Source organism: Streptococcus sp. CSL10205-OR2, assembly GCF_025660655.1.
Lineage (GTDB): Bacteria > Bacillota > Bacilli > Lactobacillales > Streptococcaceae > Streptococcus.
The window spans coordinates 1-40,410 of sequence record NZ_JAOTIN010000014.1 but is presented as its reverse complement, the minus strand read 5'-3'; the positions used below and the strand labels follow the sequence as shown (position 1 = coordinate 40,410).

At 33.6% G+C, this 40,410-nt stretch carries 42 protein-coding genes and 1 tRNA gene; 34 read left to right on the top strand and 9 right to left on the bottom strand.

Annotation, left to right across the window (positions count from 1 at the left end; all coding sequences use genetic code 11):
• Positions 1-237 precede the first annotated feature (237 nt).
• Positions 238-2,487: an ATP-dependent Clp protease ATP-binding subunit gene (locus N7659_RS07115; protein ID WP_263276464.1), complete on the bottom strand. Its 2,250-nt coding sequence runs from the start codon at positions 2,485-2,487 to the stop codon at positions 238-240.
• Positions 2,488-2,740: 253 nt separating this feature from the next.
• On the opposite strand from N7659_RS07115, the gene N7659_RS07110 reads away from it, so the two are divergent.
• The 8 genes from N7659_RS07110 to recN all read left to right on the top strand — a co-directional run bounded on the left by N7659_RS07110 (position 2,741) and on the right by recN (position 9,372).
• Complete coding sequence (locus tag N7659_RS07110; RefSeq protein WP_199567595.1) at positions 2,741-2,971, top strand: DUF1797 family protein; 231 nt, start codon at positions 2,741-2,743, stop codon at positions 2,969-2,971.
• 87 nt (positions 2,972-3,058) lie between these two features.
• Positions 3,059-3,910, top strand: a complete 852-nt coding sequence (locus N7659_RS07105) for a bifunctional methylenetetrahydrofolate dehydrogenase/methenyltetrahydrofolate cyclohydrolase (protein ID WP_263276463.1) — start codon at positions 3,059-3,061, stop codon at positions 3,908-3,910.
• Between the two features lie 100 nt (positions 3,911-4,010).
• Entirely contained in the window at positions 4,011-5,345 is a 1,335-nt protein-coding gene (gene xseA, locus N7659_RS07100; RefSeq protein WP_263276462.1) for an exodeoxyribonuclease VII large subunit, read from the top strand.
• Positions 5,329-5,544, top strand: coding sequence for an exodeoxyribonuclease VII small subunit (locus N7659_RS07095; protein ID WP_263276461.1), 216 nt, complete (start codon positions 5,329-5,331; stop codon positions 5,542-5,544). Before xseA ends, N7659_RS07095 begins: the two co-directional genes overlap by 17 nt.
• 12 nt (positions 5,545-5,556) lie before the next feature.
• Positions 5,557-6,417: a polyprenyl synthetase family protein gene (locus tag N7659_RS07090; protein WP_263276460.1), complete on the top strand. Its 861-nt coding sequence runs from the start codon at positions 5,557-5,559 to the stop codon at positions 6,415-6,417.
• A complete protein-coding gene (locus N7659_RS07085; protein ID WP_263276459.1) occupies positions 6,410-7,237 on the top strand; it encodes a TlyA family RNA methyltransferase in 828 nt (275 codons plus the stop codon). Before N7659_RS07090 ends, N7659_RS07085 begins: the two co-directional genes overlap by 8 nt.
• Positions 7,224-7,682 (top strand): arginine repressor, encoded by a 459-nt coding sequence (locus tag N7659_RS07080; protein ID WP_263276458.1) that lies wholly within the window; start codon positions 7,224-7,226, stop codon positions 7,680-7,682. The genes N7659_RS07085 and N7659_RS07080 overlap by 14 nt, the downstream gene beginning before the upstream one ends.
• Before the next feature lie 22 nt (positions 7,683-7,704).
• On the top strand, positions 7,705-9,372 hold the full coding sequence (gene recN, locus N7659_RS07075; protein WP_263276457.1) for a DNA repair protein RecN: 1,668 nt from the start codon (positions 7,705-7,707) through the stop codon (positions 9,370-9,372).
• Between the two features lie 33 nt (positions 9,373-9,405).
• Here the strand turns inward: recN and trhA are convergent, their stop codons facing one another.
• Entirely contained in the window at positions 9,406-10,044 is a 639-nt protein-coding gene (gene trhA / locus N7659_RS07070) for a PAQR family membrane homeostasis protein TrhA (protein ID WP_263276456.1), read from the bottom strand.
• Between the two features lie 75 nt (positions 10,045-10,119).
• Between trhA and N7659_RS07065 the strand changes: the two genes are divergently transcribed.
• From N7659_RS07065 to N7659_RS07045, 5 genes are all read left to right on the top strand, one after another.
• Complete coding sequence (locus N7659_RS07065) at positions 10,120-10,956, top strand: DegV family protein (protein ID WP_263276455.1); 837 nt, start codon at positions 10,120-10,122, stop codon at positions 10,954-10,956.
• Positions 10,949-11,785: an SGNH/GDSL hydrolase family protein gene (locus tag N7659_RS07060; RefSeq protein ID WP_263276454.1), complete on the top strand. Its 837-nt coding sequence runs from the start codon at positions 10,949-10,951 to the stop codon at positions 11,783-11,785. The genes N7659_RS07065 and N7659_RS07060 overlap by 8 nt, the downstream gene beginning before the upstream one ends.
• Positions 11,763-12,368 carry a YpmS family protein gene (locus tag N7659_RS07055; protein ID WP_263276453.1) on the top strand — a complete coding sequence of 202 codons (606 nt, stop codon included), beginning with the start codon at positions 11,763-11,765 and terminating at the stop codon, positions 12,366-12,368. The genes N7659_RS07060 and N7659_RS07055 overlap by 23 nt, the downstream gene beginning before the upstream one ends.
• Positions 12,369-12,456: 88 nt before the next feature.
• Entirely contained in the window at positions 12,457-12,732 is a 276-nt protein-coding gene (locus N7659_RS07050) for an HU family DNA-binding protein (protein ID WP_263276452.1), read from the top strand.
• A gap of 176 nt (positions 12,733-12,908) precedes the next feature.
• Positions 12,909-13,100 (top strand): hypothetical protein, encoded by a 192-nt coding sequence (locus tag N7659_RS07045; protein ID WP_263276451.1) that lies wholly within the window; start codon positions 12,909-12,911, stop codon positions 13,098-13,100.
• An 80-nt stretch (positions 13,101-13,180) separates the two neighbouring features.
• Here N7659_RS07045 and N7659_RS07040 read toward each other — a convergent pair whose 3' ends face one another.
• From N7659_RS07040 to N7659_RS07030, 3 genes are all read right to left on the bottom strand, one after another.
• Positions 13,181-13,441 carry a type B 50S ribosomal protein L31 gene (locus N7659_RS07040; RefSeq protein ID WP_018370011.1) on the bottom strand — a complete coding sequence of 87 codons (261 nt, stop codon included), beginning with the start codon at positions 13,439-13,441 and terminating at the stop codon, positions 13,181-13,183.
• A 110-nt stretch (positions 13,442-13,551) separates the two neighbouring features.
• Positions 13,552-14,502, bottom strand: coding sequence for a DHH family phosphoesterase (locus N7659_RS07035; RefSeq protein ID WP_263276450.1), 951 nt, complete (start codon positions 14,500-14,502; stop codon positions 13,552-13,554).
• Positions 14,503-14,505: 3 nt separating this feature from the next.
• Positions 14,506-14,946 (bottom strand): GNAT family N-acetyltransferase, encoded by a 441-nt coding sequence (locus tag N7659_RS07030; RefSeq protein WP_263276449.1) that lies wholly within the window; start codon positions 14,944-14,946, stop codon positions 14,506-14,508.
• 106 nt (positions 14,947-15,052) lie between these two features.
• On the opposite strand from N7659_RS07030, the gene add reads away from it, so the two are divergent.
• From add to N7659_RS06975, 11 genes are all read left to right on the top strand, one after another.
• Positions 15,053-16,075, top strand: a complete 1,023-nt coding sequence (add, locus tag N7659_RS07025; protein WP_263276448.1) for an adenosine deaminase — start codon at positions 15,053-15,055, stop codon at positions 16,073-16,075.
• A 61-nt stretch (positions 16,076-16,136) separates the two neighbouring features.
• Positions 16,137-16,583, top strand: a complete 447-nt coding sequence (locus tag N7659_RS07020) for a flavodoxin (RefSeq protein ID WP_263276447.1) — start codon at positions 16,137-16,139, stop codon at positions 16,581-16,583.
• A gap of 254 nt (positions 16,584-16,837) precedes the next feature.
• Positions 16,838-17,113 carry a chorismate mutase gene (locus N7659_RS07015; RefSeq protein WP_263276446.1) on the top strand — a complete coding sequence of 92 codons (276 nt, stop codon included), beginning with the start codon at positions 16,838-16,840 and terminating at the stop codon, positions 17,111-17,113.
• Entirely contained in the window at positions 17,103-18,308 is a 1,206-nt protein-coding gene (locus N7659_RS07010) for a chloride channel protein (RefSeq protein WP_263276445.1), read from the top strand. The genes N7659_RS07015 and N7659_RS07010 overlap by 11 nt, the downstream gene beginning before the upstream one ends.
• 135 nt (positions 18,309-18,443) lie before the next feature.
• Positions 18,444-18,791 carry a 50S ribosomal protein L19 gene (gene rplS, locus N7659_RS07005; protein ID WP_199567577.1) on the top strand — a complete coding sequence of 116 codons (348 nt, stop codon included), beginning with the start codon at positions 18,444-18,446 and terminating at the stop codon, positions 18,789-18,791.
• Between the two features lie 43 nt (positions 18,792-18,834).
• Positions 18,835-18,906 (top strand) — tRNA-Arg (locus N7659_RS07000).
• Positions 18,907-19,049: 143 nt separating this feature from the next.
• Positions 19,050-20,264 (top strand): FtsW/RodA/SpoVE family cell cycle protein, encoded by a 1,215-nt coding sequence (locus tag N7659_RS06995; protein ID WP_263276444.1) that lies wholly within the window; start codon positions 19,050-19,052, stop codon positions 20,262-20,264.
• Positions 20,265-20,482: 218 nt separating this feature from the next.
• Entirely contained in the window at positions 20,483-22,435 is a 1,953-nt protein-coding gene (gyrB, locus tag N7659_RS06990; RefSeq protein WP_263276443.1) for a DNA topoisomerase (ATP-hydrolyzing) subunit B, read from the top strand.
• An 84-nt stretch (positions 22,436-22,519) separates the two neighbouring features.
• Positions 22,520-24,244: a septation ring formation regulator EzrA gene (ezrA, locus tag N7659_RS06985; RefSeq protein ID WP_263276442.1), complete on the top strand. Its 1,725-nt coding sequence runs from the start codon at positions 22,520-22,522 to the stop codon at positions 24,242-24,244.
• 78 nt (positions 24,245-24,322) lie between these two features.
• Positions 24,323-24,991: a phosphoserine phosphatase SerB gene (gene serB, locus N7659_RS06980; protein ID WP_317629571.1), complete on the top strand. Its 669-nt coding sequence runs from the start codon at positions 24,323-24,325 to the stop codon at positions 24,989-24,991.
• Between the two features lie 236 nt (positions 24,992-25,227).
• A complete protein-coding gene (locus N7659_RS06975) occupies positions 25,228-26,010 on the top strand; it encodes a sulfite exporter TauE/SafE family protein (protein ID WP_263276440.1) in 783 nt (260 codons plus the stop codon).
• 42 nt (positions 26,011-26,052) lie between these two features.
• On the opposite strand, the gene N7659_RS06970 is transcribed toward N7659_RS06975, so the two are convergent.
• Positions 26,053-26,511 carry a YueI family protein gene (locus N7659_RS06970; RefSeq protein WP_263276439.1) on the bottom strand — a complete coding sequence of 153 codons (459 nt, stop codon included), beginning with the start codon at positions 26,509-26,511 and terminating at the stop codon, positions 26,053-26,055.
• 219 nt (positions 26,512-26,730) lie between these two features.
• Between N7659_RS06970 and eno the strand changes: the two genes are divergently transcribed.
• Entirely contained in the window at positions 26,731-28,038 is a 1,308-nt protein-coding gene (gene eno, locus N7659_RS06965) for a surface-displayed alpha-enolase (protein ID WP_199567570.1), read from the top strand.
• An 89-nt stretch (positions 28,039-28,127) separates the two neighbouring features.
• Here eno and N7659_RS06960 read toward each other — a convergent pair whose 3' ends face one another.
• Entirely contained in the window at positions 28,128-28,655 is a 528-nt protein-coding gene (locus tag N7659_RS06960) for a hypothetical protein (protein ID WP_263276438.1), read from the bottom strand.
• A 204-nt stretch (positions 28,656-28,859) separates the two neighbouring features.
• Between N7659_RS06960 and ndk the strand changes: the two genes are divergently transcribed.
• The 5 genes from ndk to N7659_RS06935 all read left to right on the top strand — a co-directional run bounded on the left by ndk (position 28,860) and on the right by N7659_RS06935 (position 32,775).
• Positions 28,860-29,285, top strand: coding sequence for a nucleoside-diphosphate kinase (ndk, locus tag N7659_RS06955; protein WP_263276437.1), 426 nt, complete (start codon positions 28,860-28,862; stop codon positions 29,283-29,285).
• A 132-nt stretch (positions 29,286-29,417) separates the two neighbouring features.
• On the top strand, positions 29,418-29,888 hold the full coding sequence (locus N7659_RS06950) for an NUDIX hydrolase (RefSeq protein ID WP_263276436.1): 471 nt from the start codon (positions 29,418-29,420) through the stop codon (positions 29,886-29,888).
• On the top strand, positions 29,881-30,345 hold the full coding sequence (locus tag N7659_RS06945) for an NUDIX hydrolase (protein WP_263276435.1): 465 nt from the start codon (positions 29,881-29,883) through the stop codon (positions 30,343-30,345). Before N7659_RS06950 ends, N7659_RS06945 begins: the two co-directional genes overlap by 8 nt.
• A gap of 38 nt (positions 30,346-30,383) precedes the next feature.
• Positions 30,384-31,550, top strand: coding sequence for an AI-2E family transporter (locus tag N7659_RS06940; protein WP_263276434.1), 1,167 nt, complete (start codon positions 30,384-30,386; stop codon positions 31,548-31,550).
• On the top strand, positions 31,543-32,775 hold the full coding sequence (locus N7659_RS06935; protein ID WP_263276433.1) for a tetratricopeptide repeat protein: 1,233 nt from the start codon (positions 31,543-31,545) through the stop codon (positions 32,773-32,775). The genes N7659_RS06940 and N7659_RS06935 overlap by 8 nt, the downstream gene beginning before the upstream one ends.
• A gap of 27 nt (positions 32,776-32,802) precedes the next feature.
• On the opposite strand, the gene N7659_RS06930 is transcribed toward N7659_RS06935, so the two are convergent.
• Complete coding sequence (locus tag N7659_RS06930) at positions 32,803-34,455, bottom strand: NFACT family protein (protein ID WP_263276432.1); 1,653 nt, start codon at positions 34,453-34,455, stop codon at positions 32,803-32,805.
• Positions 34,456-34,671: 216 nt separating this feature from the next.
• Here N7659_RS06930 and N7659_RS06925 point away from each other — a divergent pair, with 216 nt between their 5' ends.
• The gene (locus tag N7659_RS06925) at positions 34,672-36,336 is read left to right on the top strand and encodes a ribonuclease J (RefSeq protein WP_263276431.1); all 1,665 of its coding nucleotides are present in this window, start codon (positions 34,672-34,674) and stop codon (positions 36,334-36,336) included.
• A gap of 122 nt (positions 36,337-36,458) precedes the next feature.
• Here the strand turns inward: N7659_RS06925 and mscL are convergent, their stop codons facing one another.
• Positions 36,459-36,827 carry a large conductance mechanosensitive channel protein MscL gene (gene mscL, locus N7659_RS06920; protein ID WP_263276430.1) on the bottom strand — a complete coding sequence of 123 codons (369 nt, stop codon included), beginning with the start codon at positions 36,825-36,827 and terminating at the stop codon, positions 36,459-36,461.
• 127 nt (positions 36,828-36,954) lie between these two features.
• Here mscL and dnaG point away from each other — a divergent pair, with 127 nt between their 5' ends.
• The 3 genes from dnaG to N7659_RS06905 are packed head-to-tail and all read left to right on the top strand — an operon-like array spanning position 36,955 to position 40,226.
• The gene (gene dnaG, locus N7659_RS06915; RefSeq protein WP_317629570.1) at positions 36,955-38,760 is read left to right on the top strand and encodes a DNA primase; all 1,806 of its coding nucleotides are present in this window, start codon (positions 36,955-36,957) and stop codon (positions 38,758-38,760) included.
• A gap of 9 nt (positions 38,761-38,769) precedes the next feature.
• The gene (rpoD, locus tag N7659_RS06910; protein WP_263276428.1) at positions 38,770-39,879 is read left to right on the top strand and encodes an RNA polymerase sigma factor RpoD; all 1,110 of its coding nucleotides are present in this window, start codon (positions 38,770-38,772) and stop codon (positions 39,877-39,879) included.
• An 11-nt stretch (positions 39,880-39,890) separates the two neighbouring features.
• Complete coding sequence (locus N7659_RS06905; protein WP_263276427.1) at positions 39,891-40,226, top strand: metal-sulfur cluster assembly factor; 336 nt, start codon at positions 39,891-39,893, stop codon at positions 40,224-40,226.
• The last annotated feature ends 184 nt before the right edge of the window (positions 40,227-40,410 follow it).

The window sequence follows — 40,410 nt, the reverse complement described above, 5'->3', positions numbered from 1 at the left end:
GGCAATAAGGGTGTTTTGTGGTAGAATAGTTAATGGACATGTTCATCTTTCCTTTATACTGTGTTTTGCGACTTTAGTATAACAGATGAATATGTCTTTTTTGTTGCACTTCATTTTACAACTGGGCAAAAGATAATTTTGCAAAAATTATCGACTTAGAAAACTGCAATAAAATAATCAAACTTTTTAGAATAAATAAAAAGACTAGATATAAACATATATCTAGTCTTTTTTATCTTAAGCTTCATCACTATCGTTATCATTTTCAGTTTTTTTGGCTGACTTAATAACAATATTACCATTACTTGTCATAATAGCTTTAAGATCTTTTTCAGAAGGATTGTCAAGGTAAAAATCGGTAATCGCATCTTCAATGTATTCCTGAATAGTTCGACGAAGTGGACGTGCTCCCATTTTTGGATCATAGCCAAGATCAACTAGTTTTTCTTTAACCTTATCAGTGACACTTAGCTTGATGTCGTTATTCAGAAGGCGTTCACTAACATCGTTTAACATTAAATCAACAATTAATAACAGATTTTCCTTGCTTAGTGGTTGGAATTCAATAATACCATCAAATCGATTCATAAATTCAGGACTAAAGAAATTTGAAAGTTGACCGAGAATAGAATTCTTACGTCCTTCTCTAGTTGCACCAAAACCAACACTTGCTTCAGTTTTTCCGCTACCGGCGTTTGATGTCATAATGATAATGGCATCTTTAAAGCTAACTGTTCGACCTTGTCCATCAGTCAATCGACCATCATCAAGGACTTGAAGGAACATGTGTAGGACATCAGGGTGTGCTTTTTCAATTTCATCTAAAAGAATGACAGAGTATGGATTGCGACGAACTTTTTCAGTTAATTGACCAGCTTCATCATAGCCGACATAACCTGGAGGGGCTCCAACTAATTTAGAAACCGCATGTTTTTCCATATATTCACTCATATCAAAGCGAATCATGCTGTCAGCTGAACCAAAAAGTTCAATGGCAAGTTGTTTTGATAACTCTGTTTTACCAACCCCAGTTGGTCCAACAAAGAGAAAGCTTCCGATAGGACGATTTGGTGAGCCTAGGCCAACACGATTACGACGAATGGCTTTGGCAATCTTATCAACAGCTTCATCTTGTCCGATAACATGCGCTTTTAAGTCTTCAGCTAAGTTTACTAATTGAGTTTGTTCTTTTTCTTTTAAATCCCCAACAGGAATATTGGTTTTTTGCTCAATAATGCTTTCAATATTTTTTTCAGTGATGATAGGGGTGTTTTGTTCATCCACTCGATTTTGTTGCATTTCTTTATATTTTGCAATCTGATCTCTGAAATAAGCAGCACGCTCATAATCTTCGTCACGAGTGGCTTGATTTTTAAGATTTTCTGCCTCAGTTAAACGCTTATCGATTTCTTGTGGATTGACAAAATTTAGAGTTAGATTCATTTTTGAACCTGTTTCATCAAGTAAATCAATGGCTTTATCAGGTAAGAAACGATCTTGAATGTAGCGATTTGATAAAACGGCAGCAGCACGAATGGCTTCATCAGTGTATTTGACATGATGGTAATCTTCGTACTTACTTTGAATACCTTTTAAAATAGTGATGGTTTCTTCAACACTTGGTTCATCAACTTTAACAGGTTGCATACGACGCTCAAGAGCAGCGTCTTTTTCAATCACACGGTACTCTTTTAGTGTAGTCGCACCAACCAGTTGTAGTTCCCCACGAGCTAGTGCTGGTTTTAAGATATTACCAGCATCCATATTGCCTTCTCCAGCAGATCCAGCTCCAACAATTTCATGGATTTCATCGATAAAGAGAATAATCTCATTACGATTACGAATTTCTTCCATTAATTTTTGCATACGTTCTTCAAACTGGCCACGAATACCTGTACCTTGAACAAGACTAACAACGTCTAAGCGAATGACTTGTTTACCTTGTAATTTTTGTGGCACATCGCCATCAACAATTTTTTGAGCTAAGCCTTCAACGACAGCTGTTTTACCAACGCCTGCCTCACCAATAAGAACAGGATTATTTTTTGTTCTTCGGTTAAGAATTTCAATCACTCGTGTGATTTCCTCATCACGACCTATCACAGGATCGATATTACCATTTCGAGCAATTTCTGTTAGATTAATTCCAAATTCCTCTAAAACGCCTTGTGGTTTAGGTGGTGTTGGTGGGGTATTTCGGTAACGATTGTTACCATTATTGTTAATCCCATTTCCACCAGCCTGTGTTTTAGGTGTGTTAGGCAGGTCGTTATTAAAGGCACGAAAATTATTCAAATCACCAAAGAAATCATCAAAAAGTGGATTGATTGAAGATGTTTGAGATAAATTACGTAACATTTGATTATTTGGATCTGTCTTCATAATTTGGTAACAATTTTGACATAAATCAATTTGTTTTTTCTTTCCGTTAACATTGGTAAAAAGGTGGATAGTGGCTTCATTTAAGTGACAATTTTGACAAAGCATAGTTCTTACCTCTTTCATTTTGACATTTAAAATAGTATAAAAAGATTTGGTCAGTTTTGGTCAAACTTTTTATAAGTTTATTATATCACCATAAGTAAAGAAATCAAGTAAAAAGATTTGAATATTATTATTGGTGGGATAACTGTTTTGGCAGTTCAATTTTGGTAGCAAAGCAACAAAATAATATTTTTATTGTTTGTTTGCCTTTATTTATGATAAAATAGTAGAGATTAAAAGTGAATAGGAGAGAACTATGGAATCACATTTAGTGAGAATTATTAATCGTCTGGAATTAATGGCAAATGATGGTGGTAATTTTAAACGTAATTTTGAGCGTGATGGTGTTGTTGTAGCAGAAGTAGCATATAACAATGATCCTGAACAAGGGGTTACTTTTACCCTTCGTGATGTTGCTGCCCGTGAAACATATACGTTTGATAGTATTGATTTAATTGCAATTGAGATTTTTGATTTACTTTATTAATAATGGACAAAAAGGCAAGGGTGCAAGAGTGCTTTTGTCTTTTAAAATAGGATGAGTATCAAACCAAACAGAAAATAGGAGTAGATAATGGCAATAATAATAGATGGTAAGGGACTTGCACAAAAAATGCAAAAAAATCTAGCACAAAAAGTTGAAGCATTAAAACAAGCACATGGTATTGTACCAGGTCTAGTTGTTATTCTTGTTGGAGAAGATCCAGCAAGTCAAGTTTATGTTAGAAATAAAGAGCGTTCAGCTCTTGTTGCTGGTTTTAAAAGTGAAGTGGTTCGTGTCCCTGAAACGATTAGTCAAGAAGAGTTATTAGCGCTGGTTAAAACTTATAATGATGATCAAACATTTCATGGTATTCTAGTGCAATTACCATTGCCTCGTCATATTGATGAAGAAGCTATTTTGATGGCTATTTCTCCTGAAAAAGATGTTGATGGCTTTCATCCTGTTAATATGGGATTATTATGGAGCGGTCACGGTATCATGAAACCATGTACACCAGCAGGTGTTATGGAAATGTTTAAGGAATACAACATTTCTTTATCTGGTAAGAATGCTCTAGTTATTGGTCGTAGTAATATTGTTGGTAAACCAATGGCACAGCTTTTGATGGATGAAAATGCGACGGTAACAATAGCGCATTCTCGCACGAAAAACTTACCAGAATTAGCAAAAACAGCTGATATATTGGTGGTTGCTATCGGTAGAGGTCATCTAGTGACTAAAGAATTTGTTAAACCAGGAGCTGTTGTTATTGACGTTGGTATGAATCGTGATGAAAACGGCAAGTTGATTGGTGACGTCAAATTTGATGAAGTGGCTGATATTGCTAGTTATATCACACCTGTTCCAGGAGGCGTTGGCCCAATGACTATTACCATGCTTCTTGAACAAACTTACGAATCAGCACTTAGAAAAGTTAATTAACGGATAAGTGCCTTTATATGGTATTACGAATCAGATAAAAAGTGTCTAATAGACACTTTTTTGATATAATGAGAATAATAAAAACAATTAAGGAGAGAGCATGTCAGAGTATTTATCAGTATCTCATTTGACAAAATATTTAAAATTAAAATTTGACCGCGATCCTTATTTGGAAAGAGTCTATTTGACAGGTGAAGTTTCAAATTTCAGAAAGCGTCCATCGCATCAATATTTTTCATTAAAAGATGATAAAGCCGTTATTCAAGCAACAATGTGGGCTGGCGTCTTTAAATCTCTTAAATTTGAGATTGAAGAAGGAATGAAATTAAATGTTATTGGTCGAATTCAATTATATGAACCTAATGGTTCTTATTCCATTTTGATTGAAAAAGCAGAACCTGATGGTGTTGGTGCACTTGCCGTCCAATTTGAACAACTTAAGAAAAAATTAACCACAGCAGGTTATTTTGACCAAAAACACAAACAACAATTCCCTCAGTTTGTTAAGAAAATTGGTGTTGTGACCAGCCAAAGTGGTGCCGTTATTAGAGATATCATCACAACTGTTCAAAGACGTTTCCCAGGCGTTGAAATTTTGTTGTTTCCAACTAAAGTCCAAGGACCTGGCAGTGCTGAGGAAATTGTAGCCAATATCAAAAGAGCTAATTTAAGAGATGATTTAGATATTTTGATTATTGGCCGTGGTGGAGGATCAATTGAGGATTTGTGGAGTTTTAACGAAGAAATTGTTGTAGAAGCAATTTTTGAGTCCCGATTGCCGATTATTTCAAGTGTCGGTCATGAAACAGATACAACCTTAGCTGACTTCGCAGCTGATAGGCGTGCAGCTACCCCAACAGCAGCAGCTGAACTTGCAACACCAGTTACAAAGGCAGATGTTTATCAATACTTAAATGAAAGACAGACACGTCTATATAACATCATGATGCAACAGTTGAAAATAAAAAAAGATCGTCTCAATCAATTAACAGGTTCAGTTATTTTCAGACAACCTGAAAGACTTTATGATAGTTATCTGCAAAAACTCGATAAATTGACCAATCAAATGGCTAATCTTTTTAAGGAATCTTACCGTCAAAAAGAGCATCATACGCATTTGTTGGTTAATCGCTTAGTAGCAATTGATTTATTAAAAAGAATTAAAACTTATGAGGATTATATTGTTCAGACCAATCGTTTGTTATCACACCAGATAACAACTCATTATCAGCAAAAATTAACAAGATTTGAAAAATCTCAAGAAGCATTGTTGTCTCTTGATACGTCAAGAATTGTTGCAAGAGGATATGCTATTGTTCATAAGGAAAACCAAGTGATAGGTTCTGTTGAAAAAATAGTTAAAGGAGATAGTTTGGACATCAGTATGCGTGATGGTCAAATTGAAGTGGAGGTTAAAAATGTCAAAAAACAATAAAACATTTGAAGAAAATTTACAAGAGTTAGAAGTTATTGTCTCAAAATTAGAAAATGGTGATGTGCCATTAGAAGAAGCCATTTCAGAATTTCAAAAAGGGATGATTTTATCAAAAGAATTGCAAAAAACACTCAATGAAGCCGAAAAAACATTAGTTAAAGTCATGCAAACTGATGATACCGAAAAAGAAATGGATTAAAGGAGACATAGGGTGATTGAACTTACTAATGAAGCTATTAGAACTTACTATAAGGAACTAATCGTTTCATCTGATTTAACTAAAGCTATTCTTTATTCTGTTGATGCAGGCGGTAAACGCCTTCGTCCACTTTTATTTTTGATGCTTTTAGAAGGTTTCGGCATTACGCTAAAAGATGATCACTATCGTATTGCAGCTAGTTTAGAGATGATTCATACAGGGAGTTTAATCCATGATGATTTACCAGCTATGGATAATGATGATTATCGTCGTGGCCAATTAACCAATCATAAAAAATTTGATGAAGCCACTGCTATTTTAGCAGGGGATGCTTTGTTTTTAGATGCTTTTGGCTTATTAGCTTCTTCAAAATTAGCTCCTGATAAAGTGGTACAGCTGATTAGTCTTTTATCAGATGCTTCAGGTAGTAGAGGTATGGTTGGAGGACAAATGCTTGATATAAAAGGAGAACATCAAGCCTTAAAAGAAGCAGACTTAGTTGCCATTCATACCAATAAAACAGGAAAATTGTTAACTTTTCCATTTATTGCTGCAGGAATTGTTTCTGATTTAGATGAAAAAGGGATGACTTTACTACAAAAAGCAGGTCAATTGGTTGGTTTAGCTTTTCAAGTCAGAGATGATATTTTAGATGTGACTGCTGATTTTTCTGAATTGGGAAAAACGCCTAAAAAAGATATTTTTGCTGAGAAAACCACTTATCCTAGTTTATTTGGCTTAGAAAAGTCGACCAGCATTTTAAATCAATCCTTGGATGATGCCTTAGCTATTTTTGAAAGTTTTGAGAAGGCCTATCAATTTGATCGTCAAGCTATTAAAACCATTATAGAGAGGTTACGACTTCATGCCTAAAGAAAGAGTAGATGTACTAGCTTATCGTCAAGGTCTTTTTGATACAAGAGAACAAGCTAAACGTGGTGTGATGGCTGGTTTAGTGGTTTCTGTTTTAAATGGTGAGCGATTTGATAAACCAGGTGAAAAAATTGATGATAACACCGAATTAAAATTAAAAGGTGAAAAATTAAAATATGTCAGTCGTGGTGGGTTAAAATTAGAAAAGGCTTTACAGGCTTTTAATCTTTCGGTAGCTGATAAGATAACGCTTGATATTGGTGCTTCTACTGGCGGCTTTACAGATGTCATGCTTCAAAATGGGGCTCGTATGGTTTATGCTGTTGATGTTGGCACAAATCAATTGGTTTGGAAATTAAGACAAGATGCGCGTGTTAAAAGTATGGAACAGTATAATTTCCGCTATGCAGATCCCAAAGATTTTATAGAAAATCAACCAGTATTTGCTTCTATTGATGTCAGCTTTATTTCACTACGTTTAATTTTACCTGCCTTATCTCAAATCCTTCCAGAAAATGCTAAGGTTGTTGCTTTAGTGAAGCCACAATTTGAAGCTGGTCGAGAGCAAATAGGAAAAAATGGTATTGTCAAAGATAAAACGATTCACGAAAAAGTGATTATTTCAGTTTGTCAGTTTGCCTTAGAAAATAGTTTCAGTGTGAAACAATTAGATTTTTCACCTATCCAAGGTGGTCATGGCAATATAGAATTTCTTCTTTTTTTAGAAAAAACGAATTCACCTCTTAATTTGGTGGAGGATAATATCAATACAGTTATTGAAGAAGCACACAAGGAGTTTAGCCATAATGAAAAAATGTGAGCGATTAGAGTTGTTGCAACGCATCATTTTAAACCATCATATTGAAACACAACACGAGTTATTAGTCCTCTTAGAAAAAGAAGGGCTTCATTTAACTCAAGCTACGATTTCAAGAGATATTAATGAGCTAGGTGTTGTTAAAACTCCTACAAAAGATGGTCATTATGTGTATAGCTTGTCACAGCCAAATTCCACTGTTGATTCTGATGACTTTTTAGTTGAAAAAACAATTTTAAGTATTTCTGAAAAGACAAGTGGTTTAGAACAAATGCTTCATCTTGATATCATTCCAGGGAATACACGATTAATTAAAAAAATACTGCTCGATGAATATGGTGAAAAAATTTTTAGTATTATTGTTGATGACGATAGTTTACTTTTGATGGCTAAAAGTCCTTTAGCTGCTGATCAGTTAAGACAAGAATTACTAGAATGGACAAGATGATTAAAGTAACGAGGAGATTAAGATGCTATTAGACATTTCTATTCGTCATTTTGCCATTATAGAAGATATTTCTCTACATTTTGACAATGGCATGACTGTTTTAACCGGTGAAACTGGAGCAGGAAAATCAATTATCATTGATGCTATGAATATGATGCTTGGTGCTAGAGCTAACTCTGATGCTGTTCGTCATGGTTCGCCAAAGGCTGAAATAGAAGGCTTATTTGATATTAGTCATAAAACTGGGCTTAAGCAGTTATTGGCTGATAATGGTATTGACAGCAGTGATGAGCTTATTATTCGTAGAGAAATCCATAGTAATGGCAGAAGCATTAGCCGTATCAATGGTCAAATGGTTAATCTAGCGATTTTAAAAACCATTGGACAACAATTGGTAGATATTCATGGGCAACATGATCAAGAAGAATTGATGAAACAATCACAGCACATTATCATGTTAGATCAGTTTGGCTCAAAAGAATTTCAAGATATCAAAGAAAACTATCAAAAACTCTTTGATGATTATAAAGAATTGAGAAAACGTGTTCTTCTTCAAAAAAAGAATGAAAGTGATCATAAAGCTAGAATTGAAATGTTAGCTTATCAGATTTCTGAAATAGAAAGTGTTGACTTAAAAAAAGACGAAGATAAGCTCTTACAAGAAGAACGAAATCGCTTAATGAATCATAAAAAGATTGCTGATGCTCTTTCTGAAACCTATCAACAATTGGATAATGACGAATTTTCGAGTTTGGCTAATATTAGATCTGCCATGAATGAAATGGAAAGCATTGAAAATTATGATAGTCGTTATCAAGAAATCTCAAAAGACATTCAGGAATCCTATTATGTTTTAGAGGACGTTTCAAAGCGTTTGTCTGATATTATTGATGATTTGGACTATGACGCCAATCATTTACTAAGGATTGATAGTCGCCTAGATATTATTAATACCATCACACGAAAATATGGTGGTAGTGTTAATGATGTACTGGATTATCTTTCTAATATCACTTTGGAATATCAACTCTTAACAGCTAATGATGAGACAATGGATGATAGTGAAGCAAAATTAAAAGCCTTGGAACAATCACTCGTTTTAACGGCTAAAACGTTGCGTCAAAAACGTCATGAACTTGCGAAAGAATTGGAAAAAAATATCAAACAAGAATTAAAAGATCTCTATATGGAAAAAGCTGATTTTAAGGTTGTTTTTTCTGAAAGCAAATTTAATCGTTTAGGCAATGAAAGTGTTGTATTTTATATTTCAACAAATCCTGGAGAAACTTTTAAACCTCTTATTAAAATTGCATCTGGTGGAGAATTGTCTCGTTTGATGTTAGCCATCAAAGCTGTTTTTTCTAAAACACTTGAAAGAACAAGTATTGTTTTTGATGAAGTAGATACAGGTGTTTCAGGCAGGGTAGCACAAGCTATTGCTGAAAAAATTCATCTCATTTCACAACATGGTCAAGTTCTTGCCATTTCTCATTTACCACAAGTGATTGCTAAGGCAGATCATCAATTTTTCATTGAAAAGATGAGTGATGCCACATCAACCGTGTCAACAGTGAGATTATTAGACACTGAAGAACGAATTGAAGAAATTGCCAAAATGTTAGCTGGTAGTGACGTGACCGCTACAGCACGAGCTCAGGCTAAAGAATTACTAGAAAAAAACAACCTCTAAGATTTCTTAGAGGTTGTTTTAATGGAAATGACATTAAACATAATAATAAATAGAAACCCACATTAAGTAAGCAGCTACTAGGATAAAACAATGCCAAACCACATGATTAAAGGGAAATTTTATAGCATAAACAAGGGCTCCTACTGTATAAGTAACACCTCCAAAAAAGAGAAGTAAGATACCATTAAAAGGCAGGCTATCCCAGAGAGGTTTTGCTGCAAAAACAATCAGCCATCCCATAATAATATATAATAAAGTAGACAGTTTTGAAATATTTTTTTGAGGTTTTAAGAAAATAATCTTCATCGTAACGCCACTAATAGCACAGATCCAAACGAGACTAAGTAGAGTCCAGCCAATCCATCCTTTTAGAGTTATTAAACAGTATGGTGTATAAGTACCAGCAATTAACAAAAAAATGGCAGAGTGGTCAAACACTTTAAAAAGTCTTTTGTATTTACTAAAAGATAAGACATGGTAAAGTGTTGAAGAAAGAAATAAAGCGATAAGTGATGCGCCATAAATACTATAGGAAATCATTTCTAATTGAGATTGGTGAGTTGATGCTTTATCTAGTAACAATTTTAAGCCAATAATTGCTAGAATAACACCAATGGAGTGAGTGATGGTATTTAAGACTTCATTAATAATGTTATAACGTTTAGATGTCATAAAATCCCCCAATTTAATATTTATTTGTTATAATGATAACATAAACAACAAAAAAAGCACAAAGAAGAGGTTAAAATGGCAAATATTAAAATAGTGACAGATTCTTCTATCACAATAGAGTCTGAACTTCTTGAAAAATACAACATTACTGTAGTTCCTTTGTCTGTAATGGTTGATGGAACACTTTATTCTGATAATGATCTTAAAGAAGGTCAATTTTTGAGCATGATGAAAAACAGTACTCATCTTCCTAAGACTAGTCAACCCCCAGTAGGCTTATTTGCAGAGACTTATGAGAATATTTTTAAAGAAGGCTACGATACTATCATTTCAATCCACATCACACATTCCTTATCTGGAACCGTTGAAGCAGCTCGTCAGGGGGCAGCTCTTGCTGGTGGAGATATTATTGTTTTGGATTCGTCTTTTACTGATCAGGCAATGAAATACCAAGTGGTTGAAGCAGCCAAATTCATTCAAGAAGGCAAAAGTCGTGAAGATATTTTGGCTAGAATAGAAGAAGTCAAAAATAAAACAGAATTGTTTATTGGTTTGTCAACACTTGAAAACCTTATCAAAGGTGGTCGTGTGAGCAGAGTTGCAGGCATAATTAGCTCCTTGTTTAATATTAAAATTGTTATGGCATTGCAAAACCATGAACTACACCCAGTGATTAAAGGAAGAGGGACTAAGACCTTCTTTAAATGGTTAACAGAGTTAAGCCAGAAATTGGAAAATAAAGCTGTTGCTGAAATTACAATCTCTTATGCTGGTACCAATGAATTTGCTAATCAATTAAAAGAGCAATTACAAAAACTAGTTGAAACTGATATTGTTGTTTTAGAAACTGGATCAATCATTCAAACCCATACAGGAGAAGGCGCTTTTGCCATTATGATTCGTTATGAGTAAAAAATCAATCTTAAAAGATAGTCTCTTTTTTATCAGTTTACTAGTCTTATTTTCAATTGTGTTTTACTTTCTTGTTCCTCAATCAAATGCTCAACTCACTAAAAATGATTTTTTAGAAAATGAGACAGCACAACTTCATTATGTGGCTTTAGGGGATTCTTTAACACAAGGAACAGGTGATACTACCAATCAAGGAGGCTTTGTTTCTTTGCTATCTGATCACTTGGAATCAGATAATAAGTATCAGGTCACTTCTAGTAATTTTGGTGTTGCTGGAAACACTAGTCAACAAATATTAAAAAGAATGACCAAAGACGAAACTATATTACCAACTATTAAAGAAGCAGATTTTATGACACTTACAGTTGGTGGAAATGATGTGATGGCTGTGATCAAAAAGAATTTAAGTCAGCTTGAAATTTCTTCTTTTGATCAGCCTCAAAAAGACTATCAAAAACGCTTACGTCAAATCATTGACCTAGCAAGAAAAGAAAATGACGATTTGCCCATTTATATTCTTGGTATTTATAATCCTTTTTATCTTAATTTCCCTGAAATTGTTGAGATGCAGGAAATTATTGACAAATGGAATGAAGCAACGGCGACTGTCGCTTCAGAATACGAAAATATTTACTTTGTTCCAATTAACGACCAACTTTATAAAGGATATAATGGAAAAGAAGGAATTGTTGAAACAAATGATTCATCAACATCTGTGATTAATAATGCCCTATTTGAGGAGGATCATTTTCATCCCAATAATATAGGCTATCAAATAATAGCTAATGCAATGATGGAGAAAATTAATGAAACAAGAGACAAATGGTAATGTAAAAAATTATTGGAAGTATGGCTTGTTAATCTTACTTGCTTTAAATCTAAGTTTTTTAGGTGTTATCGCTTCAAGAGTATTACAAGAAAGAGAGCCAGAAAAAAGAGTAGTCTCTAATCAAACAAGCGATGATTTTAAAATAGGCCAAATTTCAACGACAAAAGATCAATTAAATCAAACTTTAGCAACCTATTTAAAAGATTATCAAACATCAGATTTAACCTACAACATTTATATTAGTTCCAAATCCATTTTATTTGAAGGAACCTATAAAATTTTGGGTTATGATGTGCCGCTCTATGTTTATTTTGAACCCTATAAATTATCTAGTGGTGCTATTCAACTAAAAATAACATCTATATCTGCTGGAACGCTTCCTTTACCAGAAAAAGATGTTTTAAAGTATATTAATAATACCTATGATATCCCAGAGTTCGTTGAGATTCTACCAGATGAAGCAACTATTAATGTCAATATTCAATCGATGACCATTGATAATAAGATTTATTTAAAAGCGACAAACTTGGATTTAATTAATGATACTATTAGTTTTGATATTTATAAAAAAACAATAAAATAACATTAAATACTTGACCAAATAGTAATTTTTAGGTATGATAATACTTGTTAGAGCATAAAGCTCATAAATTTATTGGAGGAATTGTTAAATGGCTAACAAGCAAGATTTGATTGCAAAAGTGGCAGAAGCTACTAAATTGACTAAAAAGGACTCTGCAGTAGCAGTAGATGCTGTTTTCGGAGCAGTTTCAGAATACCTTTCAAAAGGTGAAAAAGTTCAATTAATTGGTTTTGGTAACTTTGAAGTTCGTGAACGTGCAGCTCGTAAAGGTCGCAACCCACAAACTGGTAAAGAAATCCAAATCGCAGCTTCAAAAGTACCTGCTTTCAAAGCTGGTAAAGCTCTTAAAGACGCTGTTAAATAATAGAACATTAAAAAACCAGTCATATCAAGTGTTTTCACTTGAGTGACTGGCTTTTTTTATGGAGAAGGGGCAAAAAAGGGTGCAAAGTCTATTGAAATAGTAAAAGAGCTAGGATTATGTTATTAAGGGTTTTCTTAATATTAAAATGAAAGAACTAACTGTACTATGGAGGGGAAATGATTGACTATAAAACGTTTAGCTCAGAACGAATTAATGAGGTATATCAGATTTATCGTGAAAATCAATGGTCAGAGTATTTAAGCGACAAAAATAAACTTTCTCGTGCTTTTTACCAATCATTAGGATTTTCTAAAGATCTTAATGGTTACCCCATTAACCATTATTTTAGAAGTCAACCGACTGATTAAACTAGATTTTAGAACCGTTTCTCATTAATAGTATAAAAAAGGCATATCCATTGGATATGCCTTTTTTATCATTATCTTGCTTATTGTGCAGCGTTTGCGTCTTTAAGACCATATTTTTTGTTGAAACGGTCCACACGTCCGTCTGCTTGTGTAAATTTTTGACGTCCTGTATAGAATGGGTGTGAGTCTGATGAAATTTCCACACGAATAAGTGGGTAAGTTTCACCTTCAAATTCAACAGTTTCTTTAGTTGGTTTTGTTGAACCACTAAGGAATTGGTAACCAGTTGACGTATCAAGAAATACTACTGGACGGTAATCTGGATGGATATCTTTTTTCATTATGTCATTTTCCTTTCTGCCATAACCCTTTTTGAGTCATAGTTTAATAACTCTATTAGTTTATCAAAATTTTAATGATTTGACAACCTTTTTCTTTATTTTTTACTGGTTTATTTAGTGTTTTTATCTTGCTTGACAGCTTCTCTTAATTCTTGGTAAATTGCATCATTTTCTTCATCAGAGTATGAGTTGGCACCACTAGCAAGAGGATGACCACCACCATCATGATTTTTAGCAATGCCATTAATAACAACGGTCTTGCTTCTTAAACGAACGCGGTAATGACCGTCTGGTTGTTCAACAAAGATTGCCCAAGTCACAATTGAGTCAATTTTACCAGGTGCAGAGACAATGGCTGCTGTTTCAGCATCACTTACTTGGAATTTATCCATGATGTCTTTGGTGAGAAAAACACGCGCGACACCATTTTCATCAATTTCTAAATGATCATAGACAAAGCCTTGTAGTTTAGCAATTTTATAAGGGAAGGAATCCATTTGTCTAGAAATTTCAGAAAAATCAAAATCAAACTGACGTAGTTGGCTAGCAATTTCTAACGTTTTACCACTAGTTGCTGGATAAAGAAAACGCCCAGTATCTCCCACAATACCAGCATAAAGAAGACGTGCGACATCTGAAGTTAATTCTAATTGCATTTGATAAGCAAAATCAGCAACAATTTCACTAGCACTTGATGCATTGGTATCAACAAAATAAAGATCTCCATAAGGATCATCATTTGGATGGTGGTCCATTTTAATTAAATAATTGCCATTGTTATAACGTTTGTCATCAATACGAGGCGTATTTGCTGTATCTGTGACAATAACCAAAGCCTCTTTAAAATCACTATCTAATACAGTATCCATTTTGGCTAACCATTCTAGTGTTGGCTCATTAAAACCAGTAGCCAGAATTTTTTTTTCGGGGAAATTATGCTGAATTAAAAGTTTTAATCCCACCTGACTACCAATAGCATCGGGATCAGGTTTCATATGACGATGAATAATAATCGTCTGGTGTTCTTTAATTTTTTCTAAAATGGTTTTATAGGTTGTCATAAACTATCCTTTACTGTTTTTTGTTAATATCATGTCAATGTGAGGGATGTCATCTTCAAGGTATACCTCAGAAATGGTTTCAAAGCCAAATTCTTGATAAAATTCCTTCAAGTAAGCTTGTGCTTGCGCAAAAAGTGGCACTTTGTAGTGTTGTTGCCAAAAATCTATCGCTTTTAGAACTAATTTCTTGCCCAATCCTTTTTGACGAAACAAAAGAGGCACTAATACACGTCCCAATTTCACCTGATTTTCTTGAGGAATAAGTCGACAATAAGCCATTAATTCTTTATCTTTAAGAGAAAAGACGTGAATGGCAGTTAAATCATCCTCATCAATTTCTTGATAGGCACAATGTTGTTCAACCACAAAGACTCGTACTCGTTCTTTTAAAATGATGAATAATTCTTCGGAGGTTAATTGGTCAAAACGTTTAAAACACCACATAAATGACTCCTCTCAAATAGTATTCAAAATATATCACAGAAAAACTGGAAAATCAAGAGAAATATGTTATGATATAAAGCAACATCACAAGTGAAAGAAGCACGATATGACTGATAATAAATGGCACGATTTAAAGAAAACAGAACTCCATTGTCACTTAGATGGCTCCTTGTCTTTAGAGGTGATAAGACAATTGGCTATGATGGCAAATATTGTCATACCATCTGAAGATAAAGCCTTAAAACAATTAGTAACAGTAGCAGAAGACTCTGATAATCTTATGGATTATTTAAAGACATTTGATTTTATTAGACCATTATTACAAACAAAAGAGGCACTTTCGCTTGCGGCGTACGATGTCGTTAAACAAGCTGCAAAAGAAAATGTTATCTACATTGAAGTGCGATTTGCACCAGAATTGTCTATGGATGAAAATCTTTCCGCTCTTGATACTGTTGAAGCTGTTCTTGATGGTTTAAACAATGCGATGAAAGAGTTTGACATTATAGCACGTTTATTGGTTTGTGGCTTGAAACAAAGTCAAAAAGAAGTCACACAAGGCATTTTTAAAGAGGTTGTTAGACTCTCTTCAAGAGGCTTGGTCGGTTTTGATTTTGCTGGTAATGAGGCAGACTTTCCAACATCAGAGTTAAAAGATATCATTAAAACTACGCAAGATTTGGGACTTCCTTTAACCTTTCATGCAGGTGAATGTCATTGCCCAAATAATGTTAGTGATGGGTTAAATCTTGGTATCAAACGCTTTGGTCATGTGACGGCTTTGTATAGAAAAAAAGACTTAGTAGCAGATTTTGTAAAATCTGATGCTACCGCAGAAATGTGTCTGACTAGTAATTTACAAACAAAGGCTGCAAAAAATATTGCAGAATTTCCATATCAATTGTTTTATGAAGCAGGTCTTAAACTAACGATAAATACCGATAATCGAACGGTCTCTAATACCAATTTAACAAAAGAGTATGCCTTGTACCATCAGTATTTTAATACAAGTATTTCTGACTTTTATCACTTCAATCAAAATGCGATTTTAGCTAGTTTTACAACTACTGAAGAAAAAGATGCTCTCTTAAAACGTTTAGAAGAGAGCTATCATCCCTATCTCTTATAATCTAATTGTTTTCAATTGATTATTTATGATATAATAAGACCATTATAATGAGGAGGAAACTATGGCTTTTGCACAAATTGTTTATGCTAGTATGACAGGTAACACAGAAGAGATTGCCGATATCGTTGCTAAAAAATTAGAAGAGCTAGGACATACCGTTGATGTTAATGAGTGTACAACTGTTGATGCTAGTGATTTTGAAGATGGCGATATTGTCATTGTTGCTACCTATACTTATGGTGAAGGTGAGTTGCCTGATGAAATACTTGATTTTTATGATGATTTAAAAGAATTAGATCTTTCTGAAAAAATTTATGGTGTTGTTGGCTCAGGGGATACTTTTTATGATAATTTTTGCCAGTCAGTTGATGACTTTGAGGAGGCTTTTGCAATGACTGGAGCAACTAAAGGAGCTGACAGTGTCAAAGTTGATTTGGCTGCTGAAGAAGAAGATATTGAGCGTTTAGAAGCTTTTGCAGAAGAAATTTCTAATAAACTTACTGACTAAAAAATTACCTAAAATCAATTATTTTAAAAAATCTATTGTCTTTTGATATTTAGTAAAGTTTTAGAAAGGCATTTATCAGCTTAATAACACTTTCTTAATGCTTATGTTATAAAATGAAATAAAGACTAGAGGCTAGATACTTTTGTTCTAGCCTCTTTAGTATGATTTATTAGTAGACTAATGGTGTTCTTACTTGGCTTGTCAAGTTTCTTGTAATCCTTTATAATGAAAGAAACCTTAGAATTGGAGTTAATATGACATTAGAAAAAAGTCGTCAAGCTATTGACCTTATTGATAAAACACTTATCAGTCTTTTAGAAGAGAGAATGACACTAGTTAGTCAAGTTGTTGCCTATAAAAAGTCTCACAATATGCCAGTTTTAGATCAACAAAGAGAAGAAGACGTTTTAAAAAAAGTTACTCAAGAGATTAAAAATGATTTATATCAAGAAGCAATCGTAGCTACTTTTAAAGATATCATGTTTCACTCAAAAAAATTTCAAGAAGAGAGACTAAGAGATGACTACTAACAGCAAGAACATTCTAATATTTGCCAAAAAACAACTCTTGTTCATTATTATGGGTGTCGTGATTGGTTTAATAACAGGTGCCTTTGATATGGTTTTTGGTCGTATTCTCCTTTTAATTGGAGACATACGATCAGACTATCCTATGTTTTTAATTCCGTTTCTAGGCTTTTCTGGTCTTCTTATTATATTTTTATACCAGTATTATGGTGGCAAAGCAAATGGTGGTATGGGTTTAGTTTTTCGGGTTGGTCATGGTCAAGATAAGACAATTCCTAAGAGATTAATTCCCTTAATTATCTTGACGACTTGGGTGACTCATTTATTTGGTGGTAGTGCTGGTCGTGAAGGTGTTGCTGTTCAAATTGGTGCCACTATTTCAAATTTTTTCACTAAAACATTTGAAGAAGATAATCGTCGTCTATTTTTAATGACGGGTATGGCAGCTGGATTTGCTGGTCTTTTTCAAACGCCTCTTGCGGCAACCTTATTTGCTATTGAAGTATTATTTATTGGTCGTATCAGATTGTTTGCTTTAGTCCCTGTTTTAGTGGCTTCTTACACTGCAAGTCAAACCTCACATTTTCTAGGATTAGAGCATTTTGAAGTGCCAGTTGATATTTCTTTAACGATTACCCCAATTTTATTTATGAAATTAGCTCTATTAGGTTTATTATTTGGTTTGACGGGTAATTTTTTTGCTTTAGGATTAAAGCAATTAAAAAAATGGTTAGCTGATAAGTTACCAAATGCTTATCTTCGTATATTTCTTATCGGATCTATCTTAGCACTTACTTTTCTTTTGTTAGATATGGGACGTTATTCAGGACTTGGAACAAATCTGATTTCAGCGAGTTTTTCTGGCGGTAGCATTTTAAGCTATGATTGGCTATTAAAATTAGTGCTTACTTTACTAACATTAGCCGTTGGTTTTCAAGGCGGTGAAGTAACGCCACTATTTGCTATCGGTTCAAGTTTGGGTGTCGTTTTGGCTCCAATTTTTGGACTTCCCATTTCTTTGGTTGCGGCTCTTGGCTATGCTAGTGTGTTTGGTAGTGCTACAAGTACCTTCTTAGCACCTATTTTAATTGGAGCGGAAGTTTTTGGTATGGAAAATCTCCCTTATTTCTTTATTGTTATGGTCTTTACTATGAGTTTTGGTAAAAGAAATAGTATCTATGGGGAACAAAAATATTAAGTTCTAAACTAAAATTTATCTTTACATTATTAAGATAATTTGATAAAATAGACTGCGTGTGTAATGGACACACAATAAACGGCTAATCCGCTAAGACAATGGCTCTTAAGATTAGTAAGATAAGGAGAAAATAAAATGAATCCATTAATTCAAAGTTTGACTGAAGGTCAACTTCGTACTGATATCCCTGCGTTTCGCCCTGGTGACACTGTTCGTGTTCATGCGAAAGTTGTTGAAGGAACTCGTGAACGTATCCAGATCTTTGAGGGTGTTGTTATCTCTCGTAAAGGTCAAGGTATCTCAGAAATGTATACTGTTCGTAAATTATCAAGCGGTATCGGTGTAGAACGTACTTTCCCACTTCACACACCTCGTGTTGATAAAATTGAAGTTGTTCGTTACGGTAAAGTTCGTCGTGCGAAACTTTACTACTTACGTGCTTTGCAAGGTAAAGCAGCTCGTATTAAAGAAATTCGTCGTTAAGATGATTTCAAAAATCTGCTCATTTGAGCAGATTTTTTTATCAGTTCCCTTAGTTAAATGGATATAACAACTTCCTCCTAAGAAGTCGTTGTAGGTTCGATTCCTACAGGGGACATCACATATCAACCCTTAAGATTATTATAAGAGGGTTGTTTTTTATTTGCGAGTAAATAAAAGTCCTTATTTTTAACAGGAAAAAAACAAGCAATATTTAAAAATCATGATATAATAAAATGACAAAAAATTTGAGGGGTCGTCATGGAAAAATTTAAAAAAATCATTGATAATAGAATTGATTATTTGTTAATTTTGCCAGTTTTTATTTTATTAATTATTGGTTTATTAGCTGTTTATATAGCCATCAACCATGACTATCCTCAAAACCTCTCAACTGTTTTGATACAACAAGTTTTATGGATTTTACTTGGATTTGTTCTGAGTTTTATCGTTATGTTATTTAGCACTGAATTTTTGTGGAAAATGACCCCTTTTCTCTATGTGTTTGGTATTATCTTGATGATGTTGCCTCTGTTTTTTTATAGTCCTCAATTAGTGGCTCTAACAGGAGCCAAAAACTGGATTACAATAGGAAATACAACCTTATTTCAACCTTCAGAATTCATGAAAATTTCCTATATTTTGATGTTGTCACAGGCAACTGTTAAATTACAGCAAGATGTTGTTAACCGCTATTTTAAGGATGATTTGAAGTTGCTTTTAGTTTATGGTTTATTAACGCTTCCTGTTTTATTTTTACTGGCTTTACAAAAAGATTTAGGGACCGCCTTAGTGTTTATGGCTATCTTGTCGGGGCTTATTTTATTATCAGGTATTTCTTGGCAGTTAATTGTTTTTGTGACAACCTTGATTATTACTGGAACAGTTGGATTTTTGGCTGTATTTCTTTCTCCAACAGGCAAATCTTTCTTTTATCAGTTAGGAATGGATACCTATCAGATTAACCGTATTTCAGCTTGGTTAAATCCTTTTGATTTTGCCGATTCTATCGCTTACCAACAAACCCAAGGAATGATTTCTATAGGAAGTGGTGGCTTTACTGGTAAAGGTCTTAATGTGGTTGATTTAGCGGTTCCTGTTAGAGAAAGTGATATGATTTTTACAGTAATTGCTGAAAATTTTGGTTTTATCGGCTCAAGCATTCTCTTAGGACTCTATTTATTTTTAATCTATCGTATGATTCGAGTGACTTTTGAGACCAATAACCTCTTTTACACATACATTTCAACAGGATTTATTATGATGATTTTGTTCCATATTTTTGAAAATATTGGGGCTGCCATTGGTGTTCTTCCTCTAACAGGTATTCCGCTACCTTTTATATCCCAAGGAGGAAGCTCTTTAATTTCCAATTTATTGGGGGTTGGTCTAATTTTATCAATGTCTTACCAAAATCAAAAAAACAAAGAGACTTTCATTGAAAAACAAGAATTGACCGATGAAGAAAAGTTCTAGAAATAGGGCTTTTTTCTCTATTCAAAATAGTGTAAAAAACATAAAAATATGTTATAATATATAGCGTATATAATGAGATTATTGTGCACTTCATTTCATTGAATGAAGGTTAATAATAACAATGCATTTATAGGAAGTCCGATTGTCAAAAATGCTAAAAGCTTTCTGTTAAATGAACAGACAATCAGATTTAAAAAATAACGATAAGGTTAGGGAGAATGGTAAAAGATAAGAAAAAGAAAAAGGATTTAGCAAATGAGTACGATGCCAGTCAAATTCAAGTTTTAGAAGGCTTGGAAGCTGTTCGTATGCGTCCAGGAATGTACATAGGTTCGACATCAAAAGAAGGACTACATCACTTAGTTTGGGAAATTGTCGATAATTCCATTGATGAGGCCTTGGCTGGATTTGCTAATCATATCAAGGTATATATTGAACCAGATAACTCTATCACTGTATCTGATGATGGTCGAGGAATTCCTGTAGGGATTCAAGAAAAAACAGGTCGTCCAGCAGTTGAAACGGTCTTTACAGTCCTTCATGCTGGGGGTAAATTTGGTGGTGGCGGCTATAAGGTTTCAGGTGGTCTTCATGGTGTAGGTTCCTCAGTTGTTAATGCCTTATCTAGCCAGCTAGATGTTAAAGTATATAAAAATGGTAACATTTACTATCAAGAATACCAAAGAGGTCAGGTTGTTGATGATTTAAAAATCATAGGAGAGACAGATTTGTCAGGCACAACTGTTCACTTCACACCTGATGGTGAAATTTTTACAGAAACCTTGGAGTTTGATTTTAATAAACTAGCAAAACGTATCCAAGAATTAGCTTTTTTAAACCGTGGATTAAGAATATCAATCGCAGATAAACGAGAACATAACCCTCAAGAGTTAGAATTTCATTATGAAGGAGGGATTGCTAGCTATGTAGAGTTTATCAATACTGATAAACAAGTTATTTTTGATAACCCAATCTACACAGATGGTGAAATGGAAGGCATTGCTGTTGAAGTAGCCATGCAATACACTACTGGTTATCATGAAAACGTCATGAGTTTTGCCAATAATATTCATACTCATGAAGGTGGAACACACGAGCAAGGGTTTAGAACAGCTTTAACACGTGTTATCAATGATTATGCTAAGAAAAATAAAATCTTAAAAGATAATGATGATAATCTTACAGGTGATGATGTTCGTGAAGGATTGACAGCTGTTATTTCTATCAAACATCCTAATCCTCAGTTTGAAGGACAAACTAAAACTAAATTAGGTAATAGTGAAGTTGTTAAAATCACGAATCGTTTATTTAGTGAAGCTTTCAACCGCTTCTTGTTAGAAAATCCTCAAACAGCCAAAAAAATTGTTGAAAAAGGGATTTTAGCAAGTAAAGCCCGTATAGCAGCCAAACGCGCTAGAGAAGTCACACGTAAAAAATCCGGTCTTGAAATTTCAAATTTGCCAGGGAAATTAGCTGACTGTTCTTCAAATGATGCAGCTCAAAATGAGTTGTTCATTGTTGAGGGTGACTCTGCTGGTGGTTCAGCTAAATCTGGTCGAAATCGCGAGTTTCAAGCCATCCTACCTATCAGAGGTAAAATTCTCAATGTAGAAAAAGCAACCATGGATAAGATTTTATCCAATGAAGAAATCAGAACCATCTTTACAGCCATGGGAACAGGATTTGGTAATGATTTTGATGTTGAAAAGGCACGTTATCATAAATTAGTGATTATGACTGATGCTGATGTTGATGGTGCACACATTAGAACTTTATTACTAACCTTGATTTACCGCTTTATGCGTCCTGTATTAGAAGCTGGATTTGTTTACATCGCTCAACCACCAATTTATGGTATCAAGGTTGGTAGTGAGATTAAACAATATATTCAACCTGGTCCAAATCAAGAAGAAGAACTAAAAGTAGCTATGCAAAAGTACAGTGAAGGTCGCTCTAAGCCATCTGTTCAACGTTATAAAGGATTAGGAGAAATGGATGATCACCAACTTTGGGAAACGACTATGGATCCAGAGAGACGTTTAATGGCACAGGTTTCCATTGAAGATGCTGCTGAAGCTGATCGTGTTTTTGAAATGCTCATGGGTGATAAAGTTGAGCCAAGACGAGAATTTATTGAAGAAAATGCTGTTTATAGTACTTTAGATATATAAGCTTTTGAAAACCACATAGAAGTATGGTATAATCGTAATGTTATAGACCATATTAGTAAAAAATGACAAGTTAAGGAGATTAAGATGACCAGTGGAATCGTCTTATTAATAGTAGGAATTGTTTTATTAGTTATCATTGCTTATCTTATAGGTGCAATTATAAGAAGACGTAATGATGCCTTGATTATAAAACTAGAAGAAAGAAAGCAAGAGCTTTTTGATTTGCCTGTCAATGATGAAATTGAAGAAGTTAAGAATCTTCATTTGATTGGCCAAAGTCAGACCGCTTTTCGTGAATGGAATCAAAAATGGGTTGATTTATCACTCAATTCTTTTAGTGATATTGAAAACCACATTTTTGAGGCTGAAAATCTAAATGCTACCTTTAATTTCTTTAAAGCCAAAAATGAAATTAACAGCATTGAAAGCCAATTAAATTTAGTTGAAGAAGATATTAAAGGTATTAGAGAAGCACTTGAAGTTCTTAAGGAACAAGAAGGGAAAAATAGTTCACGAGTAACACATGCTCTTGATATGTATGAAACCCTTCAAAATGACATTGCTGAAAATGCCGATAATTACGGTCCCACTATGACTGAAATTGGTAAACAGTTAAAAAATATTCAAGGTGAGTTTTCACAATTTGTGACTTTGAATTCCTCTGGTGATCCAATTGAAGCGGCTAATATTTTGGAACGTGCTGAAGAACATACCATTGCTCTTGGTCAAATTACTGAAAAAATTCCTGCCATTGTGACAAAACTAGAAGATGATTTTCCAGATCAGCTTGATGATTTAGAAACAGGATATGGTCGTCTTTTGGAAGAAGATTATCAATTTACTGAAGATGATATTGAAGTGCGTTTCCAAGAAATCAGAGAAGCGATTGCTAAAACAATTGAAGATTTATCATCGTTAGATTTAGATAAAGCAGAAAGTAGTAATCAAGATATCCAAGAAAATATTGATTCTTTATATGCTTTGTTTGAAAAAGAAATTGCCGCTTTCAAAAAGGTTAATAAAGAAAAAGTTGTTATTCCAAAATTCATTAATCATAATAAAGAAAACAATCAAAAATTAATTGATGAATACCAACGTTTATCTCATCGTTATCTTTTAGATGAAAAAAATATCGAAAAATTAGAAACGTTTAAAGAGCAATTATTAACATTAGAATCTGAAACAACTACTGTCATTGAAGCTATTGAAGAAAGAAAAGAACCTTTCTCAATTTTAAAAGATTCTCTTGCTAAAACACATGATCATTTGTCAGAAATTGAGCAAGAACAATTTGCTATTTTAGAGACATTTAAAGATATTGAAACACTTGAAGAGACATCACGTCAAACGCTTGATAATTACATCAACAAACTTCATATTATTAAACGCTATATGGAGAAGAAAAATTTACCTGGCATTCCACAATATTTCTTAAGTACTTTCTTTACAACTAGTTCTCAGCTAGAAGCTTTAAGAGATGAGCTTAGTCGTGGAAGAGTGGATATTAATGTCGTCTTAAAACTGACTGATGCTGCAACAGGAGCTCTAACAACACTTGAAGAGACAACTTATCAAGTTATCGAAAATGCTACCTTGACAGAGCAACTACTACAATATTCAAATCGTTATCGTAGTTTTGAAGCATCTGTACAAGAAAGTTTTGAGAGAGCTTTAGAATTGTTTGAAGTTCATTTTGATTATCAAGCTTCGTTTGAAGAGATTTCTTATGCACTTGAAACAGTTGAGCCTGGTGTTACTGAACGTTTTGTAACCTCTTATGAAAAAACAAGAGAGAAAGTTGGCTTTTAAAATAGTCATCGCTAGAAGCACTTAACCTTAATTTCCTTGTTAAATAGGAATTTCTAAGGCAAGGTGCTTTTTTAACAAATAAAACAAGAAAATGGAGAAAAGATGGCAGAGATAAATGGCTTATTGGTGATGGATGTTGATTCAACCCTCATTCAAGAAGAAGTGATTGATCAACTAGGAGAAGCTATTGGTAAAGGTGAAGAAATAGCAAGTATTACAGATCAAGCAATGAGAGGAGAGTTGGATTTTAGACAGTCCTTGGAAAAACGTGTTTCTCTTTTAAAAGGATTGTCAGATAGTATTTTTGAAGAGGTGTTAGCTAATCTACACTTTACGATTGGGGCTGAAAAATTAGTTTCAGAACTCCATAGACGTGGTTACAAGGTGGGACTCGTTTCAGGTGGTTTTCACGAAATTGTTGATAAACTAGCTGAAAAATTAAGGATTGACTATGTTAAGGCTAATCGTTTAGAAGTAAAAGATGGTATTTTAACCGGTCGTGTGACTGGTGATATTGTCACTAAAGAGGTTAAAAAAGAAAAATTAGAAGAATGGGCAAGTAAAAATCAGCTAGACATGTCAAAAACGGTCGCAGTAGGTGATGGTGCTAATGATCTCTTAATGTTAAAAAGAGCGGGTCTTGGAATTGCTTTTTGTGCCAAACCTATTGTGAGAGAACAAGCTGATTATCAGATTACTGAGCCAGACCTTTATCAAGTGATTTCACTGATTGATAATTATCTATAAATACTAAAGAGGATAGGATTAGACACCTAGCCTCTTAGTTTTTTGTTTTCATTTTATTTAAGGAATTTTATTAACTCATCTAACATACTTTAATAATTATATGATAATATATTACTGATATTTTTCCATATTTTAAATAAGTCATTTCTTTTTGGATAAAATTATCCTCTTCTTGTTGCTATTTTATCAATTTTTTTTTAAACTAGAAGGTACTAATAACTAAAAAGGAGTCACTCTTGATTATCTTAATTTATATCCTTATTGTTTTATTTGCCACATCCGTCGGTGCGACAACTGGACTTGGTGGTGGTATTATTATTAAGCCATTATTTGACTTAGTTGGTTTTCACAGTGTAGATGAAATTGGTTTTTTCTCATCAGTTGCTGTTTTTTCGATGTGTGTGATTTCTCTTTATAAACAACTTCGAAGAAAGACAGAATTTAATAAAAATATTGTTTATTCACTATCTTTTGGATCAGTAATTGGCGGTTTTTTAGGTGAATATGCTTTCCAATTTATTTTTAATATTTGGAATAACCAACAAGTGAAAGCAGTGCAAGGAAGTATCTTATTACTGACTCTCCTAATAATATTATACTATACTCTCTCTAAAGGAAGAATCAAGAATCTTCAGGTCAAAAATACTTTAGCTAGTATGTCAATTGGTCTTTTTCTTGGGATGATTTCTGTCTTTTTGGGAATTGGTGGTGGACCGTTAAACGTTTCTGTTCTCATGTTTTTCTTTTCATTTACCATTAAAGAAGCCTCTTTTTACTCCTTGGCGACAATCTTTTTCTCACAATTATCAAAATTAGGAATTTCTGTTCTTGGTGGTAGTTTTATCGCCTACGATTTAAAAATAATTCCTTTTTTAATCATCACAGCAATAATTGGTGGACTAATTGGGACAAGACTTAATCAGTCCTTATCTATTAAAAGAATTGAGCAACTCTATTCCTTACTAATTATTTTTCTTATTTTATTATCAACCTACAACGTTGTTGTTAATTTATTATAGTGAAAGAAATCCTCCCTTGACAGTTGATGTCAGGAGAGGTTTTTATTTTTTAAAGAGTCGCTTAAAGAATGATTTTTTTTGAGGAGTTTTTTCTTCTTTTGTTTCAGAAAGAAGTTGAGGAAAGACATCATAAATATCCGTTTTTTCAACGTATTCAGGAGATTGCGTATGAATAACAATCCCAAATGGAGACTTTGATGTTTTTTCATCAATAATAGTAGCAGTAATGCTTTTTTCTTGAGCTATTTTTAAATAGTGCATTTGAAGATTGAGAGCTATTTGTGGAGAGATTTTAACAAATAAATTGTCATTATATTCCTCACTAAGGTGTTCAAGTGCTTCTGAAAAGAATGATTTCACTTGTTCTGTATCAGTATTTTCAATGAGAATCGTAAGAACAACTCGTTCAGAAAATGTCCCAAGATAGTAGCGCTGTTCATCAGGATTTAAACGTTTTTCGCCAAGAGCACCCTTTAAAACCTTTTCGTGCAAATCTGTCATAAGTCACCTCTTTTTATTCCTATCACTATTATACACTAATTTTTTAGAAAAGTAGAAGAGATGCCTTTCATATATTTTGTAATAATGAGAATTATCAGTATCTTTAAATCCTTATTTAACAAGAACTTGTTTTGTTTTTGAAAGGTAAAATCTTGCTTATGCTGTGAGATTGTGGTATTATTAACATGTAAAAAATTAAACTCATAAGGAGAGTATTATATGTCAATTATTACAGATGTTTACGCTCGCGAAGTCTTAGACTCACGCGGGAACCCAACACTTGAAGTAGAAGTTTATACTGAATCAGGTGCTTTTGGACGTGGAATGGTTCCTTCAGGTGCTTCAACTGGTGAGCACGAAGCAGTTGAACTTCGTGATGGTGACAAGTCTCGTTACCTTGGTCTTGGAACTCAAAAAGCTGTTGACAACGTAAACAACGTTATCGCTGAAGCTCTTATCGGTTATGATGTTCGTGATCAACAAGCTATTGACCGTGCGATGATTGCTCTTGACGGTACTCCAAATAAAGGTAAATTGGGAGCTAACGCTATTTTAGGTGTTTCTATTGCCGTGGCGCGTGCAGCAGCTGATTACCTAGAAATTCCTCTTTACAACTATCTTGGTGGATTTAACGCTAAAGTTCTTCCAACACCAATGATGAACATCATTAATGGTGGTTCACATTCTGATGCACCAATTGCTTTCCAAGAATTTATGATTGTTCCTGTTGGAGCACCTACTTTCAAAGAAGGTCTTCGTTGGGGTGCAGAAGTTTTCCATGCTCTTAAGAAAATTCTTAAAGAACGTGGTCTTGTAACTGCTGTTGGTGACGAAGGTGGATTTGCACCTAAGTTTGAAGGAACTGAAGATGGTGTTGAAACAATCCTTAAAGCGATTGAAGCAGCTGGATATGAAGCTGGTGAAAATGGTATTATGATTGGTTTTGACGTAGCATCATCTGAATTCTACGATAAAGAACGTAAAGTATACGACTACACTAAATTTGAAGGTGAAGGTGCAGCTGTTCGTACTGCAGCTGAACAAGTTGATTACCTTGAAGAATTAGTTAATAAATACCCAATCATTACTATCGAAGATGGTATGGATGAAAATGACTGGGATGGTTGGAAAGCTCTTACTTCTCGTCTTGGTGGACGTGTACAATTGGTCGGAGATGACTTCTTTGTTACAAACACTGACTACCTAGCGCGTGGTATTGCTGAAAATGCTGCTAACTCAATCCTTATCAAAGTTAACCAAATTGGTACATTGACTGAAACTTTTGAAGCTATTGAAATGGCTAAAGAAGCAGGATATACTGCAGTTGTTTCACACCGTTCTGGTGAAACTGAAGACTCAACAATTGCTGACATTGCTGTGGCAACAAATGCTGGTCAAATTAAAACTGGTTCATTATCACGTACAGACCGTATTGCTAAATATAACCAATTACTTCGTATCGAAGATCAACTTGGTGAAGTGGCTGAATACCGTGGTTTGAAATCATTCTATAACTTGAAAAAATAAACCTTGATTTAATAAGGTTTTAAGCCCCCTAGTTTAACTAGAGGGCTTTATTTATGTAAAAAGGGACAGAAAAAGGGCAATTTTTTATATTATGGAATTGTTGTTGCTAGTAAATCTTCGTTTTTGTTTGAAATGGCAACAACTCTATCAAAATCATCTTCAGTTTCATACACAAAAGCAACATGAATCAAATCATTTGGTAATTTTTTAGCAATATCAGAGAGCTGTCTTCTGATAGTCATAATTTTTTCTTTTTGATCAACTGTTGCAGTACCATTTTCTATTGCTGCTATTGCTTCATTGATTGGTACTGCTAATTCGTCATCTAAGGAGACCTCAATAACATTTTTTATTTCAGGGAATTCTCTATAAGCAGCATTGTCTTCAACAGAAATATCAATTTCATCAGATAAATTAGGATTAAATGTTTGACGTAACTGGCTGATAATGTCAGTATAATCACTTTGATTGGTATTGCCAATTGAGAAAGTAGATTCAGAGGTTTGATTTACTGTTTTCTGGTCATTATTATTTGTTATTTCCTTATTAGCTGATTGACAAGCTGTTAAGGTGATAAAAGTGGTCAATAATAAAATTGATAATAGTATTTTTTTCATTAAAAACACTCCTTTCTTTTTGAAGATTAAAAAATGAATTACTACGACTAATAGAAAAGCATTTAATTATTTTTCTGTCTTTATTATATCATTGTTTTCAAGAAATTAGCTATTTAGTAGTTATTAGAAGCTTTAAAGCTTTTAAAATTGTTTTTGAAAGGGTTTTCATGTTATAATATAAGAAAAGAATTGTGAGGAAAGATGATGGAAAAAACCTTATTTATCATTAAACCAGATGGTGTGAAAAGAGGATTAGTGGGAGAAGTCATTAAAAGAATTGAGCGTCGTGGGTTTATTATTGAAAAATTAGACATGCGTATGGCAACACAAGAATTATTAGAACAACACTACGAAGCGCTTATTAAAAAACCGTTTTTCCCAGAACTAAAAGACTATATGACAAGTGGTCCGATTGTTATTGGTGTGATTTCAGGCAACCGTGTTGTCTCATCATGGCGAACCATGATGGGTGTTACAAATCCTAAAGATGCTCTACCTGGTACTATTAGAGGAGATTTTGCTCAGGCTCCAGGAGAAGAAGGTGGTATTTTTAATATTGTGCATGGTTCAGATTCAACTGAAGCAGCTAAAAGAGAAATTGCTATTTGGTTTGATCAAACTAAGAAATAATCAAAAAACATTAGACTTGTTCTAATGTTTTTTTAAATTTTTTTAGTTCAAGTTTCTTTTAAAAGGAAAAGGTTAGAGTCACCATAATTTTTGAAACTTTGGTATAATGAATAAAAAGGTTTGGGAGAAATAATGGTAAAATTAGCGACGATTTGCTATATTGATAATGGTAAGGCATTACTATTACTTCATAGAAATAAAAAAGAAAATGATATTCATGAGGGCAAGTGGATTAGTGTTGGTGGTAAAATAGAACTTGGTGAAAGTCCTGAAGAATGTGCTAAACGTGAAATTTTTGAAGAAACAGGTTTGACTGCAACAAAAATGGACTTTAAAGGCATCGTTACTTTCCCTAGTTTTACGCCTGAAAATGACTGGTATACCTATGTTTTTAAGGTGACAGGATTTGAAGGAGAACTGATAAAAGATTCCCCTGAAGGAACACTAGAATGGGTGCCTTATAATGAAGTTTTAAAGAAACCAACCTGGGAAGGTGATTATGAAATGTTAAAGTGGATCTTGGAGGATTATCCTTTCTTTTCAGCTAAATTTTCCTATGTTAATGAAAAATTGGTGGATAAAGAGGTCCTATTTTATGATTAATAATGATTTTAGACACGAACGAAATCAAACAGTTTTTAGTGTCAGAGGCTCAGCCATTATTATTGAAAACAATCAGTTGTTGACTTATTATAATGAAGAAAAAGAGGCTTATTACCTACCAGGTGGTGCTATTGAAATTGGTGAATCTACAAAAGAAGCAGTGAAACGTGAAGTGATGGAAGAATTAGGTGTTGCTTGTCAAGTCTCTGACTTACGATTTGTTGTTGAAAATGAGTTTTCTTTATCAAAGAAAAATTTTCATAATATTGAATTTCATTACGCTGTTACCTTATTAGAATCTTCGCCTAATTATATTTTTGAAGATGGGAATTTGCCTGTTAGATGGTTAGCGTTAAATGACTTGGCTAGCTACAATCTCAATCCTGGATTTTTAAAAGAAGCTTTATTACAGCCCCAAACGACCTTACAACACATTGTCAATTTAAGGAATAATTAATAAGATAATTTTTATAATAACATATTAAAGAGGATACCATGAATAATTTTAGAGACAAAAAATTTAGTTTCACCTGGTTTTTTAAATGGTTTGTAGATAATAAGGCTAATGTCGTTTTATTATCAATGCTATTGGTTTTTCTAAATATTTTTGTATTGACAAAGATTAGTTTTATTTTTACACCAATTATCACTATTATATCGATTATTATGTTGCCGATAGTGATTTCAGGCTTACTTTACTATCTTTTAGACCCTATTGTTTCTTTTTTTGAGAAAAAAGGACTCAATAAAATAGCTTCCATTACTATCGTTTTTGTGATGGTGTTTGGACTTTTAATTTTAGGAATAGCAAGTATTATTCCTACAATACAAACACAAATAACCTCTTTTATCAATGACTTACCAGACTATATCACAAAATTAGAGAGTCAGCTCACAGAGTTATTAAAAGATGATCGCCTTGAAGCCATGCGTCCTCAATTATCTGAAATGATTGATAATTTTAGTCAAACAGCTATTGATTTTGTTCAAAGTTTTTCTAGTCAGGCTGTTGATTGGGCAAGTAAATTTGCTTCTGCTTTGACTAAAATAATGTTAGCTGTGTTAATCTCACCCTTCATCTTATTTTACCTATTAAGAGATAGCAACCAAATAAAAGGTTCGATTGTTTCTTATTTACCAACTAAAATTAGAAGACCAATGGCACGTATTTTAACTGACGTTAACAAACAGTTATCAGGTTATGTTCAAGGACAAGTAACAGTTGCTATTGTTGTTGGTTTAATGTTTTCTATCATGTTTAACATTATCCAACTACCTTATGCGTTTACCCTAGGGATTATGGCTGGATTTTTAAATATGATACCTTACTTGGGTAGTTTTTTAGCCATGGTTCCAGTTGTTATTTTAGCCATTGTTGATGGTCCAGTGATGCTAGTTAAGGTTATCATTGTTTTTACCATCGAACAAACTATTGAAGGACGTTTTGTGACGCCACTTGTTTTAGGGAGCAAATTAAACATCCATCCTATCACTATATTATTTATTTTATTAACAACGGGATCAATGTTTGGTCTTTGGGGTGTCTTACTTGGTATACCTGTTTATGCCTCATTAAAAGTCGTGGTGAAAGAATTGTTTGAATGGTATAAGTCTGTTAGTGGGCTATATGAAGAAGATAAAAGAGAGAAGATTGATGACTAATAGTGAAAAAATGCTAGAGGCAATTGAAAATAAAAATTTAGAAGGTGCAGACTATTATTTTAATCAGGCCCTCTTACATGATAGTGATGACATGTTGCTTTCTTTGGCAGAATACTTAGAAAGCATTGGTTTTTACCCACAAGCAAAAGCAATCTATTTAAAGCTAAAAGCTTATTACCCAGAAGTAAATATTAATCTGGCGCAAATTGTGGCAGAAGAAGGTGATATTGAAACAGCTTTTTTATACCTTGATGAGATTTCAAAAACAAGCGAGCATTATCTTTCTGCCCTATTAGTTATGGCTGATTTATATGATTTAGAAGGTTTGACAGATGTTGCGCGTGAAAAATTAGTTGAAGCTAGTCAGTTAAGTCAAGAACCACTTATTGTTTTTGGCTTGGCTGAAATTGAGTTGTCTCTGGAGCATTACCAAGAAGCTATTAATGAATATGCCAAATTAAACCATCAGGAAATTTTAGCATTAACAGGTATCTCCACCTATCAACGAATTGGTAAATCCTATGCTAGTCTAGGAAAATATGAAGTAGCTATTGAATTTCTAGAAAAATCTCTGGAATTTGATTATAGCGAAGATACTATTTTTGAATTAGCCACAATATTGTATCAACAGCAAGAGTATCAAAAAGCTAATATCTATTTTAAACAATTAGATAATCTTTCCAGTGAGTTTGCTGGTTATGAGTATGTTTATGCCTTATCACTCCACGAAGAAGATCAAATTCAAGAAGCTCTTAAGGTTGCTCAACAAGGATTATCTAAAAATGAATTTGATAGTCAATTATTATTGTTAGCTTCACAATTATCTTATGAGAATCATGATATTAAAGCAGCAGAAGCTTATTTATTATCTGCTCAACAAATTGTAGAAGACAAAGAGGAAGTCTTTTTACGCTTGACAACTCTTTACCTGGAAGAAAAACGCTATGAAGACGTCATTGCTTTGAGTAAAGAGTCTATTGATAATGTTTTAACCAGATGGAATATCGCTAAAGCTTATCATGCACTTGAAGATGAAGAAAAGACAATTGCGTCTTATGAAGAATTAGTCAATGATTTAAAAACTAATCCAGAATTTCTCAAAGATTATTTTTACGTTTTAAGAGAATATGGTGACAATGAAAAGATGAGACGAATTGGAGAGAATTATCTCAAACTGGTGCCAGATAACTTGGAAATTGTTCATCTATTAGAAGAATGGGATTAAAAAAACACTTGCCTGTGCAAGTGTTTTTTATGACTGTCTCATTCTATTAATTTTTTCTTCATCAGGGGTTACCCTTAAGGTTTTTTGCCCAGTATAGGTGACAAAACCTGGTTTTGATCCGGTCGGTTTATTTAATTTTTTTGCTTCAATCATGTCTACTTGAACAAGATTAGAGAGTCGTGCTTTAGAAAAATAGGCGGCAAGTTCAGCAGCATCAGTTTTGACCTTATCACTAGGATCTGGGTTATTACGAATAACCACATGACTACCTGGAATATCTTTGGCATGGAACCAGAGATCATTTTTCTGAGCAATTTTAAAAGAAAGGTCGTCATTTTGGAGGTTATTTTTACCAACCAAGATAAGTGTTTTTCCATCACTCGCTAAGTACTGTTCAGGTTTTTGTTTTTTATGATGTTTATCACGTCTTTTTTGTTTGATAAATCCTGTTTCAATCAATTCTTCTCTGATATCAGCAATTTCAGAAAGAGTTGCCTGATTAAGAGCCGTTTCAACGGTTTCTAAATAAGCAATTGTTTCTCTGGTTTCTTTGAGCAAATGACTGAGATGTTTCACAGCTTCTTTTAATTTTTGGTATTTCTTAAAATAGCGTTGAGCATTTTGATTAGGAGTTAAAGCTTTATCTAATGAAATAGTTATCTTTTCTCCTGTGTAATAATTATCAAGAGTAACCTGGTTTTGATTATTTGGAACACTCCTTAAAAAGGTTGTCAATAATTCTCCTTTTTGACGGAATTCTTCTGCATTTTCAGTATCTTTTAATTCTTGCTCTTGTTTTTTTAATTTTTTCTTATTTTTTTGTATTTCCGTATTAACACGGTGGATTAAATCATTGGCTTGTTGATTGATCCTATCTTTTTGTACCTTATCTTTATAATAGACGTCTAACATTTCCGATAAACTCGAAAAAGTTTCTTTTGAGTCTGAAAATAAAATGGCTGAGAAGGATTTTTCTGTAAGACTAGGTGTTGTAAGCTGATTAAAAAAGTGACGAAAGGCTTGAAATTTTTCATTGGTTAGTCTTTGACTAAGTTCTATTGCAGTATCGCGTCCCAATCCTTGAAATAGCAGTTGTAGGTTTTTTGGGTTAAGTTCATTAGTCTGCAAAGACTCAAATAATTTTTCATCAGAAATCTCAAAAGGATTGATGCTATTAGTTTTTGGTGGCAAAACATAAGAACTGCCTGGTAAAATAGTGCGATAGCTATTTTGTGAAAAACCAACGTGTTTGACTGATTCAATAATTTTGCCTTCATTTTTATCAATCAAGATGATATTTGAGTGTTTTCCCATTATCTCAATCATCAAAGTTACTTTGATATGATCACCAATCTCATTTTTATTGGAAAAGGTCATTTCAACAATACGATCATTTTCCAGTTGTTTGATATCTTCAATGACAGCACCTTGAAGGTATTTTCTCATAATCATTGTAAAAGTGTTTGGTGTTTGTGGATTAGAAAAAGTGACTTGAGTGATATGAAGTCTTCCAAATACGGGATGAGCAGATAGGAGTAATCGATAATTTTGACGATTTTGACGAATAGATAAAACCAACTCATTTTCAAAAGGTTGATTAATCTTTTGCACACGACCAAATAAAATTTCTTCTTTTAATTCTTTAACCATATGGTGTAAAAAAAAGCCATCAAAAGACATAACATTCCAACTTTCAGTTTTATGTTGTTATTATACCACAGTTCATTCATAAATCGTATCAATGCTTTTGATAAAGTCGTTCTAGTGTCCTTTCATTGAAAAAATAAGGGAAAAGTTGTATACTAAGAAAGTATGCAACACTGTTGCAATCGCTGTAATTCGACTTGTTTAAAAGCAAGGACCGTTAGTATTAAAAAAATAATTAAGGAGAAAAGAGTGACAAATATAAAAATCATTGCCCTGGGCGGTGTAAGAGAAAATGGTAAAAACTTCTATATCGTAGAAGTTGGTAAAGCCATTTATATTTTAGATGCAGGATTAAAATATCCTGAAAACGAACAATTAGGTGTGGATGTGGTTATCCCTAATCTAGACTATGTTTTTGAAAACAAAAAAAGAGTTAAAGGCATCTTTTTAACCCATGGACACGCTGATGCTATTGGAGCGCTTCCTTATCTTTTAGAAGAAGTGAAAGCACCTGTCTTTGGTTCAGAATTGACAATTGCTCTAGCAAAATTGGTGGTTAAAGCAAATGATGCCACTAAGAAATTTAATAATTTTCATATTGTTGATAGTGATACAGAAATTGAATTTGGTAAAAACACCATTTCCTTTTTTAAAACAACACACTCTATTCCAGAGAGTTTAGGAATTGTGATTGGTACATCAGAAGGTAATATTGTCTATACTGGAGACTTTAAATTTGACCAAGCAGCTAGTCATCTTTATCAAACTGATTTTGCTCGATTAGCAGAAATTGGTAGTGAAGGTGTTTTGGCTCTTCTTTCAGATTCTGCCAATGCAGAAAGTAATTTCCAAATTGCTAGTGAAGCAGAAGTTGGCGATGAAATCAATAACGTCATTGCTGATTGGGAAGGTCGTATTATTGTTGCGGCTGTTGCAAGTAACTTGGCAAGGATTCAGCAAGTTTTTGACGCTGCTGAAAAACATGGCCGTCGTGTTGTGTTAACTGGTTTTGATGCTGAAAATATCGTTAGAACAGCTCTAGATTTGAAAAAATTATCTCTATCTGATAAAAAATTGTTAATCAAGCCTAAAGAGATGGATAGATTTGATGACAGTGAGTTAATTATTCTTGAAACTGGACGTATGGGTGAACCTATCAATGGTCTTAGAAAAATGTCGTCTGGTCGTCACCGTTATGTACAGATTAAAGATGGTGATCTTATCTATATTATTACTACACCAAGCATTGCTAGTGAAGCTATTGTTGCGCGTGTTGAAAATATGATTTACAAGGCTGGTGGAGTGGTTCAATCCATTACTAAAAATTTACGTGTCTCAGGTCATGCTAATGGGAGAGACTTGCAGTTGATGATTAATCTCATGAAACCTAAATACCTTTTCCCAATTCAAGGAGAATACCGTGAATTAGCAGCTCATGCAGGCTTAGCACAAGAGATTGGTATGTTCCCTGAAAATATTTATATCATGAAACGTGGAGATGTCATGGTTCTACAAAAGGATCGCTTCTTAAAAGAGGGAACAGTTCCTGCCAATGATGTTTTATTAGATGGTAATGCAATCGGTGATGTTGGTAATATTGTTTTAAGAGACCGCAAGGTTTTATCAGAAGATGGTATTTTCATTGTTGTTATTACTGTGAATAAACGTGAGAAAAAAATTGTGTCTAAAGCTAAAGTTAACACACGTGGCTTTGTTTATGTTAAAAAGAGCAGAGATATTTTGATTGATAGTGCTGATTTGGTTAACGAAACAGTAGAAAAATATTTAGCCAAAGATAGTTTTGAGTGGAGTGAATTGAAGTCTTCCATTCGTGATGCTGTTAGTAAGTTCCTCTTTGAACAAACAAAACGTCGTCCAGCAGTTTTACCTGTTGTTATGGAAGTACGTTCGTAAAATTCAGTTCTAAAACGAATAGTTAAATCTAAGATTAAAATCAAATGTTTAAAAATAAAAAAGACAAGCACTAAGTTAGTGTTTGTCTTTCATTTCAGATTCAAAAATTTATATGGTGACTATTATTTTTTTGCTAATAAATCACGAATTTCAATAAGTAGTTCTTCTTGAGTAGGTCCAGCAGGCTCTTCTTCAACAACTTCATCAGTTTTACCTATAGCCATTGCACGTTCAGCAGCTTTAACAATAAAGAAGAGAACTGTACCAACAATCAAGAAACTCACAACGGCATTGATAAAGTTACCAATAGCAATAGAGCCAATTTTGATACTAGAGAAATCAGGTTGACCAACAATCATACCAATGATTGGTGTAATCACATCTTCAACTAAAGAAGTAATGACAGCACCAAAGGCACCTCCTATAATCACAGCGACTGCTAGATCAAGGACATTTCCTTTAAACAGAAAGTTTTTAAGATCTTTAATCATATGTTTTGTGCTCCTTTCACATTTGATTCTTGAGAATTATAACGTAATTCTTTTGTAAAAGCAAGTAAAGCGGTTTTTAAAATTTACAATTATAAGTGACTATGCTATAATGAAATATAAAAATAAAATGGGATTTTTGTGTAGAGGTGATGATTTGGCAATTGATAAAACAATGATTTCAGACATCAAAAATAGCATTAATATCGTTGATATTATTGGCGAGGTTGTCGATCTCACAAAATCTGGTCGTAATTACCTCGGTCTTTGTCCTTTTCATCAAGAAAAGACCCCGTCATTTAATGTTATTGAAGATAAACAGTTTTACCACTGTTTTGGTTGTGGTAAGTCAGGTGATGTATTTAAATTTCTTGAAGAATATCATCAAATTACATTTTTAGAGAGTGTCAAAATTTTAGGAGAAAGATCTGGTTTTTCAATTAGTAGTCAATCTCTTGGTGAACAAGTGAAAAAAAAGCATCCTCATCAAATCATTTTTGAGCTAAATAAAGATGCTGCCAAATTTTATCATGCTGTATTAATGACAACAACTGTCGGTCAAAAGGCAAAAGAATACCTCTATGAACGAGGTTTAACGGATGAGTTAATCACTTATTTTAATATTGGATTAGCACCAGACGAGACTAATTATCTTTTTCAAAGCATCTCTTCTAAGTATGAAGAAAAAGATCTGACGGCATCGGGATTATTTAATATTAGTGATAGCAATCAATTATATGATGCTTTTAGAAATCGTATTATGTTTCCTCTAACAGATGATTCGGGTAATACTATTGGTTTTTCTGGTCGTATTTGGACAAAAGAGGAAATTAGTCAACATCAAGCAAAATATAAAAACACAAGATCGACACCATTTTTTAATAAATCCTACGAATTATATCATTTGGATAAGGCAAAAGCAGTTATCAAAAAAACAGATGAAGTGTATATTATGGAAGGATTTATGGATGTCATAGCAGCTTATCGTTCAGGGATAAAAAATGCTGTCGCATCAATGGGAACAGCACTTACGACTGATCATGTTAGACATTTGAAAAAATTTGCTAAAAGGGTTATCTTAACTTATGACGGTGATTCTGCTGGACAAGAGGCTATTACTAAGGCGCTTGATATATTGAGTGATTTGACAGTTGAGATTGTTAAAATGCCACAGCAGATGGATCCTGATGAATTCGTTAAAAAGTATTCTGAACAAGAATTGGTGTCTCTTTTAGAGCAATCACGAATCAGCAGTATTGAATTTTTAATGCAATTTTACATGCCCAAAAATAGTGACAATCTTCAAGCTGAAATTTCGTATGTTGATCAAATGGCACAATTAATCGCCAAAGAAAAATCCATCACTGCTCAAAACACCTATATCTATAAGTTGGCAGAGAGACTTCCAGATTTTGATTATCTACAAATTGAACAGGTGGTTAATAATTACCGTCTTACTCAACGGTCGTCAAAATCAAATGCTAGAATGAGTCTTTCGTCTCTTAATCATGAGATACAAAAAGTAGGGCATACGACTGGGCTTCTAAAAGCAGAAAATCAATTATTTCATCGTTTAATTCATCATGAACATTTATTAAATGCTTTTAGAAATAGAGATGATTTTAAATTTGAAACAACAGAACTTCAGTTTTTATATGGTATTTTAAAAGAAAAAGGAGAAATTACTACTTTAGATTTGGATCAACTAACTGATAGTCAAAGACAGGCCTATTATCAAGTTTTAGAAGAAAATCTACCTGATGAGATAGCCGAAAATGAAATTGAAGAAATTGAAGAACGGCGTAATTTCTTTTTAAGAGAACAAGACTTAAAAAAACAAAGTCAATTTATCCGTGAATCAAGCAATCAAGGTGATATTGACAGTGCTATATCAGCACTTGAAGCTTTGATTGAGCAAAAGCGTCATATGGAATAAAGGAGAATTATGGTAAGTAAAAAAGAAATGTCAACGTATAATGTGCAAGTCGCAGATTTTATTCGTAATCATAAAAAAGCGGGAACAGCAGTTGATGATGAAATTACAGAAAAACTGGTTATTCCTTTTACACTAGATGCCGATCAAATTGAAAATTTATTAGAACGTCTGACAGACGGTGGAATTTCCATTACTGATAAAGAAGGTAATCCATCAAATACCTATGCTGTTGAAGAAATTAAACCAGAAGAATTAACCGATGAAGAACTTCTTGGTAGTAATTCTGCAAAGGTCAATGATCCTGTACGCATGTACCTAAAAGAAATTGGTGTTGTGCCTCTTTTAACCACAGAAGAAGAAAAAGAATTAGCTGTTTTAGTTGATCAAGGAGATGCTTTAGCCAAGCAACGTCTAGCTGAAGCTAATCTACGTTTAGTGGTGTCAATCGCAAAGCGCTATGTAGGTCGAGGCATGCAGTTTCTTGATTTGATTCAAGAAGGTAATATGGGCTTGATGAAAGCAGTTGATAAATTTGATTATTCTAAAGGTTTCAAATTTTCAACTTATGCCACATGGTGGATTAGACAAGCCATTACTCGTGCTATTGCTGACCAAGCTCGTACCATCCGGATTCCTGTTCATATGGTTGAAACAATTAATAAGTTGGTTCGTGAGCAACGTAATCTTTTACAAGAATTGGGGCAAGATCCTACACCTGAACAAATAGGTGAACGTATGGAGATGACACCGGATAAGGTTCGTGAAATCTTGAAAATAGCACAGGAACCTGTGTCATTAGAAACACCAATCGGTGAAGAAGATGATAGCCATCTTGGAGATTTCATTGAAGATGAAGTGATTGAAAATCCTATCGACTACACCACTCGTGTTGTCTTACGTGAACAGCTAAACGAGGTTTTAGATACATTAACTGACCGTGAAGAAAATGTGCTTCGCCTACGTTTTGGGTTGGATGATGGTAAAATGAGAACCTTGGAAGATGTTGGTAAAGTATTTAATGTGACGCGTGAACGTATTCGTCAAATTGAAGCAAAAGCTTTAAGAAAACTGCGTCATCCAAGTCGTAGCAAACAATTGCGTGATTTTATTGAAGATTAGGAGAAGTATTTATGTCAGAAAAAAACTATTCTCTTGAAGAAGTCGAAATCATCAAAGGAAAAATTTTAAAGGCACTTGAACAAGTGATTGATCCTGAACTAGGCATTGATATTGTTAATCTTGGCCTTGTTTATGAGATTAGATTTGATGATGACGGTGCAACTGAAATTGATATGACCTTGACAACTATGGGTTGTCCCCTAGCAGATTTACTAACAGATCAAATTCACGATGTGATGAAAGGTGTTCCAGAAGTCACCAATGTGGATGTTAAACTCGTTTGGTATCCTGCTTGGTCTGTTGACAAAATGAGTCGTTATGCAAGAATTGCACTAGGTGTGAGATAAAGAAAATCTCTATGATGATCATGAACTGCACCCCAAAAGTTGGACAAAAAAGGCTCTTTGTCAACTGTAGTGGGTGACTAGTCATCAAGATCGGGAGAGAATCACATTGATTCTCTCCCTTTTAATGTTCAAAGCGATGAGAATTTTTGTTTTAAAGTTGTTAAAGTTTCTAAACCCAAAGGCT

Coding starts and splice junctions, on each gene's coding strand:
- N7659_RS07115 (WP_263276464.1), bottom strand. CDS start 2,487: ATGCTTTGTCAAAATTGTCACTTAAATGAAGCCACTATCCACCTTTTT.
- N7659_RS07110 (WP_199567595.1), top strand. CDS start 2,741: ATGGAATCACATTTAGTGAGAATTATTAATCGTCTGGAATTAATGGCA.
- N7659_RS07105 (WP_263276463.1), top strand. CDS start 3,059: ATGGCAATAATAATAGATGGTAAGGGACTTGCACAAAAAATGCAAAAA.
- xseA (WP_263276462.1), top strand. CDS start 4,011: ATGTCAGAGTATTTATCAGTATCTCATTTGACAAAATATTTAAAATTA.
- N7659_RS07095 (WP_263276461.1), top strand. CDS start 5,329: ATGTCAAAAAACAATAAAACATTTGAAGAAAATTTACAAGAGTTAGAA.
- N7659_RS07085 (WP_263276459.1), top strand. CDS start 6,410: ATGCCTAAAGAAAGAGTAGATGTACTAGCTTATCGTCAAGGTCTTTTT.
- N7659_RS07080 (WP_263276458.1), top strand. CDS start 7,224: ATGAAAAAATGTGAGCGATTAGAGTTGTTGCAACGCATCATTTTAAAC.
- recN (WP_263276457.1), top strand. CDS start 7,705: ATGCTATTAGACATTTCTATTCGTCATTTTGCCATTATAGAAGATATT.
- trhA (WP_263276456.1), bottom strand. CDS start 10,044: ATGACATCTAAACGTTATAACATTATTAATGAAGTCTTAAATACCATC.
- N7659_RS07065 (WP_263276455.1), top strand. CDS start 10,120: ATGGCAAATATTAAAATAGTGACAGATTCTTCTATCACAATAGAGTCT.
- N7659_RS07060 (WP_263276454.1), top strand. CDS start 10,949: ATGAGTAAAAAATCAATCTTAAAAGATAGTCTCTTTTTTATCAGTTTA.
- N7659_RS07055 (WP_263276453.1), top strand. CDS start 11,763: ATGAAACAAGAGACAAATGGTAATGTAAAAAATTATTGGAAGTATGGC.
- N7659_RS07050 (WP_263276452.1), top strand. CDS start 12,457: ATGGCTAACAAGCAAGATTTGATTGCAAAAGTGGCAGAAGCTACTAAA.
- N7659_RS07045 (WP_263276451.1), top strand. CDS start 12,909: ATGATTGACTATAAAACGTTTAGCTCAGAACGAATTAATGAGGTATAT.
- N7659_RS07040 (WP_018370011.1), bottom strand. CDS start 13,441: ATGAAAAAAGATATCCATCCAGATTACCGTCCAGTAGTATTTCTTGAT.
- N7659_RS07035 (WP_263276450.1), bottom strand. CDS start 14,502: ATGACAACCTATAAAACCATTTTAGAAAAAATTAAAGAACACCAGACG.
- N7659_RS07030 (WP_263276449.1), bottom strand. CDS start 14,946: ATGTGGTGTTTTAAACGTTTTGACCAATTAACCTCCGAAGAATTATTC.
- add (WP_263276448.1), top strand. CDS start 15,053: ATGACTGATAATAAATGGCACGATTTAAAGAAAACAGAACTCCATTGT.
- N7659_RS07020 (WP_263276447.1), top strand. CDS start 16,137: ATGGCTTTTGCACAAATTGTTTATGCTAGTATGACAGGTAACACAGAA.
- N7659_RS07015 (WP_263276446.1), top strand. CDS start 16,838: ATGACATTAGAAAAAAGTCGTCAAGCTATTGACCTTATTGATAAAACA.
- N7659_RS07010 (WP_263276445.1), top strand. CDS start 17,103: ATGACTACTAACAGCAAGAACATTCTAATATTTGCCAAAAAACAACTC.
- rplS (WP_199567577.1), top strand. CDS start 18,444: ATGAATCCATTAATTCAAAGTTTGACTGAAGGTCAACTTCGTACTGAT.
- N7659_RS06995 (WP_263276444.1), top strand. CDS start 19,050: ATGGAAAAATTTAAAAAAATCATTGATAATAGAATTGATTATTTGTTA.
- gyrB (WP_263276443.1), top strand. CDS start 20,483: ATGGTAAAAGATAAGAAAAAGAAAAAGGATTTAGCAAATGAGTACGAT.
- ezrA (WP_263276442.1), top strand. CDS start 22,520: ATGACCAGTGGAATCGTCTTATTAATAGTAGGAATTGTTTTATTAGTT.
- N7659_RS06970 (WP_263276439.1), bottom strand. CDS start 26,511: ATGACAGATTTGCACGAAAAGGTTTTAAAGGGTGCTCTTGGCGAAAAA.
- eno (WP_199567570.1), top strand. CDS start 26,731: ATGTCAATTATTACAGATGTTTACGCTCGCGAAGTCTTAGACTCACGC.
- N7659_RS06960 (WP_263276438.1), bottom strand. CDS start 28,655: ATGAAAAAAATACTATTATCAATTTTATTATTGACCACTTTTATCACC.
- ndk (WP_263276437.1), top strand. CDS start 28,860: ATGGAAAAAACCTTATTTATCATTAAACCAGATGGTGTGAAAAGAGGA.
- N7659_RS06950 (WP_263276436.1), top strand. CDS start 29,418: ATGGTAAAATTAGCGACGATTTGCTATATTGATAATGGTAAGGCATTA.
- N7659_RS06945 (WP_263276435.1), top strand. CDS start 29,881: ATGATTAATAATGATTTTAGACACGAACGAAATCAAACAGTTTTTAGT.
- N7659_RS06940 (WP_263276434.1), top strand. CDS start 30,384: ATGAATAATTTTAGAGACAAAAAATTTAGTTTCACCTGGTTTTTTAAA.
- N7659_RS06935 (WP_263276433.1), top strand. CDS start 31,543: ATGACTAATAGTGAAAAAATGCTAGAGGCAATTGAAAATAAAAATTTA.
- N7659_RS06930 (WP_263276432.1), bottom strand. CDS start 34,455: ATGTCTTTTGATGGCTTTTTTTTACACCATATGGTTAAAGAATTAAAA.
- mscL (WP_263276430.1), bottom strand. CDS start 36,827: ATGATTAAAGATCTTAAAAACTTTCTGTTTAAAGGAAATGTCCTTGAT.
- dnaG (WP_317629570.1), top strand. CDS start 36,955: ATGGGATTTTTGTGTAGAGGTGATGATTTGGCAATTGATAAAACAATG.
- rpoD (WP_263276428.1), top strand. CDS start 38,770: ATGGTAAGTAAAAAAGAAATGTCAACGTATAATGTGCAAGTCGCAGAT.
- N7659_RS06905 (WP_263276427.1), top strand. CDS start 39,891: ATGTCAGAAAAAAACTATTCTCTTGAAGAAGTCGAAATCATCAAAGGA.